The following is a 56,439-nucleotide window of genomic DNA, read 5'->3' as shown; positions in this document are numbered from 1 at the left end:
GGGCCGCCGCCACCTGTCCGACCCGCGGCTGCGGATGCTGCTGGACCGGTACGCCACGTACACCGGCGCCGACCCGCGCCGCGCCCCGGCCGCGCTCGTCGCCGTCCCCTACGCCGAGCTGGCGTACGGCGGCTGGTACCTGCGCGGCGGGCTGGGCACGCTCGCCGACGCGCTGCTGTCGCGCTGCCTGGACCTCGGCGTGGTGGTACGCACCGACGCCACAGTCACCCGCATCGACGCCGCCGGCGGACGGGTGCACGGGGTACGCGTGGCCGGGTCCGTCGCGCCGGTGCCGGCCGACGTGGTGGTGGCGAACGTGGACGCGCTCACCGTCTACCGGGACCTGCTGCCCGACCCGCGCCGGCTGGCCGCGCTCACCGACCGCAGCCTCGCCGGGTTCGTGCTGCTGCTGGGCGTACGCGGCGACTCCGGGCTGGCCCACCACAACGTCTTCTTCCCCCGCGACTACGACGCCGAGTTCGACGCCGTGTTCGGCGACCCCGGTCGCGGGGTGCGGGCCCGTCCGGCGCCCGACCCGACAGTGTTCGTCACCGCCGCCGACGACCCGGCGGTCCGCCCGGACGGCCACGAGGCGTGGTTCGTGCTGGTCAACGCGCCCCGGCACGGCACCGCCGCGAGCGCTGTGAACTGGCGGCGGCCCGGCCTGGCCGAGGCGTACGCGGACCGGATCCTCGACGTGCTGGCCGAACGCGGCGCCGACGTGCGGGACCGGCTGGTGTTCCGGGAGATCCGCACCCCGGCCGACCTGGACGCGGCCACCGGCGCGCCGGGCGGGGCGATCTACGGCACCGCCGGCGGGCTGCTGCGCCCGGCCAACCGGGGCCCGGTCGCCGGGCTCTGGCTGGTCGGCGGCTCCAGCCACCCGGGCGGCGGCCTGCCCATGGTCACGCTGTCCGCGGAGATCGTCGCCGAGGCGGTCGGCCCCGCCTGGTGAGGGGTGTAAGGAAGGGCCCCCTGTTAACGCCTCCGGTAGAGGAAGGGCCCCTTGTTAACACGGGCGGCTCGCCGTGCGCCCACCCGGCAGGCTGCGCGGCGCGCGGCGGTCAGCCGGCGTCGACCAGGGCGCGGCGGACCGCGGAGAGCAACTGGCCGAGGCCGAACCCGGCGAGCAGCACCCAGACAGTGGTGGCCATGGTGATGGTGCCGGCGGTCAGGTCGGCGTCGATCAGCCCGGTGAGCCCGGCGACCAGCAGCCCGACCAGCGCGACGCTGACCCGGGTCGGCCGCTCCCCCACAGTCACCGCGCCGATCTCCCGCATCCCGGCCGACACCGCCCGCGCCCGCACGTACTCGTGCAGCCAGGACAGGCCACCGGCCGCCGCGACCAGCGCGCCCGGCGCGCCGAGCAGCCAGAACGCGATCAGCCAGGCCACCTCGCCGAGCCGGTCGGCGACCGAGTCGTAGACGTAGCCCAGGCGGGTGGTGCGGCCGGTCGCCACCGCCACCGCGCCGTCGACGCTGTCGGCCACCGCCGCCAGCAGCACGAACAACGCGCCCAGGAACGGTCCGTCGCCCGGCCGCTCCACCAACAGGGGTACGCAGAAGCAGAGCAGCACCCCGAACACGGTCACCGGGGTGGGGCCGACGCGCAGCCGGCCCAGCACGTAGCCCACGTGGTACGCGAAGCGCAGCCAGGCACGCACCACCGGCGCGGCGGTACGCGGATCGAAGCCGCCGTGCAGCCGCGCCCACGCCGTCGCGTACTGATCCCAGTTCAGCTGTGTGCCCACCACGGATCAACCGTAGAAGCACGGCGCGGGTGTCGTGTGGCGGGTGGTCACACCCGTGCGGCCGCGCGCAGCCGCTGCCACACCTCGCGGGTCGCGGTGGACCGGTTGAGCGTGATGAAGTGGATCCCCGGCACGCCCTCGTCGAGGAGCTTCTCGCACATCTCGCTCGCCTGCTCGACGCCGAGGCGGCGCACCGCCTCGGGGTCGTCGGCCACCCGCTCGAACCGCTGCGCCAGCGCCGGCGGGAACGGCGCGCCGGACAACTGCACCGAGCGTTCGATGGTGCCGATCTGGGTCACCGGCATCACCCCGGCCAGGATCGGCGTGTCGCAGCCGGCCGCGGCCACCCGGTCGCGCAGCCGCAGGTAGTCGTCGGCGTCGAAGAACATCTGGGTGACGGCGAACTCCGCGCCCGCCCGGCACTTGCGGACGAAGTACGCGGTGTCGCTGGCCACGTCCGGCGAACGCGGGTGCTTGTACGGGAAGGCGGCCACCCCGACGCTGAAGTCACCGCTGTCCCGGACCAGCCGGACCAGGTCCTCGGCGTACCGGACGCCTTCGGGGTGGGCGATCCACTCGCCGCCCGGGTCGCCCGGCGGGTCGCCCCGCACGGCCAGCACGTTGCGCACCCCGACCGAGGCCAGCCGGCCGATCACGTGCCGCAGCTCGGCCACCGAGTGGTTCACGGCGGTGAGGTGCGCCATCGGCAGCAGCGTGGTCTCGGTGGCGATCCGCTCGGTCACCGCCACAGTGGTGTCGCGGGTCGAGCCGCCCGCGCCGTAGGTGATCGAGACGAACGAGGGACGCAGCGACTCCAGCTCCCGGATGGCCTGCCAGAGCAGTTTCTCCCCGGCCTGCGTCTTCGGCGGGAAGAACTCGAAGGAGAACGTCGGGCGGCCGTCACGGATCAGCTCCCCGATCGCCGGCTGGGGATTGGGAAGGACCGAGGGAAGACCGAGCGCCACGGACCGACTGTAGCCGGGAGCGCACGGCTTACCGAGAGTCTTCCCAGCCCGCGAACACTCCGCGGCGCGACGTCGTACCCCGGGGGTAGAAAGACCACAGCGCGGTGGGGCGGCCGACGGCCGTCCCGGGGGCCCGCGCGGGGGTCGCCACGACGGTGACGCGCCGGCGCCGGCCGGGTGTCCGCGTCGCCATCCGCGCCGTCGCCCCGGAGGTCACCATGATCCCGTCCTCGCCGCCCGGCCCGCGCCTGCTCGGGCCGCTCCTGGCCGAGCTGCGGGCCGCCCGCGGCTGGAGCCAGCAGCGTCTCGCCGCCGAGCTCTGCGCCGCCTCCGGCGTGCCCACCCTGACCCGGCACGAGGTGTCCCGCTGGGAGCGCCAGCTCCGGCTCCCCGGCGACTTCTGGTCCGCCTGGCTGGCGACGGTCCTGGGCGTGCCGGGCGAGCTGCTCGCCGGGGCCGCCGCCAGCAGCCGCCGGCTCGGCGCGACGCCAGTGGCCGTCGACCCGGCCGGGTCCCGCGCCCGGCTGGCGCTGCTCACCCTGGCGCACCGCTGGGCCGCCGACCCGGGCGGCGGCACGCTGGCCGGCCCGTTCGCGGGACCGACGACGTCGCCGGTCCCCGGCCCGGCCACCGGCGACGGGTACGGGCCGCCCGGCGCCGACGGCAGCGCCGGGCCCGGCCGGCGGCACCCGGCGGACGGGGCGTCGCTGGCCACGCTGCGGCGCTGGGACGACCTGCTCGGCGGCGGCGACCTGGCCGGGCTCGGCGCGCGCCGGCTGCGCCGCTCGGTCCGCGGCTACCGGCGCGCCGGGCCCGCCGGCCGGCGGCGGATGCTGCCGTCGCTGGCCGAGTCGGCGCAGCTCGCCGGGTGGCTGGCCGCCGACGCCGGCGACCTCACCGGCGGTCTGGTCGCCTACCGGCTGGCGCTGCGGGCCGCGGTGGCCGCCGGGGAGCCGCCGCTGGCCGGGCACGTGCTCGGGTCGGCCAGCCACCTGCTGGCCGACGCCGGCGACCCGGCCGGCGCGCTGGTCCTGGCCCGGATCGGGTACGGGGCCAGCCGCGTTACCGCCTCCCCGGGGCTGCGGGCGCTGCTGCTGCACCGGGTGGCGCTCGCCGCCGCGCTGGGCGGGCGGCGCCGCGCCGCCGGTGAGGCGCTGGCCGGCGCCGACCGGGCCGGGCCGCCGGAGCCCGGCCGGGAGCCGCCCTGGCTGTACTGGCTGGACGCGGCCGAGCTGGCCGCGATGACCGGGCGCACGCTCGTCGCGCTGGGTCGTCCCGCCGCGGCCGTGCCGCTGCTGACGCCCGTGGCGACCGCGCCGGGCCGCCCGCGCCGCTCAGCGGTGTACGGCGGCTGGCTGGCCCGCGGGCACCTGGCGCTCGGCGCAGAGCCCGAGGCGTGCGCGGTGGCCGGCGAGGCGCTGCTCGACGCGGTCCGCTCCGGTTCGCCCCGGGCGATCGGCCAGCTCACCGAGTTCCGCCGCGGGCTGGCCCGCCGTCCGCCCGGACCGGCGACCCGGGGGTACGCGCGGCTGCTCGCGGCGGCCCGTCCGTACCTGCCGTCGCGGCACCGATGGCGACAGTCACCGCCGGTGAGCTGCCAGGCACGCCGGGACGGTGGCACGACGGGAGCGGGCCCGAACCGCTAGCGTCGTGGCGTGACCCACGCTGCTCCCGTTTCCCCCGTCGACCGTGCCGGCCTGCGTCAGCGGATCGACAAGGCGCTCACCGAGTTCCTGGCCGGCCAGCGCGGCTGGCTGACCGCCGTAGACGACGGCCTGCTGCCCGTCGCCGAGGCGATCGAGGCGTTCGTGCTGGGCGGCGGCAAGCGGCTGCGCCCGGCCTTCGGCTACTGGGGCTACCGGGGCGCCGGCGGGGTCGACTCCGACCAGGTCGTCGCCGCCCTGGCCGCGCTGGAGTTCGTACAGGCCAGCGCGCTGATCCACGACGACCTGATGGACCGGTCGGACACCCGGCGGGGCGAGCCGGCGGTGCACCGCCGGTTCGCCGCCCGGCACCGGGCGGCCGGCTGGGGCGGCGACGCGGACGCCTTCGGCGACTCGGCCGCGATCCTGCTGGGCGACCTGTGCCTGGTCTGGTCCGACGAGCTGCTGCACTCCTCCGGCCTGGCGCCGGCGACGGTGGCCCGGGCCCGGCCGATCTTCGACGAGATGCGCACCGAGGTGACCGTCGGGCAGTACCTGGACGTGCTGACCCAGGCGACCGCTGACACCTCGCTCGACCGGGCCGCCAAGGTGGCCCGGTACAAGTCGGCGAAGTACACGGTCGAACGGCCGCTGCTGCTGGGCGCCGCGCTGGCCGGCGCCCCGCCCGAGGTGCACGCCGCCTACTCCGCGTACGGGCTGCCGCTGGGTGAGGCGTTCCAGCTCCGCGACGACGTGCTGGGAGTGTTCGGCGACCCGGAGCTGACCGGCAAGCCGGCCGGTGACGACCTGCGCGAGGGCAAGCGGACGTACCTGGTGGCGGCGGCCCTGGAGACGCTCGACCAGGCCGGCGCGGAGGCGCTGCTGGCCGGGCTGGGCGTACCGGATCTGGACGCGGCTGGGGTGGACCGACTGCGCGAGCTGATCACGACCAGCGGCGCGCTGGAGCGTGCCGAACGGCACATCGCCGCGCTCACCGAGAGCGCGCTTGCCGCGCTGACCGCCGTCGACCTGGACACCGAGGCCCGCCAGGCGCTGGTGGACCTGGCCATAGCCGCCACCCGCCGCCCCGCCTGACCCTCCCCCTCCCCCGCCCCGTGCCCCCTGCCCGGCCCACCCCAGCGCGAACACCCCGTTGATCATGAGGTTGACGGCGAAGTCGATCTCCGATTGTGCCGCTAACCTCATGATCAACGGGGTGGGGGGCGGGTGGGCGCGGGTGGGTTAGAAGGCCACGGCCTGGGCTCGGCGTTTGACCTCGCGGGCCAGGTCGCCGCCGAGCGCGACGGCCGGGGTGCCGGGAAGCGACGGGTCCTCCCGGTAGAGCCAGCGCAGCGCCTCCTCGTCGTCGTACCCGGCGTCGGCGAGCAGGTTGAGCACGCCGGGCAGGTGCTTGAGCACGATGTGGTTGGCCACCAGGTCGGCCGGGACGCGGCGGACGCCGTCGCGGCGCACCGCGAGCAGTTCGCGGTCGCGGATCATCTGGTGCACCTTGCTGATCGACAGGTCCAGGCGCTCGGCCACGTCGGGAAGCGTCAGCCAGCCGGCCGGGTCGGCCGGTCCGGCCAGGTCGGCGCCGGTCTCGGCGGGTACGGAATCGGTCACCCGACCACCCTGCCACGTGCCCGCCGGATCCGGTGCACGGCACCCCCGGACCGGCCCCGGGGCGCGCCGGGCCACCGGTGTCCCAACCCGGCGGTAGCATCCTGTTCTACGTTCACCCTTCCGACACATAGACTGCCTGCCGATGGACACACAGGTCGCCGACACGTTGCTGGGCTCGCTGATCGAGGGGCGCTACCGCATTCGCGGGCGCGTCGCCCGTGGCGGCATGGCGACCGTGTACACCGCCACCGACGAGCGCCTGGAGCGCACCGTGGCGGTCAAGATCATTCACCCGACCCAGGCGCCGCAGGCCCGGGCCCGGATGGCCGGCTTCGTCGAGCGGTTCACCGACGAGGCCAAGACGATCGCCCGCCTCACCCACCCGAACGTGGTGGCGGTCTACGACCAGGGCATCCACGCCGGCCTGCCGTACCTGGTGATGGAGTACGTGCGCGGCCGCACGCTGCGTGACGTGCTCGCCGAGCGCCGCCGACTGAACCCGGACGAGGCGCTCGCGATCACCGAGCAGGTGCTCGCCGCGCTCGCCGCCGCGCACCGCGCCGGCCTGGTCCACCGCGACGTCAAGCCGGAGAACGTGCTGGTCGCCGAGGTGCCCACCGGCGGCAGCCGCGACCTGGTCGACAGCGTGGTCAAGGTGGCCGACTTCGGGCTGGCCCGGGCCGTCGAGGCCAGCGCGGAGGACGAGAACGGCAACCAGCTCATGGCGACAGTGGCGTACGTGGCGCCGGAGCTGGTCACCCAGGGCCATGCCGACCCGCGCACCGACGTCTACTCGGCCGGCATCGTGCTGTTCGAGATGCTCACCGGCCGGGTGCCCTACGACGGCGACCGCCCGGTGGAGGTCGCCTGGCAGCACGTCGACCGGGACGTGCCGCCCCCGTCGACGCTGGTCCCGGCGCTGCCGCCGGCTGTCGACGCGCTCGTCGCCCGGGCCACCCGGCGCGACCCGGCCGCCCGTCCGGCCGACGCGGCGGCGCTGCTGACCGAGGTGCAGGCGGCCCGCGAGGAGCTGGGCAACCCGCACGCGCACACCGCTGTGCTGCGCCAGATCAGCGACGACACGGCGGTGCTGAGCCAGCCGACGCAGGTGGTGGCCGCGCTCCAGCCGGTCGAGCGCCCGGCGTGGGCCCGGCTGCCCGAGGGCGCCGCCGCGCAGCGCCCGCACCGCCGCCGCGCCGTCGAGCAGGAGGGGCCGGGCGCCCGGTTCGCCGCCCTGCGTACCCGGATCATGGGCTCGCCGCGCGGCCGGCTTGCCGTCGCCGCGGCGGTCGTGGTGCTCGGCCTGGTCGCCGCCGGCGGCGGCTGGTGGTTCGGGGTGGGCCGCTACACGGTCGCGCCGCAGCTGGTGAGCCTGACCAAGGCCGACGCGGAGGCGCAGGCCCAGCGGGGTGGTTTCACGCTGCGCTACGCCACCCCGCGCCACGACGAGAACGTCCCGAAGGACACCGTGCTCGGCCAGGCGCCGGGCTCGGCCGCCCGGATCGTCAAGGGCGGCACGATCACGCTGACCCTGTCGCTCGGTCCGGAGCGCCTGCCGGTGCCCGACGTGGTGGGCAAGGACTTCGCGCTCGCCCAGGTCGAGCTGGAGGGTCTCAACCTGGTCGTGGCCAAGGGCAGCTCCCGCTACGACGACGCGCTGCCGGCGGGTGTCGTGCTGGCGACCGACCCGAAGGTGGGGACGGTGGTCAAGCCCGGGGCCAAGGTGACGCTGATCCTCAGCAAGGGCCGCGCCCCGGTGACAGTGCCCGACCTGGTCGGCAAGAGCCTCACCGAGGCGCGCACCATCCTCGCGAAGCTCGGGCTCAAGCCGGTGGAGAACGTCAAGGACTCGGACAAGCCGAAGGACGAGATCCTCGGCCAGAGCCCGGCCGACGGCACCGGTGTGGAGAAGGGCGCCCAGGTCAAGCTGGAGATCAGCAAGGGCCCGCCGCAGGTGGCCGTCCCCCGGGTGATCGACATGCCCTGCCAGCAGGCCAAGCAGACGCTGGAGAGCCAGGGCTTCCCGGTCAACATCCAGCTCAACCCCAACGGCATCGTCCGGATCCAGAACCCGGCCGAGAACACGCCGGTGCCGCCGGGCACGACGGTCACTGTGACGTGCCTGTGAGCGCGGCGAACGGGTGCCGGCCGGTGGGGTCGCACACCCCCACCTCCGGTGGCCTGGCGCGGGCGGCCCTGCCGTACGCGGAGGCGGCCGAGTCCGAGGTGGTGCAGGTCTACGTCTCGAACTCGCGTGGCTGGGCGCTGCCGGCCGGTGACCCGGCGCAGGACGCGCTGTTCCGCGACGGCTGCGGCGAGCGCGGCCTGCCCGTGTTCATCCACGCCTCGCTGCTGGTCAACCTCGGCTCCCCCACCCCGGCGACGGTGACCCGGTCGGCGGAGACGCTCGCCCACGCGCTGCGGCGGGGCCGGGCGATCGGCGCCGAGGGCGTGGTGTTCCACGCCGGCAGCTCGGTGGACGCCGGGCACGCCGAGGCGGCAGTGCGGCAGGTCCGGGAGGCGCTGCTCCCGCTGCTCGACGAGGCCGCGGCCACGGGCGGGCCGATGCTGCTGGTCGAGCCGAGCGCCGGGGGCGGCCGGTCACTGGCGTCCCGGGTCGAGCACCTCGGCCCCTACCTGGACGCGGTCGACCGGCACCCCATGCTGGGCGTCTGCTTCGACACCTGCCACGCCTGGGCGGCCGGGCACGACCTGGCCGCCGAGGGCGGCATGACCGCCACGCTCGACACGCTGGTCGCCACGGTGGGCGCCGACCGGCTGCGGCTGGTGCACGCGAACGACTCGAAGGACCTGTGCGGCTCCACCCGGGACCGGCACGAGAACATCGGCAAGGGCGCCATCGGCGAGCCGGCGTTCGCCGAGCTGATGCGCCATCCGGCGACGGCCGGCGTGCCGGTGCTGGTGGAGACCCCCACCGAGAAGCACGTCGGCCACGCCGCCGACATCGCCACCCTCAAACGCCTCCGCCCCTGACGCCCCCGGTCGCGCCGGAGGGTCAGCCGCGCAGGGTGGCGTCGAGGATGGTGGCGGCGCTGTCGATCTGCTCGTCGGTGACGTCCAGGTGGGTCACCAGCCGGGCGGTACGCGGGCCGAGCACCGAGATCAGCAGGCCGGCTGCCCGCGCGGCGGCCGCCAGCGCGTGCGCGTCGAGAGGGTGCTTGGTCAGGTCCAACGGCACGATGTTCGTGCGCGCCACCGACGCGAGCACCCCGTGCGGGGCGACCGCCTCGGCCAGCCGGGCCGCCTTGGCGTGGTCCTCGGCGAGCCGCTCGACGTGGTGCGCCAGCGCGTACCGGCCGGCGGCGGCGAGGATGCCCACCTGCCGCATGCCGCCGCCCATCCGCTTGCGCAGGACGCGCGCACGGGCGATCTTCTCCGCGCTGCCCACCACCAGCGAGCCGACCGGCGCGCCGAGGCCCTTGGAGAGGCAGACCGAGAGCGTGTCGAACAGCACCCCGTACTCGGCCAGCGGCACCCCGTCCGCGACGTGCGCGTGCCAGATCCGGGCACCGTCACAGTGCAGCGCCACCCCGTGCTCGTCGGCGACCTCGCGCATGCGGCGCAGCGTCGGCAGCGGGATCACCCCGCCGCCGCCCCGGTTGTGGGTCTGCTCCACGGCGATCGCGCGGGTCGGCACGGCGAAGTAGCCGTCCGGCCGGATCATCCCGGCGACCACGTCGGGGTCCAGGTCCGCGCCCACCGCCGGCCAGGTCCGCGACGAGATCCCGCCGTACGCGGCGGCGGCGCCCACCTCGTACGTCACCACGTGCGCGTCGGCGTCGCAGAGCAACTCGTCGCCGGGCGGCACGTGCAACTGGAGCGCGAGCTGATTGGCCATCGAACCGCTCGGGGCGAACAGCGCCGCCTCGTGGCCGAACAGCGCGGCCACCTCCGCCTCCAGCGCGGCGACAGTGGGGTCCTCACCGTAGACGTCGTCGCCCACCTCGGCGGCGGCCATCGCCTCCCGCATCCCCGGCGTCGGCCGGGTCACGGTGTCCGTCCGCAGGTCGATGAGCTCACTCCTCGCGTCAGCCACGGAGCATCTCCGCCACCAGGAACGCCAACTCCAGCGACTGCTGGGTGTTGAGCCGCGGGTCGCAGGCGGTCTCGTACCGGTCGGGCAGGTCGAGGTCCTCGATGCCCTGGGCGCCGCCGAGGCACTCGGTGACGTCCTCGCCGGTCAGCTCGACGTGCAGGCCGCCCGGGTGGGTCTCCAGGCCGCGGTGCACCTCGAAGTAGCCGAGCACCTCGTCGACGATCCGGTCGAAGTGCCGGGTCTTGTAGCCGTTCGAGGACTCGTGCGTGTTGCCGTGCATCGGGTCGCACTGCCAGACGACCTTCGCGCCGGCGGCGGTGACCTTCGCCACGATCGGCGGCAGCGCGTCGCGTACCCGGTGGTTGCCCATCCGGCTGATCAGCGTGAGCCGGCCGGGGATGTTGTCCGGGTTGAGCTTCTCGCAGAGCTCGATCGCCTCGTCCGGGGTGGTGGTGGGGCCGAGCTTGACGCCGATCGGGTTGGCGATGCGGGAGATGAAGTCGATGTGCGCGCCGTCGATCTGCCGGGTCCGCTCGCCGATCCAGAGGAAGTGCCCGGACAGGCCGTACGCCTTGTGGTTGGAGATTCGGGTCAGCGCCCGGTCGTACTCCAGCGCCAGCGCCTCGTGCGAGCAGTAGAGCGTGACGGTGCGCAGCGCCTCGTCGTCGGTCATCCCGCAGGCCCGGATGAGGGCCAGCGCCCGGTCGATCTCGCGGGCGATCGCGTCGTAGCGCTCCCCGGCCGGGGACTGCCGCACGAAGTCCTTGTTCCAGTCGTGCACGGCGTGCAGGTCGGCCAGGCCGCCGGCCAGGTACGCGCGGAGCATGTTCATCGCGGCGGCCGAGTTGGCGTACGCCCGGATCATGCGCTGCGGGTCGGCGACCCGCGCCTCCGGCGTGGCCTCCAGTGAGTTGATCATGTCGCCGCGGTAGGCGGGCAGCCCGCGGGCGTCGGTCGGCAGCGACCGGGGCTTGGTGTACTGGCCCGCCACCCGGGCCACCTTGACCACCGGCAGCGACGCGCCGTAGGTGAGCACGATGGCCATCTGGAGCAGTGTGCGGGCGTTCGCGAGCAGGTGACTCTCGGTGTTGTCGGCGAACGTCTCCGCGCAGTCACCGCCCTGCAGCAGGAACGCCTTGCCCTCGCAGACCAGGGCCAGCCGCTGCCGCAGCTGGTCGACCTCGTAGGGCGCGACCACCGAGGGAACCGTGTCCAGCACCCGGCAGACCTCGGCGACCTGGGCCTGGTCGTCCCACGGCGGGGTCTGCGCGCGCGGCAGCTCCCGCCAGCGGTCGAGGCCGAGGGCTGCGTCCTCGGCGGAGTCGGCGGTCGGGCGGCTGGTCTGCAGGCCAGGGCTGCCCACGGCGGGGTGACTCAGCTGATGCCACTCATGGCGCATGGAGGAAAGCGTACGGCGACCGTCGCGATCACTCGCCGCCGAGGGGCATGGTTCCGGTCACTGGGAGGAGATCGGCGAGGGCCGCGCCGGCGGCTGCGGCCCGGACGGGTCGGCCGTCGGCTCGGCCGTGCGGTCGCCGGGAACCTCGCCGGAGATGCACCAGTCCGCACCGTTACGGGTCACCGTGAACAGCAGTGACCGGGTGGCCTTGCGCGATCCGGCGGCCACCGTGACGGAGGCGCTGACCTCCTGCCCGTTCGGGCCGGAGCGCACGTCGGTGATCGTCGCGTCGGGCACCGTGAAGTGGTCGGCGAAGTCGCCGTTCGGGCCGGTGGCGGCGGCGTCGAAGGCGGCGTGCATGGGCGCGCAGAGCTGGCTGCGGCCGGCGGCGGCGTCCCGGGCGGCGAGCGCGTCGAGGTACGCCTGCACGCGCTCCCGGCTCTTGGCCGCCGCCTCCTCGGCGGGCGCCCGGCCGCTGGGCGCGGTGGCGGCGCCCTTGTCGCCGGAACCGCAGGCGGCCAGCGTCGCCGGCGCGAGCGCGAGGAGGGCGAGCGCGGCGAACCGGCCCCGGTGGTTGCGACCCATCGGTCCTCCCGTCGCGTGGACTCGTCGAGCGGCGAGTGTGCCACACCCGGCCCGCGCGGCCCGGTGACTCCCCATCCTGACCCGGATCGGCGCGCGCGGCCAGGACGGCACGCGGGCGGGGAGGGGCCGGTACGGCCCCTCCCCGCCGGGTGGGTGGTGCGTCGGCCCTCGGCTAGCCGAGACCGCCCTTGATGGCGCCGATCAGCTCGCCGTTGCTGGTGTCACCGGAGAGCTCCCAGAAGAACGCGCCACCGAGGCCCTGGCTGTTGGCGTAGCTCATCTTCCCGCCGATGGTCGCCGGGGTGTCGTAGCTCCACCAGTTGCTGCCGCACTTGGCGTACGCGGTGCCGCCGACAGTGCCGGTGGCCGGGCAGCTGTTCTTGAGCACCTTGTAGTCCTCGATGCCGGCCTCGTAGGTGCCGGGGGCCGCGCCGGTGGCGCTGCCGCCGGGCGCGGCCTGGGTCACGCCGGTCCAGCCGCGTCCGTAGAAGCCGACGCCGAGCAGCAGCTTGCTGGACGGCACGCCCTTGGACTTCAGCTTCTGGATCGCCGCGTCCGACCAGAAGCCCTGCTGCGGGATGCCCGGGTACGAGTAGAGCGGCGAGTGCGGCGCGGTCGGCCCCTGGGCGTTGAAGGCGCCGAAGTAGTCGTACGTCATCGGCATCAGCCAGTTGAGGTTCGTCGCGGCGTCCGCGTAGTCGGTGGCGTCGATCTTGCCGCCGTTGCTGCCGTCGGCGGTGATCGCCGCGGTGACCAGGAAGCTGGAGCCGAACTTGCTCCGCAGCGCCGAGACCACGTTCTTGAAGGCGTTCGGGCCGCTGCTGTCGCACTGGAGGCCGCAGGCGTTCGGGTACTCCCAGTCGACGTCGATGCCGTCGAAGACGTCCGCCCAGCGCGGGTCCTTGACCAGCGAGTAGCAGGAGTCGGCGAACGCGGCCGGGTTCTGCGCGGCCTGGGTGAAGCCGCCGGACCAGGTCCAGCCGCCGAAGGACCAGAGCACCTTCAGGTTCGGGTACATCTTCTTCAGCTTGCGCAGCTGGTTGAAGCTGCCGCGCAGCGGCTGGTCCCAGGTGTCGGCCACGCCGTCGACGCTGTCCGCCGCGGTGTACGCCTTCTCGTAGTCGGCGTAGCTGTCACCGATGCTGCACCGGCCGCCGGTGGTGTTGCCGAAGGCGTACAGGATGTGGGTGAGCTTCGCGGCCGAGCCGCTGGTGTGGATGTTCTTGACGTGGTAGTTGCGGGCGTAGACGCCCCACTCGGCGAAGTAGCCGACGACCTTCTTGCCGCCGGGCGGCGGCGTGGTGGGCGGCTGCGTGGTCGGCGGGGTGGTCGTCGGCGGTGTGGTGGTGGGTGGCGTGGTGGTCGGCGCGGTGGTCGTCGGCGTGCCGCCGCCGGTGCAGGTGCCGCCGTTGATCGTGCAGCTCACCGGCGCCTTGTAGCCGCCGGTGCCGTTGTAGCCCCAGCTGAAGCTGGCGCCGGGGGCGAGCGTCGACGCCCAGCTCTTGTTGACCGCCACGTAGCGGTCACCGCTGCGGGTGATGTCGGCGTCCCAGGAGCTGCTGATCGAGGTGCCGGAGGGCAGCGTGAACTCGATGCGCCAGCCGTTGATCGTGGAGCTGGTGCCGTTGGTGACGGTCACCCGCCCTTCGTGGCCGGTCCCCCAGTCCTGCACCTTGGCGAAGGTGGCGGTGACGCTGCCGGCGGCCGACGCGGTGGTCATGGGCACCGCGGCGACCGCGAGCGCGACCACGGCGCCGGTGGCCCACAGGGCCCGGCGGAGCGATCTCTTCATACGGCGTCCCTCCAATAGTTAGGAAAGTTTCCAAATTGATTGCTGAGACGCTACTCACGCCGTCACCACTTCGTCAAGATGTAGATGCGTCGATTTCACGGGTGGCGCGGGACCGTCCGCACGACGGCCCGTAGCCTCGTCACATGACCGTTTTCGACGTCCAGATCGACGCTCTCACCGGCGGACCGGCCGATCTCGGCCGCTACCGTGGCCGTGCCCTGCTCGTGGTCAACGTGGCCTCCCGCTGCGGCCTCACCCCGCAGTACGCGAGCCTTCAGGAACTCGCCGACACGTACGCCGGGCGCGGGCTCACGGTGCTCGGGGTGCCGTGCAACCAGTTCGCCGGCCAGGAGCCCGGAAGCGCCACCGAGATCGAGGAGTTCTGCCAGGTCAACTACGGCGTGACGTTCCCGCTGACGGCGAAGGTCGACGTCAACGGGCCGGACCGGCACCCGCTCTACGCCGAACTGGTGTCCACGCCGGACGCCGAGGGGCACACCGGCGACGTACGCTGGAACTTCGAGAAGTTCCTCGTCGCCCCGGACGGCACGGTGGCCGCACGGTTCGCCCCGCAGGTCACGCCGGACTCGCCCGAGCTGCGCGCGGCGGTCGAGAAGGTCCTGCCGGCCTGACGGCCCGCGCCGGGGCCGCCGGGCCCCGGCGCCGCCCGACGGTTGAAACAACCGAACCGCATTCCGCGCATTCGCGAACAGACATCGACAACTCCCGCGTACTCGGGAGAAAGAATTCGTCCGAGCTAATCGGAAAACGTTTTCGTGGCCGCGGCGCCGAATCGTGGCGGCGACTCGACTGTGTCCTGTTCGCTCACAACTCCGTCCGGCCGTACGAGTCGACCGGCCCGTCGATCCCCATGCGCGGTACCTACGGCCACTTTCCGGCGGTGGGCGTGAACTCATAACGTGGCTGACCCCGGCACATCGTCATCGATTGGCGGTCACGTGACGAGCACTGTCGACGGTGGCACGACGGAATTGGCAACTTTCCGAACGCATGACCCGGCACGGGATCGAGCACAGGCGACGACGCCGCCGACCACCCGTTATTCGTGCGGCCCGGCTTATCGCGGTGAGCGAATTCGCCGGCGGCATTGCCACCGGATTGGCCGAAGACGGCCATCGGGCCGTGGCGCATCCCCGGCTTCTCCAGAACGCACCCGCCTCGGCGATCCCGCTGCCCGGCTGCTTCGTGGCGAACCTCCTCAGCCCGGCCGGCTGCCTCGTCCGCCAGGGCACACCTTTCGAGTACGAGACCCGGATGACTGTCGTCCGCAACCACGGCGTCCTCATCCGCGGCGACAACCACGGGCCCGCAGCCGCCGGCCCTGGAGCAACGGCGCTGCTGAACGACGGCAGCGGCAAGCGAAAGGAGAAGAGCAGTGACGCACGACGGTAACCAGGGTGTGGTGATCCGGGGCTCGTCCGGCGGACCGGCGGCGGCCGGGCCGAAGGCCACTGCGGACCGGATCGACACAATGGGCGAGGCGTCACTGCGGGAGATCCTGGAGCAGCTGCGGACCACCCGGCGGTGGATCGAGGAGAACCGGTCGCAGCTGGTCGAACCGGAGCTGGCGCTGGAGGAGGTCGACGACATCGTGGACCTGATCCAGCGGGAGCGGCCGGACCGCAGGCGGGTCATGGTCAAGGTGGACCGGCTGGTCACCCGGCTAAGCGCGGTGGGCGGCGCCGCCGGGAACGCCTGGGGCCTGAGCCAGTTGATCAATCAGTTCGCGCGCTGACCGATCCGGCGACGGCCGCGCCCCGGCCTCACGTGGGGCCGGGGCGCGGCCGGTCGGGCCGGGGTCAGCCGGCGGCGGACCGGAAGACCGGGTAGTAGCCGCCGGACTGCCCGGCCGCCGTCGGGTGGTACGACTTGCTCAGGCTCAGCACGTTGAGCGCGTGCAGCCACTTGGTGCCGTAGCTGCACAGCTGATGGCCGACGAAGATCGAGCGGACGTCGGCGAAGGTGAAGCCGGCCGAGGCGGCGGCCGTGCGGGTGATGTCGTCGAGCAGGTTGATGCCCTCGTTGATCTTCGCCCGGGACGTGGCGCTGAGGCCGACGCAGGTGGTGCCGAGCTGATAGAAGACCGGGTAGCCGACCACCACGACGCGGGCCGAGGGCGAGCGGCTCTTGATGCCGTTGTAGACGTTGGCGAGCCGGCCGGGCATCGAGGTGCGGGCCACGTTCATGGCGGACTGCACGGCCGCCACGCACTGGGTCTCCCCCTGGAGCACGCAGGTGCTCATGATGTTGGCGAAGCCGACGTCGTTGCCGCCGACCGTCACGCTGACCAGCGTGGTGGTCGAGGAGAGCGCGGAGAGCTGGCTGTTGATGACGTCGGCGGTGGTGGCGCCGGAGCAGGCGACCGAGCGGTACGACGCGGGCTTGATGTTGGCGTTGTAGAGCGCCGGGTAGGCGTTCGTGCTGCGTAGACAGTTGCCGCTCTCGGAGGTGTAGCTGTCGGCGCCGACGCCGGAGGCGTACGAGTCGCCGAGCGCGACGTAGCGGTCGGACGGGGCCGCCTGGGCGGGGGCGGCCAGAGACAGAGCGACCCCGACCGATGTGGCCAGGGTCAGGGCGAGGGTGGCAATACGGGATCTCCGCACGTCGCACTCCTGGGGGTGTGAAGTGGTGGTGAGAGATAGATATCAATAAGATTACAGCGCATGGAAGATCACCGATTTACGGTTCGGCGCGCATAGCGACTACTCGCTACAAATCGCTGCCGGTCTCCCGAGGCGGGGTGAAGGATTTCGCCGGGAGGGTCAGCCGCATCGCCGGGTCGGCGGTCTCCCGGAAGCCCAGGGCGCGGTAGAGCGGCCGGCCGGCCGCCGAGCCCGCAGGTCGATCCGGGCGACGTCCTGCCAGCGGCCCGGCGGCGTCGGCGCGCCGCTCATGCCGGCGAGCATCAGCCCACGCAACCGGACCAGCTCCTCGGCGTCGGACGGAGTCGCCGGGCGCGCGTCACCCACGGGGCGGGGTCAGACCGGGCGGCGGCCGGCGAAACCGCACTCGACCCGGTGGTACCACCGGATGTCGCTGTCCCCCTCCAGCCAGCACCAGAGCACCGCCCGGCCGTCGCGCTCACCGGGGAAGTCGAGCAGCACCGGCGCGATCCCCTTGACCGCGATGTCGTGCTGGTGGAACTCGTCCACCACGAGATGCAGGCGCGCCTCCAGGGCCTTCACCTCGGCGAGCCCGCCGAGCGCGCTGACACCGTGGTCGGCCAGATCGACCCGCAACTCGGCCAGATCGGCCCGCAGCCGGATCAGCTCGTCGACGCGCGGCCGCAGCGTGGCCACCAGGTATCGCGCCTGGGCGAGAGTGAACACCGGGCCAGTATGCGGCACGACCTCCCGGGGGAAGCATCCACATGCCGCGGCCGTGGATCGCACGAAGACGGTCAGTGAGCTGTTCGATGGTCGATGACGGCGATGGACCGGTTACACGGACGGGTCCCAGGCGATGAGCTGATCGAAGATGCGACTGTCGCCTTCGAAACTCAGGGAATCCAGCGGTATACGGCCGTAGAAGAACAGGACCAGGTCACTGGCTGTGCCCCGGGCGGAGACGTGGGCAGTGTCCGGGACCTCGCCGGCAGCGGGCGTGAGGTGGGCGACCTGCGCCCCGTCGGCGGACAGCCGGAGGCGCCAGGAGCGGCCCTCGACGGCGTGGTAGTCGACGACGGCGGGCCGGTGTGGCCAGGCGACAGTCGTCGCGCAGAGGGTGAACTGACAGTCGTCGAAACCGTCGGGAGCGACCTCCTCCGGCAGCGGCTGCGCGGCGCCCACCGTGAGCTGGACGTCGTAGGTGTGCACCGCGATCTCGGGAACCTGGCGCCGCGCCCAGGCACCAGCGGTTTGCGGTGACGGCGAGTCGTCCCACCACGTCCAACAACCGCGATCCGGGCCGGCCTCACCCAACGCCCTCGTCAACCGCTCGACGGATTCGGTCCACCAGGCGAGCAGTGCCTCGCGTTCCCGGGGCGCGCCCTTGCCGTCCTCCCAGGCCGACTTTTCCGGGGGCCCGTCCGCAGGCCCCGCGGTGACGATCGCGGCTGCTTTGCGGCGGCCCGTGCCCACGTGTTGGACGAGATCGAACAGCGTCCGCTCCGGATGGGTCGGAACCTTCATGTCGAGGCTGGGCGCCGCGGCGACCGCGGCGCGGAAGGCTGTCGACCGTTCGTCGATGAGCCGCAGATGATCGGAGAACGTCAACGTCTTGTGCACGTCGGGCTTTCTACCAGTGCGCCCGGCGACCGGACAGCGGTTTTCGCCGCCGGCTGTCAGGACTGGACGCGCTCCGCCTCCTGCACGAACGTGTCGGCCCTCCGGGCGCCCAGCCGGTCCAACTCGTCGAGCACCGCCCCCACCCCGTCCGCGCCGACCAGCACCGTGACCCGCAGCCGGGCGGACAGCGGCTGGTCCTGCCAGTAGCCGCGCGGCAGCAGGCTCGCCTGCGCCGCCGTCGTGGCGACCGCGGCGTCGCTGACGATGACCGAGATCGCGCCGGCGGCAAGCAGGACGTCGCGCAGGTCGGCGCTGTTGGCGGCGGGGTCCGGCTCCAGCAGCGCGGTGACCACCCGGATCCGCTGGCCGGGCGGCACCGCGGGTTCGCCGGCCGGCGCCGCCGCGGTACGGCGGCGGGGCGCGCCCGGCGCGGTCAGGCTGGTGACGCCGCCCAGGTGGTACGCGTCGGCGCCCTGCTGCGCCTGGTCCAGCTGCTCCTGGTCCTTCATCGGCACGCGCAGGCCGATGAGCGCCTGCACCCCGGCGGCGATGAGCCAGGTGAGGACGAAGGAGAACGCGACGACGCTGACCACGCCGACGATCTGGCGCCACAGCAGGCCGGCTCCGCCGCCGAGGAACAGCCCGTCCGCGCCGAGCGGGTTGACGCCGCGGTTGCCGAACAGGCCGAGCAGGAGCGTGCCGAGCATGCCGCCGACGAAGTGCACGGCGAGCACGTCCAGCGCGTCGTCGAGGCGCAGCAGGTACTTCAGTTTCAGCGCGAAGTGGCAGACCAGGCCGGCCAGCGCGCCGATCGCGACAGCTGACGCCGCGTTGACGTACCCGGCGGTCGGGGTGACTGTGGCCAGGCCCGCGACCGCGCCGGAGACCGCGCCCACGACGGTGCTGTGTCCGTCGGTTAGGCGTTCCAGCGCCAGCCAGACGAGCATCGCCGCGGCGGCGGCCAGGTGCGTGTTGAGGACGGCCTGCGCGGCGAGGCCGTTGGCCTGGAGGCCGTCGCCGCCGTTGAAGCCGAACCAGCCGAACCAGAGGATGCCCGCGCCCACGATGGTCAGCGGGATCGAGTTCGGTGGCGCGGCGGTGTGCGGCCAGTCCCGGCGGCGGCCGACGACGAGCAGGACGGCGAGGACGGCGGCGCCGGCGCTGGCGTGCACGACGAGCCCGCCGGCCCAGTCCTGGGTGCCGAACTTCGCCAGCCATCCGCCGGGATGCCAGAGCCAGTGCGCGATCGGCGCGTAGACCACGATCGACCAGACCGCGAGGAACAGCACCCAGCCGCCGAAGCGCAGGCGACCCGCTGTGGCGCCGGTGACGAGCGCCGGTGTGATCACCGCGAACATCATCTGGAACAGCACGAACGCCAGCGTCGGAATGGTGATCCGGCCGTCGACCACGTGCAGGTTGGGCGCGGGCGGCGCCTTCAGGTCGGTGAGCCCGAACAGCTCCAGGTTGCCGAACAGCCCACTGCCGGCGTCGTCGCCGAAGGCGATGGTGTAGCCGACGAGCACCCAGGTCAGGCTGACCACGCCCAGCGCGATCATGTTCTGTTGCAGCATCGCCAGCACGTTGCGGGTGCGGACCATGCCGCCGTAGAACGCGGCGAGCCCCGGCGTCATGAACAGGACCAGCCCGGCGCAGACGAGCACCCAGGCGGTGTCACCCGCGTTCGGAGCGGACACGGTTTCCCTCCTTCTCTCGCAGGTGGACGGAGTCGCGCACGGTGTGCAGGACGCTGTCCTTGACCCGTTCGTGGTTGGGCAGCGGCGCGAAGTGCCGGTCCGGCAGCAGCAACAGCCAGGTGGCGATGTTGAACGGACCGGTCAGCACCGGGATGCCCAGCGGCGTGAGCATCGTGGTCAGGGCCATCTGCACGAACAGCGTCAGCGCGATGCCGAACAGCGTGTAGACGGTCACCAGCGCGCCGGGGCGGTGCGCGACGGCGCCCACCACGATCGCGGTCAGGACCGCGTTGAAGGCGAACAGCCCTTTGTCCAGCGACGCGCCGTCGGCGCCGAACCAGAGCGCCAGCAGCGTCGCGCCGACGGCACCGATCACCGCGAACAGCGCCGACCACCGGGAGTTGATCAGGAGGGCGACGAGGATGAGCAGGCCGGTCACCCAGCTCTCGATCAGGTAGACCTGGGACACGCCCTTGAAGAACGCCGGGACGAGACCCCAGTCGAACGTGCCGCCGGCCGACGATCCCTCACCGGGGAACTTCGGCGTCAGCTTGGTGAGCACCGTGAACCTGTCGAACTGGTACGCCGCCATCAGCAGGAACCAGGTCGTGAGCACGAACGGGAACGTGTAGGCGGTCAGGTTCCAGCGTTTGAACACGGCGTTGAGGGCGAGCGTTACCACCACCGTGCCGATCGCGCCGAGCACGAGGTAGAGCCACATCAGCGGGCGCTGGTCGAGGAACGTGGGCACCGCGAGCCCGGTCAGCACCGGGCTGAAGCCGAACAGGCCCTTGCGCCAGCTGGACATGTCGACCCGCAGCGCCAGCGCGGTGGCGGTGCCCACGACCAGGCCGAGCACGCCGCCGCCGAACACCCGTGGCGTCCCGTTCTCGAACGCGCCCCAGGCGAGCGCGATGAGGATGAGCAGGCCGCTGAGCGGGTTGTTCTGGAGCACCACCTGCGCGGCGCCGCGCAGGCTCGCGTCGACGAACCGGACCAGTGGGTTCCGGTCGGCCAGGTGGCGCCAGCCTCGTCCGATGTCGGCCATGTCGCTGTTCTCCTCGCCTCAACGCCAGCTGAAGACCGGCGGGAAGGTGCAGCCGGTCACCTCTTCGCGGGCGGCCGTGCAGAACGCGCGTACCGCGGCGCGGACCGGTTCGGTCTCCTGCCCGAGCACCTTGAACACCAGACCGGCGTCGTTGGGCAGCCGGCTCACAGCGGTGGCCAGCGGCGTCTGCTCGTCCCACACCGGCGTCGCGGTCCGCTCGAAGACCCTTGCCGCCCGGTCCGGGTCGGTGAGCAGCACGACGTTGCCGAAGACGTGGAAGCGGTCCATCACTCCGATCCGCGTCACCGGGAAGCGGCCGGGAGTGATCACGAACTTCTCCACGAACAGCGGCCGGCCGTCGGGCCGCTGTGCCCGCAGCGTGGTGGAGAACAGGTCGTACGCGAAGATCTCGCCGTCGCGGTAGTACTTGCGGCCGGGCTGGAGCACCTCGGCGTAGAGCATGGTGGCGGTCTCCGGCAGCCGGACCACCGTGTCGGAGACGAACCGGCTGCGCCGGAACGGGATCACCGGCTCGGGCAGGAACTCCAGGTAGGCGTCCTGCGCCAGGGTGAAGCTCTGGGTCTGGGTGCCGTAGTTGGCGTCCATCTCCTGGATCTTGGTGGCGGCCTGGGTGACCAGGTGCGCCTGCGCGCCCGGGCCCAGGTCGACGTCGATGCGCAGCCGGTCTCCCTGGAGCACGCCGCCGGAGGTGGTGAGGATCATGACGCAGGGCAGGCCCGGCATCTCCTCGTCCCAGTACAGCGCGCGCTGCACCAGCAGCGGCGACTGCCGGAAGACGTCGCGCAGGACGGTCCGGTCCGCGCGCCGCTCGAACCCCAGCCGGAGGATGCCCACCTTGCCGTTCGCGGCAGCCGGCAGCTGCGCCGGCTGGTCCTGGTACGGCGCGAGCTCCCGGACGGAGTCCAGAGTGGTCATGCCAGCACTTCGGCGTCGAACAGCGCGTTGCGGCGGACCAGGTCCACGAGGTCGTCGATGCCCTCGCCGGTCTTGCAGTTGGTGAACACGAACGGCTTGCCGCCGCGCATCAGCTCGGCGTCGTGGGCCATCACGCCCAGGTCGGCGTCGACGTACGGGGCCAGGTCGGTCTTGTTGATCACCAGGATGTCGGACTTGGAGATGCCAGGGCCGTTCTTGCGCGGGATCTTGTCGCCGGCCGCCACGTCGATCACGTAGATGAAGTAGTCGACGAGCGCGGGGCTGAACGTGAGCGTCAGGTTGTCGCCGCCGCTCTCGATGAGCACGACGTCGCTGTCCGGGAACCGCGCCTCCATGTCCTCCACCGCGGCGAGGTTCATGCTGGGGTCCTCGCGAACAGCGGTGTGCGGGCAGGCGCCGGTCTCCACGCCGACGATGCGCTCCTCGACCAGCACGCCGGTCAGGGCGCGGCGGACGTGCTTGGCGTCCTCGGTGGTGACCACGTCGTTGGTGATGACCAGGATGCGCAGGCCCTGCTCGACCAGGCGGGGCACGACGGCCTCGATGATGGCCGTCTTGCCGCTGCCCACCGGGCCGCCGACACCGATCCGACTCGCTGATTTCATTTTTGAAGAAGCCCTTCAGGTGGGTGAGCGCTCAGCTCATGAACATGCGTACGTGTGCGTGCTGGTGCGCGCCGGCCAGCACGTCGAGGTGCGGCGCGAAGCTCTGCATGTCGTCGAGGCCGGCGGTGCGCACCTCCTCGTAGTCCTCGCCGACCCGCTCGTTGACAGCGAAGAGGATCGACTGGGTGTCGAGGTGGTCCACCCGCATCAGCCGGACCGCCGCGCCGAGCACCATGGAGGCCGCGCCGTACTGGTGGGCGGCGAACGCGTCCGCCTCGCCCACGCCGAGTTCGGCGAAGAGCACGCCGAGCGCGACCGGGTAGGTGACCGGGACGCCGCCGTCGCTCTCCGCGAGGCGCTTGCGCAGCAGGGACTCCCCCACCACCCGTTCGGCGGCCTCGGCCAGCTTGCGCCCCATGCGGACGGTCATCGTCCGCGTCTCCTCGTTGATCTTGCGCAGGTGTACGGCCTCGTCGGCCGCCCGGATCCGGTCGAGGTCACCGGCGCAGGCGGCGCGGTGCGCCACCAGCAGCGCCACCCCGTCGCCGGTGGCGGCGGCGCGGGTCACCGTACGCACGAACTCCTGCAACGTGGTCCGGTCGTGCACCGCGCCCTGCTCGACCGCCGTCTCCAGCCCGTTGGAGAAGGAGAACGCGCCGACCGGGAAGACCGAGTCGCCGAACTGGAGCAGCTTCAGCGCCTCGGTCACCGTGGACACCGCGGCCTCTCAGTTCAGGTCGGCGGGCAGGTGCGTGTGCGGGGTCGAGTCGGCCCCGCCGAACAGGCGCCGCGACTCGTGCGGGGCCAGATACGCGATGATCTCGGTGCCCGGCATGAACTCGTGGGTGAGACCGGTGAACGCGTGGGTCCGCATCACCGAGTCCATGACCTTGCGGTCCACTGTGAGCGGGACGTACATCTTGGTGCCCTTCACCACCGCCGGCCAGTGCTGGTTGCCGATCGCGTGGCCGAGTTCGACGGCCGAACGGATCACCATGTCCAGCGACTCGCCGTGCAGCGTGTCGAGGTGCACCACCATCACCTCGCCGAGCGCGATCCGGGCCACCACGGCGGTCGCTGTGGCGTCGTCCCAGGCGAGCACGTCGCCGTCGCGCAGCCGTACGCCGCGGGCCAGGGACAGCGCCAGCTCGGTGCCGAGGCTGGTGGTCCGGCGCAGCCGGCTCTTCTGGGCGTCCCACTGGTCGAGGACCAGGTCGTCGACCTTGGCCTCCCGGAGCCGCTCGGTCCAGGCCGGCTCGCTCACGTTGCCGAGTACCGTTTCGACGAGCATGTGTTCTCCTTTCACGCGACCCCGCCACCGGCCCGGCCGGGGGCGGGCGCCGCGCCGGGTCAGCTGAAGAAGTAGAGCTGGCTGAGGGGGAGGTTCTTGGCCGCCGGCACGGTCGCGTGCACGCCGTCCATCTTCACGGCGAAGGTCTCCGGGTCGACCTCGAGCTTCGGCGTACGGTCGTTGCGCACCATGTCGCGCTTGGTCAGGTTGCGGCAGCCGTAGACGGGCACGACCTGCCGTTGCAGGCCCAGCTTCTCCGCGACACCCGACTCGTGCGCGGCCCGCGACACGAACGTCACGCAGTTCTTGGCGAGCTGCGAGCCGGTGGCGCCGAACATGGGCCGGTAGTAGACCGGCTGCGGGGTGGGCAGCGAGGCGTTCGGGTCACCCATGATCGACCAGGCGATCATGCCGCCCTTGAGCACCATCTTCGGCTTCGTGCCGAAGAACGCGGGCTCCCAGAGCACCAAGTCGGCGAGCTTGCCCGGGGTGACCGAGCCGATGACGTGCGAGACGCCCTGGGTGATCGCCGGGTTGATGGTCATCTTGGCGACGTAGCGCAGGACCCGGAAGTTGTCGTTGGCGTCGGAGTCCTCGGCCAGCTTGCCCCGCGCGGTCTTCATCTGGCCGGCGAGCTGGACGGTACGCAGCCAGGTCTCCCCCACCCGGCCCATGGCCTGCGAGTCGCTCTGCATCATCGAGATGACGCCCTCGTCGAGGAGCACGTCCTCGGCGGCGATGGTCTCGGTGCGGATCCGGCTCTCCACGAAGGCGACGTCCGAGGGCACCTTCGGGTTGAAGTTGTGGCAGACCATGATCATGTCGTACAGCTCGGACTGGCTGTTGATGCCGTACGGCACCGTGGGCGTGGTCGAGGCGGGCAGCACGTTCATCTGGCCGGCGACCTTGATGATGTCCGGCGCGTGCCCGCCGCCGGCGCCCTCGGTGTGGAAGGTATGGATGGTGCGGCCCTCGAAGGCGGCGATGCTGTCCTCGATGTAGCCGCTCTCGTTGAGCGTGTCGGTGTGGATGCTGATCTGGACGTCGTACTCGTCGGCGACGGCCAGGCAGGTCCGGATCACCGCGGGCGGCGCGCCCCAGTCCTCGTGGATCTTGAAGCTGGGCACCCCGGCCATGATCTGCTCGACGAGCGGCGCCCGGCCGCTGCTGTTGCCCTTGCCCAGCAGGCCGATGTTGATCGGCAGGTCCTCGAAGGACCGCATCATGTTCTGGATGTTCCACGGGCCGGGCGTGATGGTGACGCCGTTGGTGCTGTCGGTGGGCCCGGTGCCGCCGCCCCAGAGGGTGGTGACGCCGTTGCTGAGCGCGGCCCACACCTGCTGCGGGGTGACCAGGTGGACGTGCGCGTCGATGCCGCCGGCGGTCAGGATCAGGTGCTCACCGGAGATCGCGTCGGTGCCCGGCCCGGTCACCAGGCCCGGGGTCACCCCGTCCATGATGTTGGGGTTGCCGGCCTTGCCGATCCCGGCGATCTTCCCGTCCTTGATCCCGACGTCCGCCTTGACCACGCCGAGCAGCGCGTCGACGATTGTCACGTTGGTGATCACCAGATCAACCACGCCCTCGGCGCTGGTCGCCTGGCTGGCACTGCCCATGCCGTCGCGCAGGGTCTTGCCACCGCCGTACATGACCTCGTCACCGAGGACCCGCAGGTCCTTCTCGATCTCGATGTAGAGGTCGGTGTCAGCCAGCCGGATCTGGTCGCCCGTGGTCGGGCCGTACATTCCGGCATATTCCTGCCGTGAGATCTGACTCATGCGTTCTCGCTCCAGCTCTGGCGCGTCGAAGGATTGCCGGGCTACTTGTCGCCCTTGCCGCTCTTGTCCTGGCCCTTGCCCTTGCCCTTGGGCTGGTCCTTGGCCTGGCCCTGGTCCTGCTGCTGCGATGTCGTCTTGAAGCCGCGCGTCTGGGCCTGGTGGAGCGCCTCGGCCCGGTCCGGCCGGTACCCGGGGATCGGCCCGTCGCCGGTCCAGCCCTGGACCAGGCCGTTGAAGCCGTAGACCCGCTGGGAACCGCCGTACGGGATCAGTTGGACGGTCTTGCGGTCGCCGGGCTCGAACCGGATCGAGGTGGTGGCCGGGATGTTCAGCCGCTTGCCGAACGCGGCCGAGCGGTCGAACTCCAGGAAGCGGTTGGCCTCGAAGAAGTGGAAGTGGGAGCCGACCTGGATGGGCCGGTCACCGGTGTTCTGCACGACCACCTCGGTCACCGGCCGCCCGGCGTTGAGTTCCAGAGGTTGGTCACTGAGCTTGTAGCCGCCGATGGGCCGAAGGTGCTTGGAGTTCGGTCCCGGGTGTTGCTTCGCCATGTCGCCCCCGCTCTGCCGGAGACCGTGGCCTCCGGTCGCTGCTCTACTGGATGGGTGAGTGGACGGTGATCAGCCGTGACCCGTCGGTGAAGACCGCTTCGACCTGGAGCATCGGGATCATGTCCGCCACCCCGGGGATCACGTCGTCCGCCGTGAGCACGTGGCTGGCGTCGTTCATGACCTCCTCGACGGTCTTGCCCTCGCGCGCGCCCTCCAGCGCCGCGGCGCAGATCACCGCCACGGCCTCGGGGTGGTTGAGCTTGACTCCGCGCGCCCTTCGGGCGTTTGCGACCATCGCCAACGAGTGGATCGTCAGCTTGTCGAATTCCCTCGGCGTGAGATGCACTTCGCGATCCCTTCGTCCGCACCTTCTGTACGGTTTCCGCTATTCCGTCACGGTAAGAGCGGCTTCACCGTCCCGCAGGCTTTCAGGGAGATTTCAGGAACCGGTGTGCGCCCGCTTGCGCCGGTCGTAGTCGGCGACCCACATCTGCTGGATCTGCTCCAACGTCCGGCCCCTGGTCTCCGGCAGATAGCGCCGGACGAACAGGAAGCCGAGCACGCACAGGGCGGCGAAGAGCGCGAACACGCCCGAGCGGCCGAGCGTGTCGAGCAGGCTCAGGAAGAACTGCGTGATCAGGTACTCGGTGCCCCAGTGGGTGGCGGAGGCGATCGCCACGCACCGCCCGCGGATCGGACCGGGATAGATCTCGTTGATCACGGTCCAGGCGGCCGGGCCGATCGACACGGCGTAGAAGGCGACGAAGAAGATCACGCCGACCAGCAGGAACAGGCCAGCGGTGGTGATCCGGCCGTCGCCGCGCCCGGCGCCCGCGCTCAGGAAGCTGACGCTGACCACGGCGAGCGAGACCGCCATCCCGGCCAGGCCGACCAGCAGCAGCGGCCGGCGGCCGACGCGGTCGAGCAGGCCGACCGCGACCAGCGCGAACGCGGCGTCCACCGCGCCGACCGCCCAGGTGGTCGCGGAGAGCTGCGCCTGCGGGGTACGGAACCCCGCCGCCGCGAAGATCGAGTCGGCGTAGTAGATGATGCCGTTGATGCCTGTCGCCTGCTGGAACAGCGCCAGCCCCACACCCAGCGCCAGCGGACGCCGCCACTGTGGGGACAGCAGTTCCCGCCAGCTCGCCGTGCGGCCGTGCAGGCTCTTCTCGACCTCGCCGAGGCGCTGCTCCACCCGCTGCTCGGGGACGGTGCGGCACAACGACTCGCGGGCGCGGCGGCGGTCGCCCCGCTTGAGGTACCAGACCGCCGAGTCCGGCACCACCACCGTCACCAGGATCAGCGCCACGCCCAGCACGACCGCCGCGCCGAGCAGGTACCGCCACGAGTCGCCGCCGGTGAACAGCTCGTCCGCCAGGTAGCCGATGAAGATCGCGAAGGTGATGGAGAACTGGTAGACCCCGAGCAGGCCACCGCGGATCCGTTCCGGCGCCGCCTCGGCCGCGAACATCGGCCCGGCGACCGAGGCCACGCCGATGCCCACACCGAGGAGCACCCGCGCGCCGAGCAGCGCGCCGATTGCCGGCGCCGCCGCCTGCACGATCGCGGCGACGACGTACGCGCCGCCGGCGACCCACAGCGCGCCCCGCCGGCCGATCCGGTCGGCGAGGTGACCACCGACGAGCGCGCCGGCCAGCGCGCCCAGCGTCACCCAGCTCGCCGCCTCCTCCACCTCGAAGGTGTCCACGTCGAACGTGTTGCGGATGTCGTGCAGCGCACCGCTGATGACGCCCTGGTCGTAGCCGAAGAAGGCGCCGGAGAGGACGACGATCGACAGGATCGCCACGAGGTTGCGGCGGGGCGGCCGGCCGGCCGCGCGTCCGCTCGCCGCCATGTCACCCCGTCCGCCGGCAGCCGCCTCGCGAAACGGCCGAAAACCTACATATGCGACATATAGTAGGTTCGCCGCGGCGGCCCGACAGCGAAACTCCCGGACGCTGCCCGGGCTGCTTCTGCACACGGACGGGGGAAGGGTGAACCGGTCGGCGCCGTACGGCCCCGCGGACTCCTACCGCGAGTTCCGGCACCCGCTCGCGGCGCTGGTGCTCGCCGTCGTCACCGCCGGCGCGCTGGACGCCTTCGCGTTCCTGCGGTACGGCGCGTTCGTGGCCAACCAGTCCGGAAACGCCATCTTCCTCGGCATGGGACCGGCCGGCGGGCACCCCACGTGGCCGGTCTCGGCGGCCTCGATCGTCGCATTCGCCACCGCCGCCGGGCTGGTCAGCCTGCTCCGCCGCCGCACCGGGCCGACGGCGGCGCCACTGGTGGACATCGCCGTCACCGAGGTCGCCATGGTGGTCTGGACCGTGCTCAACCTGGCGCTCGCATACGGCCGGCACGGCACCGCGTCCCGGGTGCTGCTCGCCGCCGCCGGCGCGGCCGCCATGGGCAGCCTGACCACGCTGGCGAGCCGTACCGCGGGGATCGCGACGCCGATCACCTACCAGTCGGACACCACGACGAAGACCGGTGAACGGGCCGCCCGCTGGCTGCTCGGCCCCACCGCCGGGCGCAACCGGGCCCGGCGGGGCACCCTGCTCGGGCTGCTCGCCCTGGTCAGCTACAGCGTCGGCGGCGCGGTCGGCACGCTCGCCCAGCACCGGCCTCGCTGGGTGCCGCTGTGGGGGACGCTCGCCCTGGCCGTGCTGATCCTGCTGCTCCGGCGGCATCCACGGCCGGCGCCGGGGCCCGGCTGAGCGTCAGTCGGTCTGAGCGTCAGTCGGCCTGGGCGGCGAGTTCCCGGGCCCGGTCCCGGGCCGCCTCCAGCGCCGCCAGCATGGCCGCGCGTACGCCGTGGTTCTCCAGCTCGCGGATCGCCGAGATGGTGGTGCCGGCGGGCGAGGTGACCGCCTCGCGCAGCTTCACCGGGTGCTCGCCGGAGTCGCGCAGCATCACCGCCGAGCCGATCGCGGTCTGCACGATCAGCTCGTGCGCCACCTGGCGCGGCAGGCCGAGCAGGATGCCGGCGTCGATCATGGCCTCGACCAGCAGGTAGAAGTAGGCGGGGCCGGAGCCGGAGAGCGCGGTGACCGCGTCCTGCTGCGACTCGGGCACCCGGACGGTCGAGCCGAGCGGGGAGAACATCTCCTCGGCCAGGGCCAGGTGCTCGCCGGTGGCGTACGCGCCCGCCGAGATGGCGCTCATCGCCTGGTCGACAAGCGCCGGCGTGTTGGTCATCACCCGGACCACCGGGGTGCCCTCGGGCAGCCGGCGGTTGAAGAACGCGGTCGGCAGACCGGCGCACAGCGAGATGACCAGCTTGTCGGCGGGCACCTTGGGGCCGATCTCGTCCAGCAGCGCGGCGGCGTCCTGCGGCTTGACCGACACCGCGAGCACCTCGGCCTCGGTCACCGCGGTGAGGTTGTCCACCACCCGCACGCCGTAGCGCTCGGTCAGCTCCTTCGCCCGGGCGGGGCGCCGCGCGGTGGCGAGCAGCCGCTCCACCGGCCAGCCGGAGCGCAGCAGCCCGGAGAGCATCAGCTCACCGATCTTGCCGGCGCCGATCACCGCGACCGTGTGCACCTCGCGTGCCATCAGCCGTACCCCTTCCCGGGTCGGGTGGGCGTGGCGTGGCGGGCCGGATCACCGGCCCGCCACGCCGTACGCCGTCGGTCAGCTGCCGAAGAAGACCTCGGCCTCGGCGTACCGCTCCAGCGGCACGGTCTTCAGCTCGCGGGTGGCGTCGGCCAGCGGGACGCGGACGATGTCCGTGCTCTGCATCGCGACCATCTTGCCCCAGTCGCCCTCGTGCACCGCGTCGATGGCCTGCAGGCCGAGCCGGGTGGCGAGCACCCGGTCGAACGCGGTGGGGGTGCCGCCGCGCTGGATGTGGCCGAGCACCACGGTGCGGGCCTCCTTGCCGGTCTTGGCCTCCAACTGCTCGGCGAGCCACTGGCCGATGCCGCCCAGGCGGACGTGGCCGAACGCGTCCAGCTCCTGGTTGTGCAGCACCATCTGGCCGTCCAGCGGCTGGGCGCCCTCGGCGACCACGACGATCGGGGCGTACTGGTGCTGGAAGCGCTTCTCGACGTAGCCGGCGACCTGCTCGACGTCGAACTGCCGCTCCGGCAGCAGGATCACGTTGGCACCGCCGGCGAGGCCGGCGTGCAGCGCGATCCAGCCGGCGTGCCGGCCCATGACCTCGACCACGAGCGTGCGGTGGTGGCTCTCCGCGGTGGTGTGCAGCCGGTCGATCGCCTCCATCGCGATGTTCACGGCGGTGTCGAAGCCGAACGTGTAGTCGGTGGCGCCCAGGTCGTTGTCGATCGTCTTGGGCACACCGATGACGTGGACGCCCAGCTCGTGCAGCTTGGTGGCGACGCCGAGGGTGTCCTCGCCGCCGATCGCGATCAACGCGTCCACGCCCTGCGCGGCCAGGTTCTCCTTGATCCGCTCCACGCCGTTCTCGATCTTGAACGGGTTGGTGCGGGACGAGCCGAGGATGGTGCCGCCGCGGGGCAGGATGCCGCGCACCTCGGGGATGCCCAGGGGCTTGGTCAGGCCCTCCAGCGGGCCCTTCCAGCCGTCCCGGAAGCCCACGAACTCGTGACCGTAGGTGGCGACGCCCTTGCGGACCACCGCCCGAATCACCGCGTTGAGACCTGGGCAGTCGCCGCCGCCGGTGAGCACGCCGATACGCATGATCTGCTCATCCTCCTGGAGCATCAGGTGAAGCCCGGATAAGCCCCAGGATATGTGTCAGATCAGACCATCGGCGCCGTTGCCGGCCCGGGGCGGGCCGTCACTGCGCACTGTAGTCGCCACAGGTGTACGCCGACACCGCACCCCGGGCCGTTCCCGACGACGGACGGCCCTACCCGTCAGTAGCTGACTTCGCGGTTCTCCCCCGCCTTCGGCGGACTGCCGGTCACCGCCGCCTTGGCGAAGCCGAGCAGGTTGACCACGGTGCTGCCGGGCGAGTCCCAGTACTCCGCCGAACCGGCGTGCACCTTGATCAACGTGATCCCCGGCGTCTCCAGGCCGTCCGGGAACCACGCCTTGAGCAGCGGGTTCCACAACTCCTTCGCCCGGCCGGCGTCCCACTCCTCGGTGGCGGTGCCGGCCACCGACACCCAGGCGTGGTGCCGCTGGTCGGAGAAACCGACGTTGACCTGGGGGTTGACCCGGATCTGCCGGATCTTGGCGGAGTCGGCGTACGCGAAGAACCACAGATCCCCGTCGAACTCCGCCTCCTGCAACCCCATCGGCCGGCTGACCAGCCGCCCGTCCACGCCGGTGGTGGTGAGCAGGCAGATCCGGGCGTCCCGGATCAGCTCGGTGACCCGGCGGCGGGCGTCCGCTGCGGTGGTCGGCTCGTTGCTCATGGGCACTCCTGTCTGCGATCGGCGTGATGCCGCTGCGGTGCCCGGGGCGGAACGGGTCAAACCTCCCGCGCGGTCATCGCCCGCCAGCGCGCCAGGTTGTGCCTCGCGTCGACGAGCGCGTCGTGCCGGTCGGCCTCGGCGTCCGGCAGCCGGGGACGGCCCCTGTCGTCCCAGAGCTGACGCAGGTCCTTGGTGAACCGGGGGATCTCCCGGGGCAGCGCCGGCATCGCGCCCCAGAGCTGGGCCAGCACGACGTGGTCGTACGCGGCGTACCAGGCCCACAGCTCCAGCTGCTCGCCCGGCCGGTCCCGCACCGGCTCCAGCAGGAAGTCGTGCAGGTCGTCGCGGATGCGCTCACGCGAGCGCCAGGCCCGGTCGGCCGGCGACGGGAGCTTGTCCAGCACGTTGCGCCGCACCCAGGGCACCGCCCGGGAGTCGTCGAACTCGGTGGAGACCGCGTAGAACTCGCGGCCGTACTCGTCGACGACGCCGATCGACACCAGGTCGACGATCCGGCCGTCCTCGATGAATTCACAGTCGTAGAAATAGCGGTAGACCATCGCCCCCATCCTCGCCCATCACCGCCGGGGACCGCCCGCCGGGGCGTCCACCGAGGTCGGCGGCGTGCCGGACGCCGGCCAGGCATGGTCACGGAAGTGTCTCCGGGGGTGTACAGCACGCGACGGGACCGTCATGATCTGATGTGTACCGCCGTCGGGCGCCGAACCGGTTGAGCTGCCTCGTACCGGGAATGACAGCTTCACCCGGTGTGCGAGTTGTGACTTCTGACCGGGGAGGGGTTGGGCCGTGGAGTCTCGCCTGCCGGAGCCAGGTGACGCGCTCACGGGCGTGGAGATGTTCGCCGGGCTTGAGCCGGAGGTGCGGCAGCGGGTCATCGCCGCGGCCGTGCCGCGCACCTACCGCAAGGGGCAGCTGCTCTTCGTCGAGAACGACCCCGGCGAGTCGCTGATCGTGCTGCGCCGCGGCGCGGTGGCGGTGTTCCGTACCGCGCCGACCGGCGAGCGCGCGGTGCTGTCGGTGATCCGACCCCCGGACGTGCTCGGCGAGGTGTCCCTGTTGGACGCCTCCACCCGGTCCGCCTCGGCCGAGGCGATCGAGGACTGCGCCGCGCTGGCGCTGTCCCGGCCCGCCTTCATGGAACTGGTGCACTCCAACCCGCGCATCCTGGACGCGGTGATGCGCTCGCTCGGCCAGCTGATCCGGCGGCTCACCGAGCAGAACGCCGACCACGTCTTCCTCGACCTGCCGGGCCGGGTGGCCAAGACGCTGGTCCGGCTGGCCGGCGAGAGCCAGGCCCCGATGATCACGATCGAGCTGAACCAGAGCCAGCTCGCCGAGATGGCCGGCGGCTCGCGGCAGAGCGTCAACCAGGCCATCGGCTCCTTCGCCAGCCGGGGCTGGCTGCGTACCGAAGGGCGCCGCATCGTGGTCACCGACGTGGCCGCGCTGCGCCGCCGGGCCGGCATGAACGACCGCTGACGCACCGCCTCCGCATCGAAACGGCAGCGCCGGCCGCCCCGAGGGTGGCCGGCGCTGCCGTTCGCGTGCTCAGCGGGTCGGACCGATCCAGCCCGCGTTCGAGGTGGCGGCGAAGCCCGGGCCCGCCCAGAAGGTGGGGCCGACCCAGTAGCCGGGCCCGGCCCAGCCGGTCGTGGTGGTCGCGGTGGTGGCGGTCGTGTTGGTCATCGTTCCTCCCGGAGATCGTCGGTCCGTCGATGGTGCGGCGGCACGGGACAGACGTTATGAGGAAAGCCAGTCGGACAAAATAGACATATCTCCATAAATCGTTGGCTGAAGAGCGGTTGTCCACGCCTCGTACCCGCTGCCAAGGTTGCCCGGCGCGCCCCTGTCCCGGTGCCCCACCGGACAGACCGACCGCAGCGAGGAGTTGACGGGCATGTCACTGATCCGCGGCAATATCGCCTTCCGTCGTTACTGGTCCGCCCGGCTCGTCTCCTACCTGGGCGACCAGCTGGCCCGGACCGCGCTGCTCATCGCCGCCTACGACGCGTACGGCGGCACCGCCGTGGCGCTGCTGCTGCTGGCGACCACCGCGCCGAGGCTGCTGGGGCCGCTGCTCGGCGCGCTCGCCGACCGGTTCGACCAGCGCCGGCTGATGGTGGGCTGCGACCTGATCCAGGCCCTGCTCTACCTGACCGTGGCGCTGCTGATGCCGCCGCTGCCGGTGCTGCTCGCGGCGGTCACCGCGGCGACGGTGGCCGCCACGGCCTTCACCCCCGCCGGTCGCGGCCTGCTGCCCCGCCTGGTCGGTCAGGACAAGCTGCCCGCCGCGAACGCTCAGCTGGCGGTCGGCATGAACATCGGTTTCGCCGCCGGCCCGGCCCTCGGCGGACTGATGCTGGCCACCATCGGCCTCGCTCCCACGCTGGTGGTCGACGCGGCCACCTTCGCCCTGTCCGCGCTGCTGATCGGTGGCGTACGAGGGCTGTCGGCGCCCGCCGCGCCGGCCGCCGCACGCGAGCCGTTCCGCCAGGTGCTCGGCGCGGGCATGCGCGTGGTCCGGCACAGCCGGGTGGTCCGGGCGGTCTCGGTCGGCTTCCTGGTGCTGGTGACGTTCGCGGCGCTGGACAACCTGGCGCTGGTGCCCCTCGGGCGCACCGCGCTGGCGGCCGACGAGGTGATGATCGGCCTGCTCGCCACCGCGTACGGCGTGGGCATGGTGCTCGGGCCGGTGCTGCTGACCCGGGCCGGCGGGCGTACCCGGATGCAGTTCGTGCTCTACGGCGCGGTGCTCGCGCTCGGCCTCGGGACGCTTGTCACCGGCGTGAGCCCGGTGATCGGCGTGGCGCTGCTCGGCCAGGCGCTGGCCGGGGCCGGCGCGGGCTGGCACCACGTCGCGGCCGACACGCTCATCCAGCAGCACGTGCCCGCCGAACGACTCGGCGTGGTCTTCGGGACCGTCTACATGTTCCCGTACGCGGCGGAGGTGCTGGCCTATCTCGCCGGGGCGTCCCTGCTCGGCCTGATCGGGCCCCGGTGGCTGCTCGTCGTCTCGGGACTCGGCGTCCTCGCCACGCTGGCGCTCGTCGTACCGCTGCTCACCAGCGCGCTCGGTGAGCGCGCCAGGCGGCGGGCGGAAGTGGCGGCGGTGGCCTGAGCCGCCCGGCACGGTGGAGCCGGCGGTCGTCCCGCCGGCTCCACCGCCGCGTCAGTCGCTCTTCGTGTCGGCCGGGGGCGCGCTCGGGCCCGGACCGATCTTCGAGGGGTCGGTCTTCTTCGGCGGGGTCGTCGTGGTGGTCGTGGTCTCGGTCGATCCGCTGCCCGCGGGCTGCTCCACCATTCCTTTTTCCTCCAGTTCGGCGAGGGTTGCGGCGTCCACGTCGACCATGTCGCCGACGGCCCACACCGTCCCCCGTGGATCGGTCCATGAGGCGGACAGCCGGACGTGCACGGCAAACTCCCTGTCGACGGGACTTCCTGCTAGGGGAGACTAGACCCGGCCGAACAGCCGTGACGTCCCGCCGACCCGTCGGGTACCCGACTGCGGCGGCCACGCGGGACACTGGGGACCTCACGCGTACGGAGCCGGACATCGATCTCACCTGTGGACACTGCGCCCGGACCGCCGGGCCGGACGACCGTTTCTGCGGCGGGTGCGGCCGCCCGCTGGCGGCGGCCTGCCCGGGCTGCGGGCACGCCAACGACACCGGCGCCAACTTCTGCACCAACTGCGGTCAGCCGCTGCGCGACCACGCGGTCACCGTGCAGGAGGACCGCCGGCAGGTCAGCGTGCTCTTCATCGACATCGTCGACTTCACGACGTACGCCGAACGGGCCGACCCGGAGCAGGCCCGCGGCCTGCAACAGGCGTACTTCGCCACCGCGCGACGGCTGGTGCACCAGTACGGCGGCGTGGTGGAGAAGTACATCGGCGACGCCGTGATGGCGTTGTTCGGCGCGCCCGTGGCCACCGACAACGACGCGCTGCGCTGCGTACGCGCCGGGCTGGAGCTGCAACGCAGTCTGGCCCGCCAGCCCGCCGGGCCGCACCCGCCGCTCGGGTTCCGGGTCGGCATCGCCACCGGCGAGGCCCTCGTCGACCTGTCCGCGGCGCGCGACGGCGGCCAGGCGTTCGTCACCGGCGACGTGGTGAACACCGCCAGCCGGTTGCAGGCGCTGGCCCCGGTCGGCGGCGTGGTCGTCGACGAGAGCACTTGGGCGGCCACCCGGCGCGAGATGGAGTACGCCGACCAGCCGCCGGTGACGTTGCGCGGCCGGTCGGCGGTGAGCCGGATCTGGCTGGCCGTGCGGGCGCGGCCCCGGCGCGACGGGCAGACCGCCGAGCTGACGCCGATGGTCGACCGGGACCACGAGCGAGGTCTGCTGGTCAGCGCGTTGCACCGCACGCTGACCGAGCGCACCTCGCAACTGCTCACCGTCTTCGGCCCGGCCGGGGTGGGCAAGAGCCGGCTGCTGCGCGAGCTGGCCCGGCACGCCGCCAGCCTGCCCGGCACCCGGGTCACCTGGCTGACCGGCCAGTGCCCGCCGTTCGGCGAGAACGTCACATACGCGGCGCTCGCCGACATCGTCCGCGGCTGGGCCGGGCTGACCGGCGCCGACGACCCGGCCACCATCCGGGACCGGCTGCGCGAGCGGCTGGGCCACCTCGCCGACCCGCACGCGGTACGGCTGGCCGAGGCGCTGGGCCCGCTCGTCGGCGTCTCCGGCGAACGGCTCACCTCGGCCGAGACCGAGGCGGCGTGGCGGCGTTTCCTGCTCGCCCTGGCCGCGACCGGCCCCACGGTGCTGGTCTTCGAGGACATGCACTGGGCCGACGAGGCGATGCTGTCCTTCGTCGAGCAGCTCGGCGCGGCGGCCCGCAACGTGCCGCTGCTCGTCGTCGCGACCGCCCGGCCGGAGCTGCGCGAGCGGCACCCGGCCTGGACCGGCACGATCAGCGGGGCGATGTCCATCTCGGTGCCGCCGATGCACGACGGGGACATCGACACGCTCTACTCGCTGCTGCTCGGGCAGGCCACGCTGCCGCAGGACGCGCGGGCGCCGCTGATCGAGTTCGCCGACGGCAACCCGCTCTACGCCCAGGAGTACGCGCGGATGCTGCTCGACGGCGGGCTGGCCGAGCGGACCGCCGGGCTCGCGCTCGTCGACCCGGCCGGGGTCGCCGGGATGCCGCGTACCGTGCAGGCGGTCATCGCCAACCGGCTGGACCTGCTCGACCCGGCCGACCGCGCGGTGCTCCAGGCCGCCTCGGTGGTCGGCGTGCAGTTCTGGGCGGCGCCGGTGGCGCTGGCGCTCGGCCGCCCGGCGGAGTGGGTCGAACGCGCGCTGCACCACCTCCAGCGCCGTGACCTCGTCTACGAGTTGCCCGTCTCGACCATGCCCGGCCAGGCGGAGTACCGGTTCCGGCACGTGCTGGTCCGCGACGTCTGCTACCAGCGGCTGCCCCGGGCCGAGCGGGTCGCCCGGCACCAGCGCACCGCCGACTGGCTGGAGCAGCTCGCCGACGGCCGGCAGCACGACATGGCCGAGGTGCTGGCCAACCACAGGTGGGCGGCGCACGAGATCGCCCGTACGGTCGGGCTGGACCAGGCCCCGCACGCCGCCGCGACCCGGTCCGCGCTGCACCGCGCCGCGCGCCGGGCCTACGACCTGCACGCGCTGGAGACCGCGGCCACGCTCGTGGAGCGCGCGTTGAGCGTGGAGTGCGGTCCGGACCCGGCGCTCGAGCTGTTCCAGGCCGAGCTGGCGTTCTACCGGGACCGGGACGGCTTCCTCGACGGCGGCGGGACCGCGCTGTTCACCACCCTGGCCGACCGGCTGGCCGGCACCGGCGACCGGCCCGGCGCGGCGAAGGCGTGGCGGCTGCTGGCCACGGCGGCCTTCGCGCGGGCCGACCGCTCGGAGTTGATGCGCTGCCTGGACCGGGCGATCGGGCTGCACGCCACGCTGCCGGACAGCGAGGACAAGGTGGGCGTGCTGCTGGAGCTGGCCCGGGCGCACATGCTCGACGCGGAGACCGAGCCGGCGTGCGTGGCCGCGCGCAGCGCCGCCGAGCTGGCCGAGCGGTTGGGGCTGCGCGAGGCGCGGGCGAACGCGCGCATCACGCTCGCCGTGGTCCGCTACCAGGCCGGCGCCGAGGAGGCGTACGCCGAGCTGGCCGAGGTGACCGAGGAGTGCCGGGTGGAGCGGCTGACCAGCCGCCGCCGCGCGGTGCACAACCTGGCCTGGGTGCTCCAGGAGGAGGGTGACCTGACCGGCTCGGCCCGGCTGGTCGACGAGCAGAGTTCGCTGGACATGGCCGGCGAGCACGCGCTGACGGTGAGCTTCAGCGACCAGTGGGCCCGGTCGTACTACAGCGGGGACTGGACGGCGGCGCTGCGGATGGCCGAGGGGTCGACGCGGCGCCCGACCGACGAGTGGGACCTGCACATCGTGGCCGTGTCCGGCTGGATCCGGGCGCTCGGCGACGGCCCGGCCGGCCCGGGCGACGGCGAGGACCTGGTGGACCAGGCGCTCGTGGCGGCCCGGCGCAGCGGCTTCCAGCGTGTGCTGCGCTCCACGCTGGCGCACGCCGCGCTCTGCCGGGCGGTGCAGGGCCGCCGGGACGAGACGATGGCGCTGCTGGCCGAGCTGGACGAGGACTGGCGGCAGACCAGGATGATCCCGTTCGCCGAGTGGGTGCCGGCGGTCGGGCACGTCGCCGCGCTGCTCGGCGGCGACGCCGCGGCGCTGGTGCGCGACCTGCTGGCCCACGCCCCACGGGTGACCCGCTGGGCGCGAGCGGCCGGGCGGTCGGCCGAGGCGGCGCTGGCCCGGGGCGACGGGGACGCGGCGCGGGCGGGCCGGCTGCTCGCCACCGCCGCCGACGGGTACGCGGACATGACCGACGTGACCGATCAGATGATCGCGTCCGCGCTGGCGGTCGGGCCGCTGACCGAGGCGGACCCGCCGGCCGCGGCGGCGACGCTGGCCCGGGTACGCGCGTTCGCCGACCGGCACGCCGCCGGTGGGCTGCTGCGGATCGCCGGGGCCGGCTGAGGGTCAGGCCGGCAGTGGCTGCCGCGACGCGACGCCCTTGGCCTTCTGCGCGTACGTGTCGACGTACTCGCGGCCGGACAGCTCCATCAGCTCGTACATGATCTCGTCGGTGACCGCCCGTTCGACGAACCGGTCGCCGGCCATCCCGGCGTAGCGGGAGAAGTCCAGCGGCGGCCCGAAGCGGATCCGCACCCGGCCCGGGTTGGGGATGATCTGGCCGGTCGGCTGGATGGCGTCGGAGTTGAGCATGGCCATCGGGACCACCGGGGCGCCGCTCTCCAGCGCCAGCCGCGCCACCCCGGTCTTGCCCCGGTAGAGCCGGCCGTCCGGCGACCGGGTGCCCTCGGGGTAGATGCCGGCGATGCCGCCGGCGCGCAGCACCGAGAGCTGGGTGTCGAGGGCGGCCCGGGCGGCCCGGCCGCCGGAGCGGTCGACCGGGATGGTGCCGGAGCCGACGAAGAACATCCTGGTGAGCCAGCCCTTGAGGCCCCTACCCGTGAAGTATTCGGCTTTGGCGATGAATGTGACTTTTCGCTTGACGATCAGCGGAGTGAAGATCGAATCCGAGAAGGAGAGGTGGTTGCTGGCGAGAATCACCGGCCCGGTGTCCGGCACGTGCTCCAGTCCCTCGACCTGCGGGCGGAAGATCAGCCTCAGCAGCGGGCCGAGGATGATGTACTTCAGCAGCCAGTACAGCACCGGCGTCCTTCCCGTTTCGGTGGCGGCGGGCGGGTCGCCGCGTGGCCCCGGAGGCGCCGGCGGCGCCCGGAGGAGTCCGGGAAGAGGGTACGAACGACGAGCGGCACGCCACAACGCACTCCCGGAACCGGGTGCCGGCGTGTCACGATTCAGGGCACGGGCAGGGAACGGGCAGGGAACGGCGAAGGGGGTGGCCGGTGTCAGGGGGCGGGCCCCGTCGGGGACGGCGGGACAACGGGCTCGACGCGGCCGAGTACGCGGTCGCGGGCGACGTCGATCCACGCGTCGGCGAGCACCTGCTCGACGTGCTCGCCGCCGGTGGCATCGCGGCCTACCTCCAGCCCTCGGCCGACCTGAACCCGGTGACCCGCACCACCACCGTCCCGGCCCGCCCGGTCGACCGGCTCTACGTCGACAGGTCGCACCTGACCACCGCCCGGGACTACCTCACCCAGCTCGCCGACGAGGGCGGCGGCGACCAGCCGCGCGCCGACGAGCCGGACATCGAGGCCGAGTGGGCGAAGATCGTGGCCGGGTTCCACACCGCGCCGAGCGCCGGCAGCCACCCGTGGCCCGCGGCCGAGGACGTGGACGACCCGCCCGCGCCGGGCGCCGCCGCCGGCAGCCGCGCCGAGGAGCCGGCCGGGCCGACCGCCACCGACGTGCGCCGGCTGCCGTACGCGGCCGACATCTCCGGCGTCTCGCTGAGCCGGGACCGGCAAGACGAGCCGTCGCTGCTGGACGGCCTGGACACGTTCGGCAACAACCTGCCCGACGAGGCGTCGGACGAGGAGCACTACACCCCGCCCCCGCCGCCCCCGCTGCCCCGCTTCTCCAAGTACGCGGTGCTCGGCGTGGCCTGCATCGTGCTCGGCTTCCTGCTGTTCCTGTCTCCCACCGTGGTGTCGCTCGTCGACCCGTCGGTGGTCACGCTGCTCGGCTTCTCCGGCATCCTGGCCGGTTTCGTGATGCTGATCTGGCGGCTGCGCCCGGGCGACCGGGACGACCACGACCCGGACGACGGCGCGGTCGTCTGACGCCGCGCGTCCGGCTCTGCCCGGATGGCGGGACGCCGCTCGCCCTGGGCCGGGGCGTAACAAGCGTGTAACTTACAGTCAGTAGGAATAGGCTGAACGTCACGTCCCGCACCGGCTGTCCGGCTTGCGTCTCTTCCGGGTCGCCGGTCCCCTGCTGAGCGGAATGCCCGATGCGACAGAGCCCCCTCGTGGTGGTGGCCAACCGCCTCCCCATCGACGACAGTGTGGCGCCCGACGGCGCCTTCGAGTGGCGCCGCAGCCCCGGCGGCCTGGTGAGCGCCCTGCACCCGCTGCTGCGGCAGACGCCCGCCACCTGGGTCGGCTGGGCCGGCGGCACCGGTCCCGCCCCCGCGCTGCCGGACGTGGACGGCGTCCGCATGCAGACCGTGCCGCTGAGCGCCGAGGACTTCCGCGACCACTACGAGGGCTTCGCCAACGCCACCCTCTGGCCGCTCTACCACGACGCCGTCGAACAGCCGGAGTACCACCGCCGGTGGTGGGAGGCGTACCAGCGGGTCAACCAGCGCTTCGCCGAGGCCGCGGCCCAGGTGGCCGAGCCCGGCGGCCTGGTCTGGGTGCAGGACTACCACCTGCAGCTGGTGCCCGGCCTGCTCCGCGACCTGCGCCCGGACCTGCGCATCGGCTTCTTCCTGCACGTGCCGTTCCCGCCGCCGGAGCTGTTCATGCAGTTACCGCGCCGGGCCGAGCTGCTGCGCGGCATGCTCGGCGCCGACCTGATCGGCTTCCAGCGGGCCCAGGCCGCGCACAACTTCGCCCAGCTCGCCACCAAGGTGCTCGGCCTGCCCGCCACCGACCGGCGGATCGGCGTCGACGGCCGGGTGGTGCGCATCGGCGCCTTCCCGGTCGCCATCGACACCGCCGAGATGTCAGCGCTCGCGGCGCGCCCGGAGGTCGCCGAACGGGCCCGCCGGCTCCGGCAGGACCTCGGCCAGCCGGAGCAGGTGATCCTCAGCGTCGACCGGATGGACTACACGAAGGGCATCGAGCAGCGGCTCAAGGCGTACCGCGAACTGCTCGCCAGCGGCGACATCAAGGTCCGCGACACCGTGCTGGTGCAGGTGGCGGTGCCCAGCCGCGACCGGGTGGCGCAGTACCAGATCCTGCGGGACCGGGTGGAGCACCAGGTCGGGCGGATCAACGGCGAGTTCGGCCGGGTCGGCGAACCCGCGATCCACTACCTCTCCCAGCCGTTCGACCGGGCGGAGCTGGTCGCCCTCTACCGCGTCGCGGACGTGATGGCGGTGACGCCGCTGCGCGACGGGATGAACCTGGTCGCGAAGGAGTACGTGGCCGCCCGGGTCGACGGCACCGGCGCGCTGCTGCTCAGCGAGTTCGCCGGCGCCGCCTCCGAGCTGGAACAGGCGTACCTGGTCAACCCGCACGACCTCGACGGCCTCAAGCAGGGGCTGCTGGCCGCGCTGCGCGCCGGCCCGGAGGACGTGGCGGCCCGGATGCGCGCCATGCGCGAACACCTGGCGCGCAACGACATCCACGCCTGGGCGGCGTCCTACCTGAGCGCGCTGGAGGAGAGCGGGTCGCTCGCCGGCCGCCGCGCCGCCACCCGCTGAGCCGGCGCCCCGGCGCTCACCCCGCCGCGGACGCCGGGTCCTTGTCCAGCCAGTCCAGGATCGCGTCGATCGGCTCCCGCCAGCGGGCGTCGAGCATCAGGTCGTGCCCCATGCCGGGGAAGAGCAGCGGCGCGGAGGCGTACCGCTGGGCGGCCCGGATCAGCGCGGACGCCGGCACCACCCGGTCGTCCGGGCTGCCCAGCACCAGCACCGGCGGCCGGCCCACCGCCGGCTCCGGACCCCGGCCGGTCAGCAGCTGCCACTGCGCCCGCCGCCCGGCCCGGCCCAGCCGGGCCAGGTGCCGCCGGGCGTCGGCGTCGGGCAGCTCCCGGCTGAACAGCTGCCGCCGGTTGAGCCGCAGCCCGGCGCCGAAGACCGCCGGCACGGTCCCGGCCGGATTGCGCCGCAACGCCGTGCCGAACGTCGCCCAGCCGCCGAGCACCGGCGCCACCAGCACCGCCGCCCGCGCCGGGTAGCGGGCCAGCGCGTGCGCCACAACCCGGGCGCCGGCGCCGTGCCCCACCAGCACCGCCTGCCGCGGCAGGCTCGCCGCCACCTGCGTCACGTCATGGGTGTACGAGCGCAGCGTCGCCTCCGGCGCCGGCCCGCTGCCGCCGTGCCCGCGCAGGCTCAGCGCGTACGCCGGGAAGCCGCGACCGGCGGCGTGCCCCAGCCAGTGCTCGGCGAACGCCCACGCGCCGTGGCCGAAGCCGGGCACGAACAGCAGCGGCGGCTTCGCCTCCTCCCGCTCCGGTACCGCGGCGAGGACCTCGCGGCGGGCGGGCCGCTCCGGCCGGGCCCACTCCCAGGACCGGACCACCCGCATCCGCTCGGTCGTCACCGTGCCCGCCTTTCGTTCGCGACTGCGGGACTCCGCTGCGCTGCGTTCCTCGCGCTCACCTGGTTCCCTCCAGCTCGTGCAGCGCCCGCTGGAGCGCGCGCAGGTAGTCGGCGTGCCCGACCTCGAACCAGTGCCGGGTGCTGTCCTTGACCTTGGCCGAGTACCGCTCGCCGAGGCCCGCGCGGACCTTGCGGTCGAACGCGGCGGCCCGCTCCGGCCGGGTGGCGCGCAGCGTGAGCAGCCGGGCGAACAGCACGCTCTGCCAGTGCGAGATGGGGAAGATGCCGGAGTCCGGCTGCACCAGGCCGACCACGGCGAGCGTGGGATGCCCGGCGGTGAACGCGTTGAGCCACAGCCGGGGCCGCCCGGAGCCGTCCTCGTCGCCGAGCACCTGTCCCTTGAGGAACTCGAAGCGCGGCAGGTAGCCGGTGGCGAAGACGACGAGCTCCGGGTCGATGCGCCGGCCGTCGGTCAGCTCCACCGCGCGGTCGTCGAACCGGGCCACGTCCGGCACCGGGGTGACCTCGCCGTGCCCGACGTAGTAGACGAGCTGGCTGTTGGCGATCGGGTGCGTCTCGTAGACGCGGTGGTCGGGCTTGGGCATGCCGAACCGGGTCAGGTCGCCGACGGTCAGCCGCAGCGTCCAGTGGTAGAGCCACTGCCGTACCCGCAGTGGCACCCGCAGCGCCAGCAGCGTGTCGTTCACCTGGTCGGCGGGGCGGCCGAGGACGTACTTCGGGGCGTACCAGTAGCCGCGCCGGGTGGAGTGCCAGCAGTGCGACGCCTGCTGGGCCGCCTCGACCGCGATGTCGCAGCCGGTGTTGCCGGCGCCCACCACCAGCACCCGCTTGCCGCGCAACTGCGCCGGGTCCTTGTAGGACGAGGCGTGCATGACCTCGCCGCGGAACTGCTCCAGCCCCTCGTAGCGGGGCAGCTTCGGCGACCAGTTGTGCCCGTTGGCGAGCACCACGGCGGCGTACCGGGAGGTGCGCTCGGGACCGTAGCCGCCGGTGCTGCGCGTGGTCACGTCCCACCGGTCCCCCTCGACCGGCTCGACCCGGACCACCTCGGTGCCGAACCAGACGTGCTGGCGCAGGTCGAAGTGGTCGGCGTACCGCTCGAAGTAGGACAGGAGCTGGCTGTGGTGCGGGTAGTCCGGCCAGTCGTCCGGCATCGGGAAGTCGGGGAACTGGGTGAACGGCCGGGACGAGATCAGGTGCGTGCTGGCGTACACCGGACTGCGGTCGTGCCGCCAGTTCCAGGCGCCGCCGACGCCTGTCTCCCGCTCGTAGCAGTCCACGCCGAAGCCGGCCTCGCGGAGGTTCTTGACGGCGGTCAGGCCGCTGGCGCCGGCGCCGATGACGCAGACCGTGTCACCCCGGTCGGAGACCGGGCGTTCGGCACGGCTCGCCACGGCCGTCTGGTCCGGATCGGGGTGGCCGAGCTCGGTGGAGGAGGACACCGCGAAATCCTGCCGAGAATGCCAGCCGTTGTCCAGCCACCGATTCCGGGGACGGTCAGGCGGCCGGCAGCAGCAGGTCGACCAGCACCGGGAAGTGGTCGCTGGCGCGGCGGGTCAGCGGCGTGTCCACCACGTCGTAGTCGACCACTGTGATCCGCGGGTCGACGAAGAGCGCGTCGATGCGGCGGCGCGGGTCGGCGCAGGAGAACGTGTGCCGGTCGGCCCGGTCGGCGGCCAGCGCCGCGTCGGTGAGCCCGTCGGCGACCGTCTGCCAGGCCGGCCCGTCCGGGCCCTCGTTGAGGTCCGCGCCGGCCACCACGGGCAACGTGGACGCGGCCAGCTCCCGCTTGAACGCCGCCGCCTGCGCCGGCCGCTCGGCCGGGTCGGTGGACAGATGCGAGCCGGCCAGCAGCAGGTCGACGCCGCCGACCCGGCACCGCGCGTACGCGGCGCCGCGCATGTGCCGCCCCGGCGTCAGCGGATACCGCTGGCAACTGGTGTCGGTGACCCGCACCCGCAGGCTGGTCAGCAGCACGTTGCCCAGCGACGGCAGGCCACCGGCCGCCACCACCATGCCGAACGACTCGGCGAGCGCGGCGCACTTCTGCCGCCACCGGAACCGGCGCGGTCCCTCCTGGACGATCACCACGTCCGGGGCCGCGCCCCGGACCACCTCGGCCAGCGCGGCGGTGTCGTCCCGCTGGCCGTGGACGTTGTACGACACCACCCGCAGCGGCACACCCGAGTCCGTCATGTCAGATCCGCCGGGCCAGGTCGGCGGCGCCGATGACGCCGGCGGTGTTGCCCAGCTCGGCCGGGCGTACCTCGGCCACAGGCAGGCGGCTGCGCTGGGCCAGCGCCTCGGCGAACGACCGGCGGGTCGGGCCGAGCAGCAGGTCACCGGCGTCGATCACGCCGCCGCCCACCACGAGCACCTGCGGGTCGAGGATCTGCGCCATGTCGGCGAGGCTGGTGCCGAGCCAGCGGCCGACCTGGGCGAACGCCTCGGTGGAGACCGGGTCGCCGCCCTTGGCCGCGGCGGTCACCATCGGGCCGGTGATCGACTCGGCCTCGCCGTCGGCCAGCTCCAGCAGCGCTGCGGCCCGGTGCGGCTCCTGCCGGGCGGCGGCGCGGGCGAAGCGGACCAGGGCGCTGCCGCTGGCGTACTGCTCGATGCAGCCCAGCCGGCCGCAGCCGCACTGGTGGCCGTCCGGCACGGTGAGCATGTGGCCCAGCTCGGCGGCGATGCCGTTGGCGCCGCGGACCAGGCCGCCGCCGAGCACGATGCCGCCGCCGACGCCGGTGCCGATGGTGAACATGACCATGGAGTCGTCGGCGTCGCGGGCCGCGCCGTAGCGGAACTCCGCCCACGCGGCCACGTTCCCGTCGTTCTCCACGATCACGGGCAGGCCGGTGGCGTCGCCGACGTACGTGCGCAGCGGCTCGTCCCGCCAGGCCAGGTTCGGGGCGAACAGCACGGTGGAGCGGGAGGCGTCGATCCAGCCGGCGGCGCCGATGCCGACCGCCTCGACGGCGTGCCCGGCGGCCAGTTCGGTGACCACCTCGATGATGACGTCGCGGGTCTTGGCCACGTCGTCGGCGGGGGTGTCCCGTCGCGTCTGCACGAGTACCGCGCCGGCGTCGTCCACGACACCGCCGGCCACCTTCGTGCCACCGACGTCGACTCCGATGGTCAGCGTCACCGCTGCCACTCCCCTCTGCTGTGCTGCCCGGGAACCGGCCGAACCGGCCGTACGGTCCCGGGATGTCCGGTGGTCAGGCCCCGTCGCCTGGTGCGTCCGCGCCCACCTCGCCGGACGCCCGCGAGGCGGGCACCACGGGACGGCCGGCCGCCGGCCGGCTCGTCGCCGGTTCCTGCGGCCCGGCGGCGTCGGCGGCACCCGCATCGGCCGCGCCCTCCCCCCGGGTGGCGGCGGACCACACGTCCTGCTCGGGTGCCGGCTGAGAATCATGCCCGGTACGGGTCGCCTCGCGCCACACGTGGTCCCCCGATCCGGCCGGCGCGGCGCCGCCGGTGCCGGCCGGCTGCTCCGGCTCGGCCGGGGTGAACGCGCGGAGCATGCTGGCGACACCGGCCGCCAGGTCCCCGGCGCCGGTGGCGAGCCGCTCGGCGAACTCCGGACTCGGGTCCCGCAACGCGGCGATACCGCGACAGACGGGGCAGACACAGCATTCCGGGGAGCCGGTGGCGAAACCGGCGGGGCCGGACGCCCGCGGACCGGAACCGGTGTCCGAGCCGGTGTGACCGAGGACACCGGAGAGGATCCCACCGAGCGGACCCCAGGGGCCGGAGCCGGGCGTGGCGGCGGCCAGCTTCGCGGTGGCCAGCAGTGTGGCGACGAGGCGCTCGGCCTCTTCCCGGGCCGAACCCGGATCAGTGGTGCCCATGGTTCGGCTCCTCCAGCGTGACTACCGGGACGGTCAGGTCAGTGCGCCGCACCGGGTGCTTCTACCCGGCGCTTGAGCTGCTTCAACGCCGTATCCATGATCATTTTCTCGGCCTTGCGGCGGAACATGCCGAGCATCGCCACGGACAGCTCCACCTCCAGGGTGTAGGTCACCGTGGTCGTCCCGTCCGGGTTGCCCACCAGGTCGTACGACCCGCGCTGGGACCGCTGCATCTTCGACGGGGCGACCAGGTGCCACTCGACCCGGGAAATGTCCTCGGCGTACTCGTAGGCCAGCACGTACTCGTCGGCCAGCACGCCCGCGTCGAGCGTGAACCGGACCTGACTGGCGTAGCCGTCCTCGTACTCCTCGATCACCTCGGCCTCGCGTACCGCCTCGGTCCACTCGGGGTAACTGGGGAAGTCGCAGATGACGGCCGCCACCCGATCCGGTGACGCGCCGATGATGATCGACTGGGTGGAGGAGTCCGCCATGGGGGGAGGCTACCCGGCCGCGTCCCGGCCGGCGCCGCTCCACCCGCCGACGGCGTCCCACCAGCCGGTCAGGCAACCTCCCTGGCCGACCCCCCGGGGTGTGCGGGTAGGTTTCGACAGAGCCGACCAGGCCGGCCCCCGCCGGTAGAGCACGAGGGAGTGCAGGTGCGCGAGTTCTCCGTCCCGCCGATCGTCACCGTCGGCGACGCGGCCAACCTGACCGACCCGGTCTGGGAAAACGCCGAGGTCGCCCCCGACACCGTGCAGTTCGTCCGCCCCGGCGCGGGGACGGCGGCGCGCGAGGAGGTGACCTGCCGGCAGTTCCGCGACGAGGTGGTCGCGGTGGCCCGGGGCCTGATCGCGGCGGGCGTCTCCCCCGGCGACCGGGTCGGCCTGATGAGCCGCACCCGCTACGAGTGGACCCTGTTCGACTACGCGATCTGGGCCGCCGGCGCGGTCACCGTGCCGATCTACGAGACCTCCAGCGCCGAGCAGGCCGCCTGGATCCTCGGCGACTCCGGCGCCGTCGCCGTCGTGGTGGAGAGCACCGCGCACGCCACCCTGGTCGCCGGTGTCCGGGACCGGCTGCCCGAGCTGCGCGAGGTCTGGCAGATCGACCTGGGCGCGGTGGACGAGCTGGTCGCCGCCGGCGAGGCGGTGGACCCGGCCGAGGTCGACACGCGCCGCTCCATGCTCAAGGCCGCCGACGTCGCCACGATCATCTACACCAGCGGCACCACCGGCCGGCCCAAGGGCTGCGTGCTGACCCACCGCAACATCTACACCGACATCGCCAACGCGGTGCCGGTGCTGCCGAACCTGTTCCGCCCCGGCGCCTCGACGCTGCTGTTCCTGCCGCTCGCGCACGCCTTCGCCCGGCTCATCCAGGTCGGCGTGGTGCACGCCCGGGCCACCATGGCGCACTGCGCGGACACCAAGAACCTCGTCGCCGAGCTGCAGGACTTCAAGCCGACGTTCGTGCTCTCCGTACCCCGGGTCTTCGAGAAGGTCTACAACGGCGCGCGGCAGAAGGCCGAGGCCGACGGGAAGGGCAAGATCTTCGACCGGGCGGAGAAGGTCGCCATCGCGTGGAGCGAGGCGCAGGAGCTGCCGGGCGGTCCGGGCCTGGCGCTGCGCGCGCAGCACGCCCTCTTCGACAAGCTGGTCTACGGCAAGCTGCGGGCGGCGATGGGCGGCCGGTGCCGCGACGCCATCTCCGGCGGCGCGCCGCTGGGCGCGCGGCTCGGGCACTTCTTCCGCGGCATCGGCGTGACCATCTGCGAGGGGTACGGCCTGACCGAGACCTCCCCGGCCGCCGCCGCCAACCTGCCCACCGGCACCCGGATGGGCACCGTCGGCCGCCCGCTGCCCGGCGTCACCATCCGCATCGACGACGACGGCGAGGTCCTCATCGCCGGCGACATCGTCTTCCAGGGCTACTGGCACAACGAGTCGGCCACCGCCGAGGCGATCAGCGCCGACGGCTGGTTCCGCACCGGCGACCTCGGGCACCTCGACGACGACGGCTACCTGAGCATCACCGGCCGCAAGAAGGAGATCATCGTGACCGCCGGCGGCAAGAACGTCGCCCCGGCGGTGCTGGAGGACCAGGTCCGGGCGCACCCGCTGATCAGCCAGTGCGTGGTGGTCGGCGACCGGCAGCCGTTCATCGCCGCGCTCGTCACCATCGACGAGGAGGCGCTGCCGAAGTGGCTCGCCGGGCACGGCCGCCCGGAGACCACGAGCATCGCCGAGCTGCGCGAGGACGCCGCGCTGCGCGCCGAGGTGCAGGGCGCGATCGACCAGGCCAACCAGGCGGTCTCCAAGGCCGAGGCGATCAAGGTGTTCCGGATCCTGCCGCAGGACTTCACCGAGACCACCGGCGAGCTGACCCCGTCGCTGAAGGTCAAGCGGCAGGTCGTGCACAAGACGTACGCCTCGGAGATCGCGGACATCTACCAACGCTGACTACGATCCGTCACGTGCCCGCCTCCACATCCGGTCAGCCGCAGACGCAGTCCCTCGCGGTCGCGGCCCGCGCGGTCCTCCTCGCGCTGGTCGCCGCCCTGACCCTGTTCGCCACCCGCGACGCCGCCCAGCTCTGGTGGATCGCCCTGCTGGGCGTCGCCGGGCTGCCCGCCGTGCTCGCCCCGCAGCACCGGCTGCTCGCCTCGATCAGCCGGTTCGCCGAGGTGGTGGTGCTCGGGCTGGCCGCCAGCCAGGTCGCCGCCGACACCCATCTCACCGGTGTCACCGGCGGGGTGGGCGCCTCGGCGGTGCTGCCGTACCTCGCCGTGCCGGTCACCGTGACCGCGCTGAGCCGCCGGTTCCGCGAGGGCGCCGCGCTGCTCGTGGTGGCGGCGGCGACGCTCGTGGCGAGCGCCGCGTTCACCCAGGTCGACGGCGGCGCGCAGCTCGGTCAGGTCGGCTACCTGGCGGTCTGCGCCCAGTGGCTGATCCTGGCCGGTCTCGGCCTCTACACCGCCGGCACGCTCCAGCGCGTGATGCGGGTCCGCGGCGAGAGCAAACCCCAGCCGTACGCCGAGGCGACCCGGCTGCTCACCCAGCTGCGCACCGTGGCCCGGCAGCTGCCCGGCGCCACGCTCGACCCGGGCGGCATCTCCGAGCACCTGCTGGAGGAGCTGCGCGTGGTGGCGAAGACCGACCGCGGCGCGGTGCTCTCCGCCAGCGGCGGCGGCCGGCTGGTCGTGCTGGCCCAGATCGGCGCGGACCGGGTCGACTGGGAGACCACGCTCGACGCCGACTCGGCCATCGCCGACGCCTGGGCCAGCCAGCAGCCGACCGTCTCGTCCCGCTCGCAGGCCCGGTCCCGGCACTCCGGAGAGGTCTCCGCGCTGATCGTGCCGCTGGTGGCCGGCGTACGCACCGTCGGCCTGGTGGTGATCGAGGCGGACACCGCCGCCGCGTACCCGCCGCCGGTGGTGTCCCGGGTGACGGCGCTGACCGGCCCGGCGGCGCTGCGGCTGGAGGCGGCGCTGCTCTTCGACGAGGTGCGCTCGCTGGCGACGAACGAGGAGCGGCAGCGGCTGGCCCGGGAGATCCACGACGGGGTCGCCCAGGAACTCGTCATGGTCGGCTACGGCATCGACAACGCCCTGGCCACCGTGCACGAGGACGCCGACGAGACCGCCGACTCGCTGCGCACGCTGCGCCAGGAGGTGACCCGGGTGATCACCGAGCTGCGGCTGAGCCTGTTCGAGCTGCGCAGCGAGGTGGACCGGCACGGTGGCCTGGCCGCCGCCATCGCCGAGTACGCCCGCACCGTCGGCGCCTCCGGCGGCCTGCGGGTGCACCTGTCGCTCGACGAGTCCACCGCCCGGCTGCCCGCCGCCACCGAGGCCGAGTTGCTGCGCATCGCGCAGGAGGCGGTGACGAACGCCCGCAAGCACGCCGGCGCGTCGAACCTCTGGGTCACGTGCGAGGTGGATCCCCCGTACACCCGAATCGAAGTGTCGGATGACGGTCACGGCATCGGTGACCAGCGCCCGGACGGGCACTATGGCCTTGCGATCATGGCGGAGAGGGCGGAACGTATCCGAGGCCGGTTGGAGATCAGGCCACGTCAACCCAGTGGGACGACAGTGGCCGTGGTGCTCGGCTCGTCGCCCCGGCGCGATAAGGTGCGCGGCAGCGCCGCAGCAGCAGAAGGGGAGTAACCCGAGGATGACCAGCAGTCCGACACCGGCCACCCGTACCAAGGTTCTCCTAGTCGACGACCACGACCTCATCCGCAAGGGCCTGCGGCACGCCTTCGAGCGTGACCGCCAGTTCGAGGTCGTGGGCGAGGCCGCCACCGCCGCGGAGGGCGTGCGCCAGGCCGGCGCGCTCCAGCCCGACGTGGTGATCATGGACTTGCGCCTGCCCGACGGCAGCGGCCTGGAGGCCACCCGCGCCCTGCGCAAGTCCAGCGCGTCGATGGGCATCGTCGTGCTCACCATGTACGCCGGCGACGACCAGCTCTTCGGCGCCCTGGAGGCCGGCGCGAGCGCCTTCGTGCCGAAGACCGCGCCGGCCGACGAGGTGGTCGCCGCCGCCCGGCACGCCGCCTCCTCCCCCAGCGCGTTCACCGCCGCCGACCTGGCCGAGGCGATGAAGCGCCGGCTGGCCCCGTCCGGCCCGCAGCTGTCCCCCCGCGAGGGCCAGGTGCTGCGGCTGCTCGCCGACGGCATGAGCGTGGCCGGCATCGCCAAGCAGCTGTTCGTCAGCGAGTCGACCGCCAAGACCCACATCTCCAAGCTCTACGAGAAGCTGGGCGCGGCCAACCGGGCGCAGGCGCTGATGACCGCGCTGCGGCTGGGCCTGCTCGAGGCCCCGGACGCGCCCAAGTTCTGAGGCACACCGCCGGAAGAGGCCCCGTCCGCACGGACGCGGGCCTCTTCGGCGTCGCGGGTGCGGCCGACCGCGCACGGTGAACAGCCGGACGCAAAGCGACGACGGTCTTTGCACCACGACGGCGGAGGGGCAGAATACCCGGGTGATCCGCGCGGCGGTGACGGCCGCGCGTCGTCGACACCCGAGGGGCAGGACATGCAGCGGCCGGACTGGGCACCCGAGACGATCGACATCGAACGCCCCAGCGTCGCCCGCATGTACGACTACTACCTCGGCGGCTCGCACAACTTCGCCGCCGACCGGGCCGCCGCCCGGGCGATGGTCGAGGCGGTGCCGGAGGCCCCGCTGATGGCCCAGGCCAACCGCGCGTTCCTGCGCCGGGCGGTGCAGTACCTCGCCGGGACCGGCATCCGCCAGTTCCTCGACATCGGCTCCGGCATCCCCACCGTCGGCAACGTGCACGAGATCGCCCAGCGCATCGACCCGGAGTCGCGCGTCGTCTACGTCGACGTGGACCCGGTGGCGGTGGCGCACAGCCAGGAGATCCTGGCCGGCAACGATCGCGCCGTGGTGCTCCAGGAGGACCTGCGCCGCCCCGAGGCGATCCTGGCCCATCCGGAGGTCACCCGGCTGCTGGACTTCAGCCGGCCGGTCGCGGTGATGATCGTGGCGGTGCTGCACTTCATCCCGGACACCGACCGCCCCGAGGAGATCCTGCGGACGCTGCGCGCGGCGCTCGCGCCCGGCAGCCACCTGGTGCTCTCCCAGGCCAGCGACGACGGCCGCGCCGGCACCGGCGAGCGGGCCGAGGCGGAGCGGGTCTACCGGCGCACCGACAGCCAGCTCTGGATCCGCAGCCGCGGCGAGCTGGCCGCGCTCTTCGACGGCTTCGAGCTGGTCGACCCGGGCGTGGTGTGGGTGCCGCAGTGGCGGCCGGACTCCCCCGACCAGGCCGAGAACGCCGAGCGGGCGGTCTTCATGGGCGGCGTCGGGCGGCTCGGTGGGTGACGACGCGACCCGCTGCCGGCCCGGCGTGTTCGCCCGGGCCTGGGCGAAGGCCGTCTCCGGGACCAGCTACCTGCCGATGACGCAGACGCAGCTGGAGGAGATGCTGCAACGGCTCACCGAACGGCTGGCCCAGGCGCTGCGGGCCGAGCCGTTCGACCTGCGGATCGGCCAGCAGGTCGGCGCGGAACTGGTGCACGCCCACATCGCCTCCGCCGAAGGGCTGGGCCGCACCGTCGAGGTGATCCAGCTGCGCCTGGTCCGCGACCTCGACCTTGTCGTCGACGACGTCGAGGACCGGATGGCGCGGCTGCTCGCCACCGTCGCCACCGGGTACGCCCGCGCGCTGCGCGACCGCACGCTCGACGAGCAGGAGTCCATCCGCCGGGCCGCCATGATCGCCCGGGCGCACGCGGAACGGGCGCTGCGCGACAGCGAGGCCCGGTTCCGGCACCAGGCCACCCACGACCCGCTCACCGGCCTGCCCAACCGCACGCTGTTCACCGAGCGGCTGGCCGCCGCGATCACCCGGGGCGCCGACCGGGTCGGCGTCTGCTTCCTCGACCTGGACCGGTTCAAGGTCGTCAACGACTCCCTCGGCCACCAGGTCGGCGACTCGCTGCTGGTGGCGGTGGCGCAGCGGCTGCACGAGGCGCTCGGCGAGCATCTGGTGGCCCGGCTCGGTGGCGACGAGTTCGTGATCCTGATCGAGCGCACGACCGGCACCGACGACGCGGTGCGGGTCGCCGAGGCGGCGCTGGCCGCGGTACGCGAGCCGGCGCTCGTCGACGGCCACGAGCTGACCGTCTCGGCGAGCATCGGCATCGTGGAACGCCCGGTCGCGGGCACCTCCCCGATGGAGCTGATGCGGGCGGCCGACAGCACGCTGCACTGGGCCAAGGCCGCCGGCGGGGCCCGCTGGTCGCTGTTCGACGCCGACCGCAACCGCCGCGACCTGGCCCGGTACGCGCTGTCCGCGGCGATCCCCGCCGCGCTGGACCGGGGCGAGTTCTACCTCGACTACCAGCCGCTGACGTCCCTGCGCGACGGGCGGGTGCTCGGCATGGAGGCGCTGGTGCGCTGGCGCCACCCCGAGCTGGGTGTGCTGCGGCCGGACAGCTTCATCCCGCTGGCCGAGGAGACCGGGCTGATCGTCCCGCTCGGCAGCTGGGTGCTGGCCGAGGCGTGCCGCGAGGCGGGCACCTGGTCGGCGGTCGACGGCGACGCGCCGTTCGTCAGCGTCAACCTCGCCGTACGCCAGTTGCACCGGGCCGACCTGGTGCCCGAAGTACGCGGCGTGCTCGGCCGCACCGGCCTGCCGCCACGCCGGCTGCAACTGGAGATCACCGAGAGCACCATGATGAGCACCGTGGTCGAGCCGGTGCGGGCGCTGCGGGTGCTCGGTGACCTGGGCGTGCGGGTCGCCATCGACGACTTCGGCACCGGCTACTGCAACCTCGCGTACCTGCGGGACCTGCCGGTCGACGAGCTGAAGGTGGCCGGCGAGTTCGTCACCGGCCTGCGCGCGCCGGACAGCGGCACCGACGAGCGGATCCTCGCCTCGCTCGTCTCGCTGGCGCACGCGCTGGGCCTGACCGTCACCGCCGAGGGCGTGGAGACGGCCGACCAGGCCGACCGGCTGCGCGCGATCGGCTGCGACGCCGGGCAGGGCTGGCACTTCGGCCGCCCCGGCCCGGCAGCGCCACACCTGGGCCGGATGCCCGTGCACGTCGAAGCCGTCTCCTGAGGCGGACCGGCCGCCGTGCCGGAGCCACTGCCGGGGGCGGTGGTCAGCCGGCCAGCAGCGCGGCCATCCGCTGCGCCTGCGTCTCCCAGCGCCACTCCCGCTCCACCCAGGCCCGGCCGGCCGCGCCGAACTGCTGGGCCAGGTCCCGGTCGGCGAGCAGCGTGGCCACCCGGTCGGCGATCTGGGCCACGTCCCGGCCGCCGACCACGAACCCGGTCTCGCCGTCGCGGACCGCGTCCGGCGCGCCCCCGGAGTCGCCGGCCACCACCGGCAGCCCGGTGGCCCCCGCCTCCAGGTAGACGATCCCGAGGCCCTCCACGTCCAGGCCCCGGTTGCGGGTGCGGCAGGGCATCGCGTAGACGTCACCGGCCGCGTAGTGGGCGGGCAGCGCCTCCGACGGCACCGAGCCGGTGAACACCACGTCGTGTTCCAGCCCGGTCTGCCGGGCCAGCTTCTCCAGCGTCGAGCGGTACGGCCCGCCGCCGACCACCAGCAGCGCGGCGCCGGGCACCCGGCGGCGAATCTCCGGCAGCGCGCGGATCAGCATGTCCTGGCCCTTGCGGGGCACCAGCCGCGACACGCACACCACCACCGGCCGGTCGGCCAGCCCGAGCCGCTCGCGGACCTTCGTGCCGTCGACCTCCGGGTGGTAGGTCTCCACGTCCACGCCGGGCGCGAGCCGGCGCAGCTCGGTCAGCCCGTCCAGCACGCGGGCCAGCCGCGTCCGCGTGTACTCGCCGAGGTAGGTGGTCACGTCCACGCCCTTGCCGATGCGGCGCAGCGCCGAGCGGGCGCCTGGCAGCGCCGCCCATCCGACCTCGTGCCCGTGCGTCAGCGCCACCGCCCGGCGGATCCCGGCCCGCCGCCGCAGGCCCGTCGCGAGCAGCCCCAGCGGGGCCGCCGCGCCGAACCAGACCGTGTCGCAGTCGTACGCGCGGGCCAGCCGCGCCGCCCGCCGGGCGATCAGCGGCGTGGGCAGCAGCACCCGGGTCCGTTCCCGGACGACCTCGAACGGCTGGTCGGCGTCGAACTTCTCCGCCCCGCGCCAGCTCGACGCGTAGACCACCACCGAGCCGGACGGCTGGCGTACCGCGAGGTTGTGCACGAACGACTGGATGCCGCCGGGGCGCGGCGGGAAGTCGTTGGTGATCAGCAAGGTGCGGCTCATCGGCCGGACTCCCTGGCGTAGGCGCGGGCGGCGGCCATCCGCTCCACGGTGGACGGGTGGGTCGCCGACCAGAGGTGCTCCCAGCGCGGCGGGTCGGGATCGGCCAGGTTGACCCCGGCCAGCCGGCGCTGCATCGCCTCGAACGTCGCCGGGTCACCGGTGAGCGCCAGCGCGTGCGCGTCGGCCCGCGACTCGATCCGGCGCGAGACCAGCGCCTGCACCGGCGTGGTGAGCAGCCCGGCCACCGTGACCAGCGCGATCAGCAGCGGGAACGCGCGCGGCTGGGCGATCGAGTCGACGCCGGCGAGTCGCAGCAGCGGCGTCCAGGAGCCGATCAGGTAGAGCGCCACCACCGCGGCGGCGGCGCCGAGCGCGCCGAGCAGCGTGCCGGTCCACACGTCCCGGTCCTTTGCGTGCCCCAGCTCGTGGGCGACCACGCTCGTCACCTCCGCCGGTTCCGCCTCACGCAGCAGCGTGTCGTAGACGACCACCCGCCGCGTCGGCCCGAGCCCGGAGACGTACGCGTTCACCGCCCGGGTGCGCCGGGACGCGTCGGCGACGAGCACGTCGCGCACCGGTACGCCGTCGCGGGCCGCCATCGCGGTCAGCTCGCTGCGCAGCGGGCCCGGCTCCATCGGGGTGAACCGGTTGAACACCGGCTCGACGAGCACCGGCAGCACGAAGGACAGCACCACCACCAGGGCCGCCGCGCCGGCCGCGCCGAACGCCCACCACCAGCGCGGGGCCAGCCGGATCACGGTGTAGAAGCCGAGCAGCACCAGCGCGCCGATCACCGCGCTCACCGCGTACGACTTGAGCAGGTCGACCGTCCAGCCGCCCCAGCTCTGGGTGCTCAGCCCGTAGCGGACCAGCACGGTGCGCCGCCAGGCCGCGAAGGGCAGGGTGAGCAGGTCGGCGAGGAACATGACGGCCAGCCCGCCGAGCACGGCCTGCGCGATCCAGTGCCCGCCGAAGGGCCGGCCGGCCAGTTCGACCAGGCGCCCGCCCAGCGGGGTGAGGCCGAGCAGCAGCGCCACCACCAGCCCGACCGCCAGCGCCGACCAGGCCGCCGGGCGCAGCGCGCCGTGGAACGCGCGGCCCCGGGCCACCTGCTCGGCCGGTAGCTCCCGCAGCGCCGCCAGCTGGTCGGCTCGCGGCGCGGGCGGCCGGCTCCACGGCACCAGCAGCGCCGTCGCCACGAGCAGCGCCACCGCCAGGCCGGCCAGGGTCAGCAGGGCCCACGCGCGCGGAGTCACCGCC

Annotated in this window: 54 protein-coding genes (1 of these 54 cut by a window edge); 19 read left to right on the top strand and 35 right to left on the bottom strand. The window is 73.2% G+C overall.

From position 1 onward, the window contains the following. Window positions 1-955, top strand: the 3' portion of a protein-coding gene (locus ACSDG8_RS26055; RefSeq protein ID WP_210897282.1) for a phytoene desaturase family protein. 533 nt of this gene lie to the left of the window's left edge; the window shows 955 of its 1,488 coding nt (coding positions 534-1,488); its start codon lies beyond the left edge, outside the window; the stop codon is at window positions 953-955. 109 nt (window positions 956-1,064) lie between these two features. Here the strand turns inward: ACSDG8_RS26055 and ACSDG8_RS26050 are convergent, their stop codons facing one another. Further along, entirely contained in the window at window positions 1,065-1,754 is a 690-nt protein-coding gene (locus ACSDG8_RS26050; protein WP_210897280.1) for a CDP-alcohol phosphatidyltransferase family protein, read from the bottom strand. A gap of 44 nt (window positions 1,755-1,798) precedes the next feature. Next, window positions 1,799-2,716 (bottom strand): methylenetetrahydrofolate reductase [NAD(P)H], encoded by a 918-nt coding sequence (metF, locus tag ACSDG8_RS26045; protein ID WP_210897279.1) that lies wholly within the window; start codon window positions 2,714-2,716, stop codon window positions 1,799-1,801. Between the two features lie 155 nt (window positions 2,717-2,871). On the opposite strand from metF, the gene ACSDG8_RS26040 reads away from it, so the two are divergent. Further along, window positions 2,872-4,362 (top strand): helix-turn-helix domain-containing protein, encoded by a 1,491-nt coding sequence (locus ACSDG8_RS26040; RefSeq protein WP_439427299.1) that lies wholly within the window; start codon window positions 2,872-2,874, stop codon window positions 4,360-4,362. Window positions 4,363-4,371: 9 nt separating this feature from the next. Beyond that, complete coding sequence (locus tag ACSDG8_RS26035) at window positions 4,372-5,454, top strand: polyprenyl synthetase family protein (RefSeq protein WP_210897277.1); 1,083 nt, start codon at window positions 4,372-4,374, stop codon at window positions 5,452-5,454. Between the two features lie 147 nt (window positions 5,455-5,601). On the opposite strand, the gene ACSDG8_RS26030 is transcribed toward ACSDG8_RS26035, so the two are convergent. After that, complete coding sequence (locus ACSDG8_RS26030) at window positions 5,602-5,982, bottom strand: Rv2175c family DNA-binding protein (protein ID WP_210897024.1); 381 nt, start codon at window positions 5,980-5,982, stop codon at window positions 5,602-5,604. Between the two features lie 142 nt (window positions 5,983-6,124). On the opposite strand from ACSDG8_RS26030, the gene ACSDG8_RS26025 reads away from it, so the two are divergent. After that, window positions 6,125-8,110 (top strand): Stk1 family PASTA domain-containing Ser/Thr kinase, encoded by a 1,986-nt coding sequence (locus tag ACSDG8_RS26025; protein ID WP_210897026.1) that lies wholly within the window; start codon window positions 6,125-6,127, stop codon window positions 8,108-8,110. Window positions 8,111-8,133: 23 nt separating this feature from the next. Then, the gene (locus tag ACSDG8_RS26020) at window positions 8,134-8,976 is read left to right on the top strand and encodes a deoxyribonuclease IV (protein WP_374223517.1); all 843 of its coding nucleotides are present in this window, start codon (window positions 8,134-8,136) and stop codon (window positions 8,974-8,976) included. 22 nt (window positions 8,977-8,998) lie between these two features. Here the strand turns inward: ACSDG8_RS26020 and ACSDG8_RS26015 are convergent, their stop codons facing one another. The 4 genes from ACSDG8_RS26015 to ACSDG8_RS26000 all read right to left on the bottom strand — a co-directional run bounded on the left by ACSDG8_RS26015 (window position 8,999) and on the right by ACSDG8_RS26000 (window position 13,815). After that, window positions 8,999-9,973, bottom strand: a complete 975-nt coding sequence (locus ACSDG8_RS26015; protein WP_247679146.1) for a GntG family PLP-dependent aldolase — start codon at window positions 9,971-9,973, stop codon at window positions 8,999-9,001. A gap of 58 nt (window positions 9,974-10,031) precedes the next feature. Beyond that, entirely contained in the window at window positions 10,032-11,438 is a 1,407-nt protein-coding gene (locus tag ACSDG8_RS26010; protein ID WP_210897032.1) for a class II 3-deoxy-7-phosphoheptulonate synthase, read from the bottom strand. 57 nt (window positions 11,439-11,495) lie between these two features. Then, the gene (locus tag ACSDG8_RS26005) at window positions 11,496-12,023 is read right to left on the bottom strand and encodes a hypothetical protein (RefSeq protein ID WP_210897034.1); all 528 of its coding nucleotides are present in this window, start codon (window positions 12,021-12,023) and stop codon (window positions 11,496-11,498) included. A gap of 172 nt (window positions 12,024-12,195) precedes the next feature. Next, window positions 12,196-13,815, bottom strand: a complete 1,620-nt coding sequence (locus ACSDG8_RS26000; protein WP_210897036.1) for a glycosyl hydrolase family 18 protein — start codon at window positions 13,813-13,815, stop codon at window positions 12,196-12,198. 143 nt (window positions 13,816-13,958) lie between these two features. Between ACSDG8_RS26000 and ACSDG8_RS25995 the strand changes: the two genes are divergently transcribed. The 3 genes from ACSDG8_RS25995 to ACSDG8_RS25985 all read left to right on the top strand — a co-directional run bounded on the left by ACSDG8_RS25995 (window position 13,959) and on the right by ACSDG8_RS25985 (window position 15,571). Further along, window positions 13,959-14,447 (top strand): glutathione peroxidase, encoded by a 489-nt coding sequence (locus tag ACSDG8_RS25995; RefSeq protein ID WP_210897038.1) that lies wholly within the window; start codon window positions 13,959-13,961, stop codon window positions 14,445-14,447. A 454-nt stretch (window positions 14,448-14,901) separates the two neighbouring features. Then, window positions 14,902-15,228, top strand: coding sequence for a hypothetical protein (locus tag ACSDG8_RS25990; RefSeq protein ID WP_210897040.1), 327 nt, complete (start codon window positions 14,902-14,904; stop codon window positions 15,226-15,228). Beyond that, the gene (locus tag ACSDG8_RS25985) at window positions 15,212-15,571 is read left to right on the top strand and encodes a hypothetical protein (RefSeq protein ID WP_210897042.1); all 360 of its coding nucleotides are present in this window, start codon (window positions 15,212-15,214) and stop codon (window positions 15,569-15,571) included. Before ACSDG8_RS25990 ends, ACSDG8_RS25985 begins: the two co-directional genes overlap by 17 nt. A 64-nt stretch (window positions 15,572-15,635) precedes the next feature. Here the strand turns inward: ACSDG8_RS25985 and ACSDG8_RS25980 are convergent, their stop codons facing one another. The 13 genes from ACSDG8_RS25980 to ACSDG8_RS25920 all read right to left on the bottom strand — a co-directional run bounded on the left by ACSDG8_RS25980 (window position 15,636) and on the right by ACSDG8_RS25920 (window position 27,844). After that, complete coding sequence (locus ACSDG8_RS25980; protein WP_210897044.1) at window positions 15,636-16,439, bottom strand: SGNH/GDSL hydrolase family protein; 804 nt, start codon at window positions 16,437-16,439, stop codon at window positions 15,636-15,638. Between the two features lie 375 nt (window positions 16,440-16,814). Further along, window positions 16,815-17,165 (bottom strand): DUF2203 domain-containing protein, encoded by a 351-nt coding sequence (locus ACSDG8_RS25975; RefSeq protein ID WP_210897046.1) that lies wholly within the window; start codon window positions 17,163-17,165, stop codon window positions 16,815-16,817. A 111-nt stretch (window positions 17,166-17,276) separates the two neighbouring features. Beyond that, complete coding sequence (locus ACSDG8_RS25970; RefSeq protein WP_210897048.1) at window positions 17,277-18,062, bottom strand: maleylpyruvate isomerase family mycothiol-dependent enzyme; 786 nt, start codon at window positions 18,060-18,062, stop codon at window positions 17,277-17,279. Window positions 18,063-18,118: 56 nt separating this feature from the next. Next, window positions 18,119-19,759 (bottom strand): ammonium transporter, encoded by a 1,641-nt coding sequence (locus ACSDG8_RS25965; protein WP_210897050.1) that lies wholly within the window; start codon window positions 19,757-19,759, stop codon window positions 18,119-18,121. Beyond that, on the bottom strand, window positions 19,737-20,807 hold the full coding sequence (gene yut / locus ACSDG8_RS25960; RefSeq protein ID WP_210897052.1) for an urea transporter: 1,071 nt from the start codon (window positions 20,805-20,807) through the stop codon (window positions 19,737-19,739). Before yut ends, ACSDG8_RS25965 begins: the two co-directional genes overlap by 23 nt. 18 nt (window positions 20,808-20,825) lie before the next feature. Continuing rightward, the gene (locus ACSDG8_RS25955) at window positions 20,826-21,743 is read right to left on the bottom strand and encodes an urease accessory protein UreD (protein ID WP_210897054.1); all 918 of its coding nucleotides are present in this window, start codon (window positions 21,741-21,743) and stop codon (window positions 20,826-20,828) included. Beyond that, on the bottom strand, window positions 21,740-22,369 hold the full coding sequence (ureG, locus tag ACSDG8_RS25950) for an urease accessory protein UreG (RefSeq protein WP_210897056.1): 630 nt from the start codon (window positions 22,367-22,369) through the stop codon (window positions 21,740-21,742). The genes ACSDG8_RS25955 and ureG overlap by 4 nt, the downstream gene beginning before the upstream one ends. Before the next feature lie 31 nt (window positions 22,370-22,400). Then, window positions 22,401-23,087 (bottom strand): urease accessory protein UreF, encoded by a 687-nt coding sequence (locus ACSDG8_RS25945; protein WP_210897057.1) that lies wholly within the window; start codon window positions 23,085-23,087, stop codon window positions 22,401-22,403. Window positions 23,088-23,096: 9 nt separating this feature from the next. Next, complete coding sequence (ureE, locus tag ACSDG8_RS25940) at window positions 23,097-23,660, bottom strand: urease accessory protein UreE (protein WP_210897059.1); 564 nt, start codon at window positions 23,658-23,660, stop codon at window positions 23,097-23,099. Window positions 23,661-23,719: 59 nt separating this feature from the next. Continuing rightward, window positions 23,720-25,438: an urease subunit alpha gene (locus tag ACSDG8_RS25935; RefSeq protein WP_210897062.1), complete on the bottom strand. Its 1,719-nt coding sequence runs from the start codon at window positions 25,436-25,438 to the stop codon at window positions 23,720-23,722. A 41-nt stretch (window positions 25,439-25,479) separates the two neighbouring features. Next, on the bottom strand, window positions 25,480-25,989 hold the full coding sequence (locus tag ACSDG8_RS25930) for an urease subunit beta (RefSeq protein ID WP_210897064.1): 510 nt from the start codon (window positions 25,987-25,989) through the stop codon (window positions 25,480-25,482). Window positions 25,990-26,032: 43 nt separating this feature from the next. Continuing rightward, the gene (locus ACSDG8_RS25925; protein ID WP_210897065.1) at window positions 26,033-26,335 is read right to left on the bottom strand and encodes an urease subunit gamma; all 303 of its coding nucleotides are present in this window, start codon (window positions 26,333-26,335) and stop codon (window positions 26,033-26,035) included. 93 nt (window positions 26,336-26,428) lie between these two features. Beyond that, window positions 26,429-27,844, bottom strand: coding sequence for a sugar porter family MFS transporter (locus ACSDG8_RS25920; protein WP_210897067.1), 1,416 nt, complete (start codon window positions 27,842-27,844; stop codon window positions 26,429-26,431). Between the two features lie 139 nt (window positions 27,845-27,983). Here ACSDG8_RS25920 and ACSDG8_RS25915 point away from each other — a divergent pair, with 139 nt between their 5' ends. Further along, on the top strand, window positions 27,984-28,706 hold the full coding sequence (locus ACSDG8_RS25915; RefSeq protein WP_307871195.1) for a YoaK family protein: 723 nt from the start codon (window positions 27,984-27,986) through the stop codon (window positions 28,704-28,706). A 19-nt stretch (window positions 28,707-28,725) separates the two neighbouring features. Here the strand turns inward: ACSDG8_RS25915 and proC are convergent, their stop codons facing one another. From proC to ACSDG8_RS25895, 4 genes are all read right to left on the bottom strand, one after another. Next, window positions 28,726-29,544 carry a pyrroline-5-carboxylate reductase gene (gene proC, locus ACSDG8_RS25910; protein WP_030500173.1) on the bottom strand — a complete coding sequence of 273 codons (819 nt, stop codon included), beginning with the start codon at window positions 29,542-29,544 and terminating at the stop codon, window positions 28,726-28,728. 78 nt (window positions 29,545-29,622) lie between these two features. Further along, a complete protein-coding gene (locus tag ACSDG8_RS25905) occupies window positions 29,623-30,651 on the bottom strand; it encodes a 6-phosphofructokinase (RefSeq protein ID WP_073831551.1) in 1,029 nt (342 codons plus the stop codon). A 179-nt stretch (window positions 30,652-30,830) separates the two neighbouring features. Further along, window positions 30,831-31,334, bottom strand: a complete 504-nt coding sequence (locus ACSDG8_RS25900; RefSeq protein WP_210897069.1) for a pyridoxamine 5'-phosphate oxidase family protein — start codon at window positions 31,332-31,334, stop codon at window positions 30,831-30,833. A gap of 56 nt (window positions 31,335-31,390) precedes the next feature. Further along, entirely contained in the window at window positions 31,391-31,894 is a 504-nt protein-coding gene (locus ACSDG8_RS25895) for a polyadenylate-specific 3'-exoribonuclease AS (RefSeq protein WP_210897071.1), read from the bottom strand. Window positions 31,895-32,141: 247 nt separating this feature from the next. Between ACSDG8_RS25895 and ACSDG8_RS25890 the strand changes: the two genes are divergently transcribed. Beyond that, a complete protein-coding gene (locus ACSDG8_RS25890) occupies window positions 32,142-32,834 on the top strand; it encodes a Crp/Fnr family transcriptional regulator (RefSeq protein WP_013287664.1) in 693 nt (230 codons plus the stop codon). Between the two features lie 69 nt (window positions 32,835-32,903). Here ACSDG8_RS25890 and ACSDG8_RS25885 read toward each other — a convergent pair whose 3' ends face one another. Beyond that, complete coding sequence (locus ACSDG8_RS25885) at window positions 32,904-33,041, bottom strand: hypothetical protein (protein ID WP_210897073.1); 138 nt, start codon at window positions 33,039-33,041, stop codon at window positions 32,904-32,906. A 211-nt stretch (window positions 33,042-33,252) separates the two neighbouring features. Here ACSDG8_RS25885 and ACSDG8_RS25880 point away from each other — a divergent pair, with 211 nt between their 5' ends. Further along, window positions 33,253-34,473, top strand: a complete 1,221-nt coding sequence (locus tag ACSDG8_RS25880; protein ID WP_210897075.1) for an MFS transporter — start codon at window positions 33,253-33,255, stop codon at window positions 34,471-34,473. A gap of 51 nt (window positions 34,474-34,524) precedes the next feature. On the opposite strand, the gene ACSDG8_RS25875 is transcribed toward ACSDG8_RS25880, so the two are convergent. Then, window positions 34,525-34,767 carry a hypothetical protein gene (locus ACSDG8_RS25875; RefSeq protein ID WP_174536056.1) on the bottom strand — a complete coding sequence of 81 codons (243 nt, stop codon included), beginning with the start codon at window positions 34,765-34,767 and terminating at the stop codon, window positions 34,525-34,527. A 59-nt stretch (window positions 34,768-34,826) separates the two neighbouring features. On the opposite strand from ACSDG8_RS25875, the gene ACSDG8_RS25870 reads away from it, so the two are divergent. Further along, window positions 34,827-38,375 carry an ATP-binding protein gene (locus ACSDG8_RS25870; protein WP_307856192.1) on the top strand — a complete coding sequence of 1,183 codons (3,549 nt, stop codon included), beginning with the start codon at window positions 34,827-34,829 and terminating at the stop codon, window positions 38,373-38,375. Window positions 38,376-38,378: 3 nt separating this feature from the next. Here ACSDG8_RS25870 and ACSDG8_RS25865 read toward each other — a convergent pair whose 3' ends face one another. Then, entirely contained in the window at window positions 38,379-39,074 is a 696-nt protein-coding gene (locus ACSDG8_RS25865) for a lysophospholipid acyltransferase family protein (RefSeq protein WP_210897077.1), read from the bottom strand. A gap of 197 nt (window positions 39,075-39,271) precedes the next feature. Here ACSDG8_RS25865 and ACSDG8_RS25860 point away from each other — a divergent pair, with 197 nt between their 5' ends. After that, the gene (locus tag ACSDG8_RS25860; protein WP_210897079.1) at window positions 39,272-40,111 is read left to right on the top strand and encodes a DUF308 domain-containing protein; all 840 of its coding nucleotides are present in this window, start codon (window positions 39,272-39,274) and stop codon (window positions 40,109-40,111) included. Window positions 40,112-40,281: 170 nt separating this feature from the next. Next, window positions 40,282-41,700 (top strand): alpha,alpha-trehalose-phosphate synthase (UDP-forming), encoded by a 1,419-nt coding sequence (locus ACSDG8_RS25855; protein WP_210897081.1) that lies wholly within the window; start codon window positions 40,282-40,284, stop codon window positions 41,698-41,700. A gap of 16 nt (window positions 41,701-41,716) precedes the next feature. Here the strand turns inward: ACSDG8_RS25855 and ACSDG8_RS25850 are convergent, their stop codons facing one another. From ACSDG8_RS25850 to ACSDG8_RS25825, 6 genes are all read right to left on the bottom strand, one after another. Further along, window positions 41,717-42,526 (bottom strand): alpha/beta hydrolase, encoded by an 810-nt coding sequence (locus ACSDG8_RS25850; RefSeq protein WP_210897264.1) that lies wholly within the window; start codon window positions 42,524-42,526, stop codon window positions 41,717-41,719. A gap of 70 nt (window positions 42,527-42,596) precedes the next feature. Beyond that, window positions 42,597-44,003, bottom strand: a complete 1,407-nt coding sequence (locus ACSDG8_RS25845; protein WP_210897083.1) for a flavin-containing monooxygenase — start codon at window positions 44,001-44,003, stop codon at window positions 42,597-42,599. Between the two features lie 55 nt (window positions 44,004-44,058). Continuing rightward, window positions 44,059-44,757, bottom strand: coding sequence for an endonuclease/exonuclease/phosphatase family protein (locus tag ACSDG8_RS25840; protein WP_210897085.1), 699 nt, complete (start codon window positions 44,755-44,757; stop codon window positions 44,059-44,061). Between the two features lies 1 nt (window position 44,758). Next, window positions 44,759-45,715: an ROK family glucokinase gene (locus ACSDG8_RS25835; protein ID WP_198937697.1), complete on the bottom strand. Its 957-nt coding sequence runs from the start codon at window positions 45,713-45,715 to the stop codon at window positions 44,759-44,761. Window positions 45,716-45,779: 64 nt separating this feature from the next. Further along, window positions 45,780-46,412, bottom strand: coding sequence for a hypothetical protein (locus ACSDG8_RS25830; protein ID WP_210897087.1), 633 nt, complete (start codon window positions 46,410-46,412; stop codon window positions 45,780-45,782). Between the two features lie 38 nt (window positions 46,413-46,450). Further along, window positions 46,451-46,906, bottom strand: coding sequence for an SRPBCC family protein (locus ACSDG8_RS25825; RefSeq protein WP_210897090.1), 456 nt, complete (start codon window positions 46,904-46,906; stop codon window positions 46,451-46,453). A gap of 165 nt (window positions 46,907-47,071) precedes the next feature. On the opposite strand from ACSDG8_RS25825, the gene ACSDG8_RS25820 reads away from it, so the two are divergent. From ACSDG8_RS25820 to ACSDG8_RS25800, 5 genes are all read left to right on the top strand, one after another. Continuing rightward, entirely contained in the window at window positions 47,072-48,874 is a 1,803-nt protein-coding gene (locus ACSDG8_RS25820) for an AMP-dependent synthetase/ligase (RefSeq protein ID WP_210897092.1), read from the top strand. A gap of 14 nt (window positions 48,875-48,888) precedes the next feature. After that, window positions 48,889-50,583: a sensor histidine kinase gene (locus tag ACSDG8_RS25815; RefSeq protein ID WP_210942808.1), complete on the top strand. Its 1,695-nt coding sequence runs from the start codon at window positions 48,889-48,891 to the stop codon at window positions 50,581-50,583. Between the two features lie 7 nt (window positions 50,584-50,590). Next, complete coding sequence (locus ACSDG8_RS25810; RefSeq protein ID WP_013287678.1) at window positions 50,591-51,259, top strand: response regulator transcription factor; 669 nt, start codon at window positions 50,591-50,593, stop codon at window positions 51,257-51,259. A 195-nt stretch (window positions 51,260-51,454) separates the two neighbouring features. Further along, entirely contained in the window at window positions 51,455-52,267 is an 813-nt protein-coding gene (locus ACSDG8_RS25805) for an SAM-dependent methyltransferase (RefSeq protein WP_210897096.1), read from the top strand. Then, complete coding sequence (locus ACSDG8_RS25800; RefSeq protein ID WP_210897098.1) at window positions 52,260-54,011, top strand: putative bifunctional diguanylate cyclase/phosphodiesterase; 1,752 nt, start codon at window positions 52,260-52,262, stop codon at window positions 54,009-54,011. Before ACSDG8_RS25805 ends, ACSDG8_RS25800 begins: the two co-directional genes overlap by 8 nt. Window positions 54,012-54,054: 43 nt before the next feature. Here the strand turns inward: ACSDG8_RS25800 and ACSDG8_RS25795 are convergent, their stop codons facing one another. Both ACSDG8_RS25795 and ACSDG8_RS25790 read right to left on the bottom strand, forming a co-directional pair. Further along, complete coding sequence (locus ACSDG8_RS25795) at window positions 54,055-55,179, bottom strand: glycosyltransferase family 4 protein (RefSeq protein WP_210897100.1); 1,125 nt, start codon at window positions 55,177-55,179, stop codon at window positions 54,055-54,057. Beyond that, complete coding sequence (locus ACSDG8_RS25790) at window positions 55,176-56,435, bottom strand: M48 family metallopeptidase (protein ID WP_210897102.1); 1,260 nt, start codon at window positions 56,433-56,435, stop codon at window positions 55,176-55,178. Before ACSDG8_RS25790 ends, ACSDG8_RS25795 begins: the two co-directional genes overlap by 4 nt. Between the last annotated feature and the right edge of the window lie 4 nt (window positions 56,436-56,439).

Origin of the sequence: Micromonospora sp. LA-10 (assembly GCF_051853095.1) — a bacterium.
In the GTDB taxonomy this organism is placed as follows: domain Bacteria; phylum Actinomycetota; class Actinomycetes; order Mycobacteriales; family Micromonosporaceae; genus Micromonospora; species Micromonospora echinospora_A.
This window is presented reverse-complemented; position numbering and strand designations above follow the sequence as displayed.

What these genes read in the sequence shown, in the direction of transcription:
- ACSDG8_RS25905 (WP_073831551.1), bottom strand. Translation starts at nt 30,651, where the DNA reads ATGCGTATCGGCGTGCTCACCGGCGGCGGCGACTGCCCAGGTCTCAAC.
- ACSDG8_RS26000 (WP_210897036.1), bottom strand. Translation starts at nt 13,815, where the DNA reads ATGAAGAGATCGCTCCGCCGGGCCCTGTGGGCCACCGGCGCCGTGGTC.
- ACSDG8_RS25930 (WP_210897064.1), bottom strand. Translation starts at nt 25,989, where the DNA reads ATGGCGAAGCAACACCCGGGACCGAACTCCAAGCACCTTCGGCCCATC.
- ACSDG8_RS25955 (WP_210897054.1), bottom strand. Translation starts at nt 21,743, where the DNA reads ATGACCACTCTGGACTCCGTCCGGGAGCTCGCGCCGTACCAGGACCAG.
- ACSDG8_RS25825 (WP_210897090.1), bottom strand. Translation starts at nt 46,906, where the DNA reads ATGGCGGACTCCTCCACCCAGTCGATCATCATCGGCGCGTCACCGGAT.
- ureE (WP_210897059.1), bottom strand. Translation starts at nt 23,660, where the DNA reads ATGCTCGTCGAAACGGTACTCGGCAACGTGAGCGAGCCGGCCTGGACC.
- ACSDG8_RS25895 (WP_210897071.1), bottom strand. Translation starts at nt 31,894, where the DNA reads ATGGTCTACCGCTATTTCTACGACTGTGAATTCATCGAGGACGGCCGG.
- ACSDG8_RS25920 (WP_210897067.1), bottom strand. Translation starts at nt 27,844, where the DNA reads ATGGCGGCGAGCGGACGCGCGGCCGGCCGGCCGCCCCGCCGCAACCTC.
- ACSDG8_RS25900 (WP_210897069.1), bottom strand. Translation starts at nt 31,334, where the DNA reads ATGAGCAACGAGCCGACCACCGCAGCGGACGCCCGCCGCCGGGTCACC.
- ACSDG8_RS25810 (WP_013287678.1), top strand. Translation starts at nt 50,591, where the DNA reads ATGACCAGCAGTCCGACACCGGCCACCCGTACCAAGGTTCTCCTAGTC.
- ACSDG8_RS25795 (WP_210897100.1), bottom strand. Translation starts at nt 55,179, where the DNA reads ATGAGCCGCACCTTGCTGATCACCAACGACTTCCCGCCGCGCCCCGGC.
- ACSDG8_RS25935 (WP_210897062.1), bottom strand. Translation starts at nt 25,438, where the DNA reads ATGAGTCAGATCTCACGGCAGGAATATGCCGGAATGTACGGCCCGACC.
- ACSDG8_RS25830 (WP_210897087.1), bottom strand. Translation starts at nt 46,412, where the DNA reads ATGGGCACCACTGATCCGGGTTCGGCCCGGGAAGAGGCCGAGCGCCTC.
- ACSDG8_RS26025 (WP_210897026.1), top strand. Translation starts at nt 6,125, where the DNA reads ATGGACACACAGGTCGCCGACACGTTGCTGGGCTCGCTGATCGAGGGG.
- ACSDG8_RS25880 (WP_210897075.1), top strand. Translation starts at nt 33,253, where the DNA reads ATGTCACTGATCCGCGGCAATATCGCCTTCCGTCGTTACTGGTCCGCC.
- ACSDG8_RS25850 (WP_210897264.1), bottom strand. Translation starts at nt 42,526, where the DNA reads ATGCGGGTGGTCCGGTCCTGGGAGTGGGCCCGGCCGGAGCGGCCCGCC.
- ACSDG8_RS25995 (WP_210897038.1), top strand. Translation starts at nt 13,959, where the DNA reads ATGACCGTTTTCGACGTCCAGATCGACGCTCTCACCGGCGGACCGGCC.
- ACSDG8_RS25805 (WP_210897096.1), top strand. Translation starts at nt 51,455, where the DNA reads ATGCAGCGGCCGGACTGGGCACCCGAGACGATCGACATCGAACGCCCC.
- ACSDG8_RS26015 (WP_247679146.1), bottom strand. Translation starts at nt 9,973, where the DNA reads ATGCGGGAGGCGATGGCCGCCGCCGAGGTGGGCGACGACGTCTACGGT.
- ureG (WP_210897056.1), bottom strand. Translation starts at nt 22,369, where the DNA reads ATGAAATCAGCGAGTCGGATCGGTGTCGGCGGCCCGGTGGGCAGCGGC.
- ACSDG8_RS25855 (WP_210897081.1), top strand. Translation starts at nt 40,282, where the DNA reads ATGCGACAGAGCCCCCTCGTGGTGGTGGCCAACCGCCTCCCCATCGAC.
- proC (WP_030500173.1), bottom strand. Translation starts at nt 29,544, where the DNA reads ATGGCACGCGAGGTGCACACGGTCGCGGTGATCGGCGCCGGCAAGATC.
- ACSDG8_RS26010 (WP_210897032.1), bottom strand. Translation starts at nt 11,438, where the DNA reads ATGCGCCATGAGTGGCATCAGCTGAGTCACCCCGCCGTGGGCAGCCCT.
- ACSDG8_RS25885 (WP_210897073.1), bottom strand. Translation starts at nt 33,041, where the DNA reads ATGACCAACACGACCGCCACCACCGCGACCACCACGACCGGCTGGGCC.
- ACSDG8_RS26005 (WP_210897034.1), bottom strand. Translation starts at nt 12,023, where the DNA reads ATGGGTCGCAACCACCGGGGCCGGTTCGCCGCGCTCGCCCTCCTCGCG.
- ACSDG8_RS25840 (WP_210897085.1), bottom strand. Translation starts at nt 44,757, where the DNA reads ATGACGGACTCGGGTGTGCCGCTGCGGGTGGTGTCGTACAACGTCCAC.
- yut (WP_210897052.1), bottom strand. Translation starts at nt 20,807, where the DNA reads ATGGCCGACATCGGACGAGGCTGGCGCCACCTGGCCGACCGGAACCCA.